We start from the raw sequence: 56004 nt of genomic DNA, 5'->3' as shown, positions 1-56004 counted from the left end.
GCGGCGAACCCTGGGCGCAGGTGGCGGAAGCCCGTGCGCAGGATGTGGATCGTGCCGTTGCGGCGGCGCACCGGGCTTTCCAGGGGGCCGAGTGGCGCGATATGACCGCCGGCGCGCGCGGCAAGCTGTTGTTGCGGCTGGCCGACTTGCTGGAGCAGCACGCCCCCGAGCTGGCGCGGCTGGAAACGCTGGATACCGGCAAGATCATCCGGGAAACCCAGGCGCAGATCGCTTATGTGGCGGAATACTACCGGTACTACGCCGGCCTGGCCGACAAGATGGAAGGCAGCGTGCTGGCGATCGACAAAGCCGACATGGAAACCTGGGTACGTCGCGAACCGATCGGGGTAGTGGCGGCGATCGTGCCCTGGAACAGCCAGCTGTTTCTTGCGGCGGTGAAAATCGGCCCGGCGATCGCCGCCGGCTGCACGCTGGTGGTCAAAGCGGCGGAAACCGCGCCGGCGCCGCTGCTGGCGTTCGCCAGACTGATAGACGAGGCCGGTTTTCCACGCGGCGTATGCAATGTGATCACCGGCTTTGCCGCCGAATGCGGTGCGGTGCTGACGGCGCATCCGCAGGTAGACCACATCGCCTTTACCGGCGGCGCGGAAACCGCGAAGCACATCGTTCGCGGCAGTGCGGAAAACCTCGCCAGCACCTCGCTGGAGCTGGGCGGAAAATCGCCGTTTATCGTTTTCGATGATGCGGATCTGACCAGCGCGGCGAATGCGCAGGTGGCGGCCATTTTCGCCGCGTCGGGCCAGAGCTGCGTAGCCGGCTCGCGCCTGCTGGTGGCGGAAAGCATCAAGGACACGTTTTTGGCCCGGCTGACGGAGAAGGTGCGCAGCATCCGCATCGGGCCGCCGGATCGCCCGGACACCCAGTTCGGGCCGCTTTGCACCAGGCAGCAGCAAGAGCGGATCGCCGCCATCGTCAGCCGTTCGCTGGAGCAGGGGGCAAAACTGGTGATTGGCCACGCGGCGATCGACTCACCGGGCTTTTACTACCCGCCGACGATTGTCGATTGCAGCGCGCAACCCGACGCCGAGTGCGTGAAGCAAGAGCTGTTCGGCCCGGTGCTGTCGGTGTTGACCTTCAGGGACGAAGCGGAGGCCATTCAGCTTGCCAATGATTCTGCCTATGGCCTGGCGGCCGGCATTTTCACGCAGAACCTGACGCGCGCGCATCGGGTGACCCGTCGCCTGCGGGTGGGGGTGGTGTGGCTGAATACCTATCGAGCGGTATCGCCGCTGGCGCCGTTTGGCGGCTACGGCCAGTCGGGGTTTGGCCGCGAGGGCGGGATTGACGCCGCGCTGCAATACACCACCAGCAAAACGGTGTGGCTGCGCACCAGCGACGATCCGATAGACGATCCTTTTGTCATGCGCTGAGTCAGCGCAATCAGGCGCGATTTCAGATCGCGCCGGCAGCCCCGTTTTCATCGCATTGATACAGGCGACCGCAATGTCGCCGGGGCAGACGCACGCTTTTTTCGACCTATTCGCACGCTAACACGCTGTAAAAAATAATAATCCACGTTAACCGGGGGATATATGAACTCTCAGCCAGAGCAGACCGCGTTTATTGAAGACAAGTCGATCGATTTTGTTCCCGCCGGGGAGCGCCATGGCCATGCCCGCAGCCTGTTTACCCTGTGGTTTTGCACCAATATTGCGCCGCTGGCGGTCGTGACCGGGGCCATCTCCACACAAACGTTTCATCTCAATATTCTCTCGGCGCTGAGCGCGATTATCGCCGGCCACCTGTTCGGCGGTATTTTTCTGGCGCTGACCTCTGCCCAGGGACCACAGGTCGGAATACCGCAAATGGTGCAGAGCCGGGCGCAGTTTGGCCGCTACGGCTCGCTGTTGGTGATCGTGTTCGCCACGGTGATCTATCTGGGGTTCTTTATTTCCAACATCACGCTTTCCGGCAAGGTCATCCATAACGTCATCCCGTCATTGAACATGGGCGTGGCGACGGTGATTGGCGCGGTGTTGGCAACGTTGATCGGGGTGGTGGGCTACCGTTTCATCCATAAGATCAACAAAATCGGCGCCTGGGTGATGGGCAGCGCGCTGATTCTCGGATTGGTATTGATGTTTTCTCAACCGCTGCCGGCGGATTTTTGGCAGCGGGGATCGTTCAGCATTGCCGGTTGGTTCGCCACGTTCTGCATCGGCGCCGTCTGGCAAATCAGCTTCTCGCCCTACACGTCAGACTATTCGCGTTACCTGCCGGCGGAAGTCGGCATTGCCAAACCCTTCCTGTATACCTACCTGGGCGCCTGCAGCGGCACCATTTTGGCCTTCGTGTTCGGCGTGGTGGCGGTCAATCTGGTCGCCGGCAGCGACGATGCCATGGAGGCGGTGCGCCAGGCGACGGGAGGGCTGGGGCCGGTGTTGATGGTGCTGTTTCTGATCAACATCATCTGCCATAACTCGATGAATTTGTACGGCGCGGTGCTTTCACTCATCACTGCGGTACAAACCTTCTTACCGCAGTGGATGCCGAATGCGCGTATACGCACGCTGTTCTCGGCGCTGATTTTGCTGGGGGCGGTGTGGGTGGCGCTGGTTGCCTCGGCCAACTTCGTTCATCTGTTCCTGAACCTGATTTTTGCCTTGATTTCGGTGCTGATCCCCTGGTGCATGATCAACCTGATTGATTTTTACCTGCTTAACCGCCAACGCTATGACATTTCGGCCATTTTCAGCGCCGACGGCGGGCGCTACGGCCTGCTAAACACCCGCGCGCTCGGCGTTTATTTCGGCGGTATTGCGGTGCAGGTGCCTTTCGTCGAGAACGCATTCTTCTCCGGCCCTTACGCCAATCTGATCCCGGGCGCAGACATTTCCTGGGTGATCAGCATGGTGCTGACCGGTATCGCCTACCCATTGTGTTGTTCGCGACGGGCTAACTGGGCGGTGCAATTATAATTCTCCTGCATCCCGGCCAGCATAAAAGGCCGGTTTGAGTGATATGATAAAGTAATTTTTAGAACAGGATGTTTCTAATTTTTTAATTTATTAAATTAGATAATAATCGTATGAAATGGCTAAATGGATTTGGGCTAACTTATGATGGTTATATTAATGTTGCTGCTCATGGTGTTTTATATATCGCTAGCTTATGAGTTTAAAAGAATGAAAAAGCGAAGAATATATGCCTGCCATAAAAGGAAAAGGAGGGCGTCGGTTAGGCGATTAATCAACATGCTGTTATTCAAGTAATTTCCCGAAGTAGTTCTTACAGGAGGGAGCACGATTATTGAGATATATCTCCCTCTGGTTATTAGTTGTTTCGCTACGTTTATATTGCGTCGGGTTGGCTCCGACGCAACATCAGCCTGCGGCGAATAGCCGCTGCTGCCAATAGGCCAGTTGCGTCAATGTCATGGGCTCGGCGGCAATGATTGCGTGATTTTCCAGGGCGATTTCGCGTGCGCGTTGCAATGGCTCGGCGCTGAGGCGCTGCACGCTTTGCCGCAGCGCCTGTTGCGTTTGCGCCAGCTCGTTTGCGCCCACGTGCGCCAGCTCATGACGCATCTGTAGTAAGAATTCGTCGGTTAACTGCCGCAGCTGTTCAACGTTGAACGTTGGGGATTGCAGCGCGAACAGCAGGCCTTCGGCATCGGCGCAGCGGTGGAAGGCGCATTGCACCACGTAGCCCACGTTGCGATCCACGCGCAACCGCTGAAAATAGCGCGGCGCGTAAAGCTGGGCCAGCACGCGCAGCGCCCAACGGCCTTCGGCTTCGCCGTTCGGCAGCGGGTAAAACTGCAGCAAGGCGTGTTCGGCGCCGCTTTCCGTCAGCGTGACGGGGCGATGATGCTGATATATCGGCAGCGGCGGCTCGGCGGCCACGGGATAGGGGAAGTCGTACAGCAGGTGCGACAGCTGCCGTTTTAACTCGCCATCGCCGCCGGCTAAGGTGGCATGCCACTGCACCGCTGTTGCTGTCGGCGCGCTGAGCGCTGCGGGCAATTGGGCCAGCAGGCGACGAATGGCGATGTCGTTTTGCTCTTGCAACTGCGTATGGCGCAGGTTTCTCGCCGCCTCGTTGAGAATGGCCGACGGCAACGCCGCCAGCGCCCGGTTCACCTCGCTCAGCCCGTGGCAAAGCAGCGCGGGGCTGCCCGCCAGCTGCAGCAGCCACGCACCCTGGTGGCGTTCGAAGCTTAAATGTCCTTCCCGATGCGCCAGTTCGGCCGCCCCGTCGCGCAGCGCCGCCTGTAAGCCGTAGGCCTGTGCATCACTGAAGGGGCTGGACGGCGTCGGCCGCAGCAGCAGCACCGGCTGCGCTTCGTCGGGGCGCAGATGCCGCAGCGGCGCCAGGCCGGCAGGCAATGTCGGGGGCGGCAGCGCCGCCGAGGAGGAGAAAAAGCGGAAGGATTCCGCTGTAGCCGTCAGCGCGGCGCCGGCGAAGGGGCCAAGCGCTAGCGGCAGCCCTTGAATTTCACGGGTTTCACCGCCGCCTTCGGGCCGCACGGCCAGGCGACGGCGCGGCGCGCTAATCAACGCCGCAATATGCCGTGGCCAATCGTCGTTCGGCTCCGCCGGCGGCAGCCCAAACGCTCTGGCACGCAGCTGGTCGAGCGGTGCCAAACGGTGGAAATCGCGATTTGCCAGCCGCTCGTAATGCGCAAGCTGGGCCGGTGTCAGCACCTGCAGCGCCTGCAGCCACGCCAGCAGGGCGCTTTCGATGCAGGCAGCCTCAGCGGCTGAACCGTGATTGACGGTAAAGGTAAAACTCAGCAGCGCGTTGTTCTCGCTGCAGCGCGAATAATCGAGCCGAACCGCATCGCACCACGCCTGAGCGCGCAGCCGGGCCAGCAGCCCGCCGGGGGCTTCGTCCAGCAGCATGCGCTCCAGCCGCCGCAGCCAGCCGCGCGAATGGGAGCGCGGCAGGGCAAACACCAGTCTCAGCTGCGGCGTGCCGGGCAGCGTCAGGGTGTAATCTTCCGCAGCGGTCAGCGGCGGTGAGCTCTCGTGCGGTGAGCCGTTGCCCGCCGGCAGCCGGCTGCCGTAGCGCTGGGCCAGCGCATGCAGCTGGGCCAGCGATTGCGGGCCTTGCAGCCACAGCGTCAGGTTTGGCGCGCGAAAATAGCGCTGATGAAACTGCCGCAGCGCCAGCTGCAACGCGGAAATATCGCTGCCGAAGGCGGCGCGGCTGCCGATATGAAAGCGATGCATTGCGTCAAGGCCGCTGAACATCTGCCGCTGCGCGGCTTCGCAGCGGGTTTCCACATCGGCGCGCAGCAGGCGATATTCAGCGTCGATGACCTCAATCTCCTGAGCGATCGCCTCGGACGCCAGCTGCGGGGCGGCGAGCATATCGCTCAGCCGCGCCAGCCCCGGCGCCAAATGGTCTGCGCTTACTTCGAAGAAGAAGGCGGTTTGCGTGGCTTGGGTGGTGGCGTTCAGCCGGCCTCCCACCGAGGCGACCCAGGCCATCAGACCATCTTGCGCGCCGTAGTTCGCGCTGCCGCGAAACAACATATGCTCCAGCAGATGCGCCAGGCCCGGCCAGGCGGTGGGCGCCTGAAAACTGCCCGCTTCAATGCGCACCAGCGCGGCGGCGCTAGCGGCGGCAGGATCGCTTATCGCCTTGACGGCCAAACCGTTGTCGAGCTGCCAGGAAGCGCCGGCGAGTGCCATCGTCAACCCTTGAAAATCAGACGAGAGTTGGTTTGATTGCGAAAACGCAGCTGATCGATACCGATCTGCGAGCGATTCGCCGCTTCCCGCGCCGCCAGAATGGTGCCGTGGTGGGGCGATTTGCCGCACACAGGGTCGGCGTTGTCGGCGTTGCCGGTCAGCATGAACGCCTGGCAGCGGCAGCCGCCGTAGTCTTGCTCTTTCTCCGAGCAGGAACGGCACGGCTCCGGCATCCAGTCATAGCCGCGATAGCGGTTAAACCCGAACGAGTGGTACCAGATATGCTGCAGATCGTGCTCCAGCACCGACGGGAAGGCGATCGGTAACTGACGGGCGCTGTGACAGGGTAACGCCATGCCTTCCGGCGTCACGCTCATGAAGATGGCGCCCCAGCCGCCCATGCAGCCTTTGGGGCGCTCCTCGTAGTAGTCCGGCGTGACGAACAGCAGGTTGGCCAGCTTGCCGTCGGTGACCATGCGTTCGCGGTAGCGTTTCACCACCGCTTCCGCGTCGGCGATCTGCTCGCGGGTCGGCAGCAGGCCCTCGCGGTTGAGGTGCGCCCAGCCGTAGAACTGGCAGGTCGCCAGCTCGACGTCGTCGGCGTCCAGCTGGATCGCCAGTTCGATAATGCGGTCGATCTGGCCGATATTATGGCGATGCAGCACGAAGTTGAGCACCATCGGATAGCCGAGCGCCTTGACCGCCTTAGCCATGGCCAGCTTCTGCTGAAACGCCTTGGCGGAGCCCGCCAGCGCGGCGTTCAGCGTTTCATCGCTGGCCTGAAAACTGATCTGGATATGATCCAGCCCGGCGTCGGCGAAGGTCTGCAGCTTCTTCTCGGTCAGGCCGATGCCGGAGGTGATCAGGTTGGTGTAAAAGCCGAGCGCGCGCGCGGCGGCGATCAGCTCGGGCAGGTCTTTACGCACCAGCGGCTCGCCGCCGGAAAAACCGAGCTGCACACTGCCCATCGCCCGCGCCTGGCGAAACACCTCGATCCACTGCGCGGTGGTCAGCTCTTTTTCCTGCGCGGCGAAATCGAGCGGGTTGGAGCAATACGGACACTGCAGCGGGCAGCGGTAGGTCAGCTCCGCCAGCAGCCAGAGCGGCGGGTTCACCGCCGGCGCGCGAGCTTCAGTCACGGAAGGTCACCCATTTTTGTTCGTAGGCGCGCTGGAAAAACTCCAGCACGTCTTCCGCCAGCCCTTCGGCGCCGGGGAAGCGGGCGTTCAACTGGGCGATGATGCCGTTCAGCGTGGTGTGGCCGTCGACCAGCTGCAAGATGGCGGCGGCGCTGTCGTTCAGCTTGGCCATGCCTTCCGGGTAGAGGATCACGTGGCTGTTTTGCACTTGCTCCCATTGCAGGCGGTAGCCGCGACGGAAGACGGGGGTGTGTTCAGGGTTCAGCGTCATTACACCAGCCTCTGGTTGTGCCATACCCGCGCGGTGGTCACGCTGTGGTAAGGCGGGCGGTTCAGGGTATAGGCCATGCTCATGGCGTCCAGCATGCTCCACAGAATGTCCAGCTTGAACTGCAGGATCTCCAGCATGCGCTGCTGTTTTTCTACGGTGTCGCAATAGTCCAGCGCCAGCGCCAGGCCGTGTTCCACATCGCGGTTGGCCTGGCCGAGGCGGCTGCGGAAATAGTCGTAGCCGGCGGCGTCGATCCACGGGTAGTGCTGCGGCCAGCTGTCGAGGCGCGATTGGTGGATTTGCGGCGCGAACAGTTCGGTCAGCGAGCTGCAGGCCGCTTCCTGCCAGCAGGCGCGGCGCGCGAAATTGACGTAGGCGTCCACCGCGAAGCGCACGCCCGGCAGCACCAATTCTTCAGAGAGCAGGGCGTCGCGCTGCAGCCCGACGGCTTCGCCCAGGCGCAGCCAGGCTTCGATGCCGCCTTCACTGCCGCCGTAGCCATCGTGATCCAGGATGCGCTGCACCCATTTGCGGCGGGTTTCCGGCTGTGGGCAGTTGGCCATGATCGCCGCGTCTTTGATCGGAATGCTGGTCTGGTAGTAGAACCGGTTGGCCACCCAGCCCTGGATCTGTTCGCGGGTCGCTTCGCCGTTGTGCATCGCGATGTGGTACGGGTGGTGAATATGGTAATAAGCGCCTTTGGCGCGCAGCGCCGCTTCAAATGCCGGCGGAGTCAGGGGCAGTGGTTGCGTCATGGCGGTTCCCTACAGTTCGATATTCATGCCGTCCCAGCTCACTTCAATGCCGGCGGCGGTCAGGCTTTGCCGCTCTACCGAGTCTTCATTGAGGATAGGGTTGGTATTGTTAATGTGGATCAGGATTTTGCGCCTGGCGGGCAAGGTGGCGAGCAGGGCCGCCAGCCCGTGTTCTTCCGCCAGCGCCAGATGCCCCATGTCCTTGCCGGTATTGCGGCCCACGCCGGCGTTGGCCAGCTCGTTGTCGCGCCACAGCGTGCCGTCGATCAGCAGGCAGTCCGCGCGGCGCAGCCACGGCAGCAGCGCCTCGTCCGGCTCACCCAGGCCCGGCGCGTACAGCAGCCCGACCCCGCGCGCGGTATCTTCGATAAACAGCGCCACGTTGTGGCCCGGCAGCGGGCGATCGCGGAACGGCGAATAGGGCGGCGCGTTGCTGAGCAGCGGAATGGCGGTAAAGCGCACGTTCGGGCAGACCATCGTGCGGAACGGCTCGCCGGGCGTCAGCGGGTGGTGAATCAGGCCGCCGTTCCAGTGTGAGAGCATGGGAAACACCGGGAAACCGGTGCTGAGATCGTCATGCACTTCAGGGGTGCACCAGACGTGATGCGGGCAGCCCTCGCGCAAATTGAGCAAGCCCGCGCTGTGATCGATCTGGCTGTCGGTCAACACGATCGCGCCGATGCCGGTGCCGCGCAGCACCTCGGGATTATTCAATTCGGGCGAGGCCAGCAACTGATGGCAAATGTCCGGGGAAACGTTGCACAGCACCCAGTTTTTACCGTCGTCGCTGACGGCGATGGAGGACTGCGTGCGGCGCGTGGCGCTGATGCTGTGGTCGCGAACGCCCCGACAGTTGTCGCAGTTGCAATTCCACTGGGGAAAGCCGCCGCCCGCCGCCGAGCCGAGAACTTTTATCTGCATGTCTAAACCAGAAAAGAAGGAAAGAAATGCCCGCGCGAAAGGCGGGCAGACGGGCGATTAACGGTTGGAAATGTACAGCGTCACTTCCAGCCCCAGACGCAGATCAACAAACTCAGGTTTAGTCCAGGTAGTCATAGCGGTGCTCCTTTGCATGCATCGTAATAAGTCGAACCCAATGAGAAACGTTCGCATTCGGCCGGCCCAATGTTGGCGAAATGTGACGGAGATCGCAACCTTTAAAGCGTAACCGGGTTATTCACCCCAGGCGGCGGTGAGCGCGTTCAGCCAGTTGCGCCAGGTCAGCTTCTCCAGCAACCGGTTATCGAACCCGGCCTGCGCCAGCGCTTGCGTCAGGCGCGGCAGGCCAGCGGCGTCCTCCAGCGGTTGCGGTACGTTGACCCCGTCAAAATCAGAGCCAAATCCCACGCGATCTTCACCAAGTTTAGCGATCAAATACTCAACGTGTTTAACAATTTCTGTTAAGCCGGTTGTTGCACTGTCACGTTTACCGTCCGCACGCAGGAAGGCGGTGCCGAAATTGACGCCGACCATCCCGCCGCTCTGGGCGATGGCGCCCAGCTGTGCGTCGGTCAGGTTGCGCGGCTGGGGGCAGAGGGCGTGGGCGTTGGAGTGGGTGGCGACCAGCGGCGCGTTGCTCAGCGCGGCGGTTTGCCAGAAGGTTTTCTCGTTCATGTGCGAGACGTCGATCATGATGCGGCGGCGGTTGCAGGCGCGGATCAGCGCCTCGCCGGCCGGCGTCAGGCCGGGGCCGGTATCGGGTGAGCCCGGGAACGGCCCGCTGACGCCGGTGCCGAAGGCGTTCGGCAGATTCCAGAATGGCCCGATGCTGCGCACGCCCAGCCGGTAGAAGGCCTCCAGCTGCGTCAGCTCCGCGTCGATCATGCCGGCGCCTTCGATATGCAGCACCGCGGCAATTTGCCGGTTGAGGCGGCACTGTTCTATCTCGGTGGCGGTGCGGCAGATGCGCAGCCGCCCCTGAGAAGCCTGTTCCAACTGCTGCAGGATGGCGATCTGCCGTTCGGCGATCGCCAGCGGATCGAAGGTGGCCTGCGCCTCGTCCTGCGTTTGGTTGCGCATCTGGGCGATATAGCTGACCGGGGGAATAAATACCGCGAACAGTCCGCCGAAAAATCCGCCGCGCCGCATGCGGGAGAAATCGAGGTGGCCCGGCGTGACGCGGGAATAGAAGGCGGCGGCCGGATCGTCGTCGTGCTGCAGCCACAGGTTGAGCAGCAGGTCGTTATGGCCGTCGAATACCGGCCAGAGAGGGGGAAGCGTCATGAGCGTTTCACTGAGTCAGGCATCGTGAACGCTATGTTCTCCCATCGCGCGAGGGGGAACAACCCTCAGGGTATGGGGGCTTTGCCGTTGGCTGGATCACTCGACGTCAGTAATGCAAAATCTAGTGACATTGTCACTATTCGCGAAACGGTTCCTGCACGCGCTGGCGACAGACCGACAACACCAGCTGCCGCAGCCAGCGGTGATCCGCCTCGGCCTCCAGGCGCGGGTGCCACATTTGCGACACGGTAATGGGCGGCGTTTTCACCGGCAGCTCAAAGACGCGCAGCGGGCCCTCGGCCGGTTGAGCGTGCAGGAAGGAGGCGGGCAACAGCGCCAGCAGGTTCGAGGCCTGCGCCACCGCCAGCGCGGCCGGAAAACTCGGCACCACGGCGGCAATCTGGCGCGTCAGCCCCAGCTCCGCCAGCGCGGCGTCTACCGGCCCGAGAATGCGCCCGCTGCGCGAGGCCACCACGTGGCCGCAGGCGGCGTAGTCGGCGGCGCCGATCTCCGGCTGCTGCGCAAGCGGGTGCGAGGTTCTCATCACGCCGACGAAGCGATCGCGGAACAGCGCCTGCAGGCGGATTTCCGGGCCCATGTCACCCAGCACGCCTATCTCCAGATCGACCAGCCCTTCACGCAGCGGGCGGTCGCTTTTCTCCGGCTTGGGCGCAAAGCGCAGCCGCACCCGCGGCGCCTGTTCGGCAGCGGCGGCGATCAGCGCCGGGCCGAAGGCTTCGACGAAGCCGTCGTTGGCACGCAGCGTGAAGGTACGATCCAGCTCGGCGGGATCTAATGCTCCCTGCGCCGGGCGCAGCAGCGCACGGGCTTCGAATGCCGTATTTCGCGTCCGCTCGCGTAGCGTTTCGGCATAGGGCGTCAGCACCATATGACGGCCGGCGCGCACCAGCAGGGGATCGCCGGTGGCCGCGCGCAGCCGGTTGAGGGTGCGGCTCATCGCCGAAGCGCTTAAACCGAGACGCCGTGCGGCGCCGACGACGCTGCCCGCCGTCAGCAGCGCATCGAGCGCGATCAACAGGTTGAAATCAGGGTCGGTCATGTGTGCATATCCTGTGGCGCTGGAATGAGAGAAGGCGTTTGATGCAGTATATCAGCGTAAACGCTGCGTCTCCTGCGATCTGATGAGCAATAAAAAAGCCGATAACGCAAGTTATCGGCTTGAGTGGTACACTGCGCGGCGTTACGCCGGCAGCTGCTGCGCGGTTTTCTCGACCAGCGCCAGCAACAGCTTGATGTCTTCCAGCGTCACGATCGGGTTCAGCAGCGTCATCTTCAGGCAGGTTACGCCATCGAATTCGGTCACGCCGACGTTGGCGCGGCCCGATTCCAGCAGGGCGTCGCCGATGCGCTGGTTGAACAGGGCGACGGCCGCGTCGCCGTTCGCCGCCAGCTGCGCCGGACGGTAGCGGAACAGCACGCTGGCCAGCTGCGGCTGCATCACCAGTTCCAGCGATTCCTGATCGGCGATGTAACGCGCTACCTGTTGCGCCAGCGTCACGCCATGATCGATGATCTCGGCGTATTGCTTCTGCCCCAGCGCCTCCAGCCCCATCCACAGCTTCAACGCATCGAAGCGGCGGGTGGTCTGCAGCGACTTGGACACCAGGTTCGGCACGCCTTGCGCTTCGTCGAACTCGGAGTTCAGGTAGGCCGCCTGATAGCGCATCAGCTCGTAGTGACGCTCGTCTTTCAGCAGGAAGGCGCCGCAGCTGATGGTCTGGAAGAACTGCTTGTGGAAGTCCAGGGTAATGGAGTCCACCAGTTCCAGGCCGTCCAGGTAGTCGCGGTACTGCTCGGAAAGCAGCAGCGCGCCGCCCCAGGCCGCATCCACGTGTACCCAAATCTGCTGCTGCGCCGCCAGCCGCGCGATGTCGCGCAGCGGGTCAATGGCACCGGCGTCGGTGGTGCCGGCGGTGGCGACAATCGCCATCACCTGCTCGCCGTTGGCCTTGGCCTGCGCCAGTTTTTCCGCCAGATCGTTCACGTCCATGCGGGCGAAGCGATCGGTTTTCACCAGGGTGACGGACTGATAGCCGAGGCCCATCAGCGCCATGTTCTTCTGCACCGAGAAGTGGGCATTTTCAGAACAGAACACCTTCAGCTTGCGCAGATCGCCCACCAGGCCATCCTGCTGCACGGAGTGGCCCTGACGCGCGAAGAATGCATCGCGCGCCAGCATCAGCCCCATCAGGTTGCTCTGGGTGCCGCCGCTGGTGAACACCCCGGCGTCGCCGGGCTGGTAACCAACCTGGGCGCGCAGCCATTCGATCAGCTTCATTTCGATCAGCGTGGCCGACGGGCTCTGATCCCAGGAATCCATGCTCTGGTTGGTGGCGTTGATCAGCACTTCGGCGGCCTGGCTTATCACCAGGCTCGGGCAGTGCAGGTGCGCCACGCACTGCGGGTGGTGCACCGACAGGCTGTCTTTCAAAAAGTACTCGATGGCGCGATCGATCGCCGCCTGGTTGCCCAGGCCTTGCGGGGTGAAGTCGAGCTTGATGCGCTCGCGCAGTTCGGCAACGCTTTTGCCCTGATACATCTCGGGCTGTTGCAGCCACTGCACGACGGCTTCACTGCTCTGCGCGATCGCCTGGCGGTAAGCCTCGGCGCTGTGCGCCGAGGAAGCCAGAATCGGGTTTAACTTGGACATCGCGGTCATTCGCTCCAATCAGACTGGCTTGACGCCGGCGGCCAACAGCGCCTGCTCAAATTTATCGAGGAAAATACCCAGCTCATCGTTGGTGATCAGCAGGGAAGGCAGCAGACGCAGCACGCAGCCATTGCGCCCGCCGCGCTCCAGGATCAGACCGGATTCGAAGCACTTTTTCTGCAGCAACGCGGACAGCTCGCCATCGGCCGGGTAGCAGCCCATGTGATCCTGCGCTTCGTTCGGCTTGACGATCTCGATGCCGATCATCAGGCCCAGGCCGCGGACGTGACCGATCACCGGATACCGTTTCTGCAGCTCGGCCAGTTTGCCTTTCAGCCATTCGCCCTGCGCGGCCACTTTGTCGGCGACCTGGTGCTCTTTCAGGTATTGCAGGGTGGTCAGGCCGGTGGCCATCGCCAGCTGGTTGCCGCGGAAGGTGCCGGTGTGGTGACCCGGTTCCCAGGCGTCGAACTCTTTCTTGATGCCCAGCACCGCGAGCGGCAAGCCGCCGCCGACCGCTTTCGACATCACGATGATGTCCGGCTCGATGCCCGCGTGTTCGAAGGCGAACAGCTTGCCCGTACGGGCGAAACCGGCCTGAACTTCGTCGATGATCAGCAGAATGCCATGCTCCTGCGTCACTTTGCGGATGCGCTGCAGCCACTCGGCCGGCGCCGGGTTAACGCCGCCTTCGCCCTGAACGGCTTCCAGGATCACCGCCGCCGGTTTGCGCACGCCGCTTTCCACGTCGTTGATCAGGTTGTCGAAGTAGTAGGTCAGCGCCTTGACGCCGGCTTCGCCGCCGATGCCCAGCGGGCAGCGGTATTCATGCGGGTAAGGCATGAACTGCACTTCCGGCATCATGCCGTTGATCGCCGCCTTCGGCGACAGATTGCCGGTGACCGACAGCGCGCCGTGGGTCATGCCGTGATAGCCGCCGGAGAAGCTGATCACGCCAGAACGGCCGGTGTGCTTTTTCGCCAACTTCAGCGCGGCTTCCACCGCATCGGCGCCGGACGGGCCGCAGAACTGCAGGCAATATTCTTTGCCTTCGCCCGGCAACAGAGAGAGCAGGTAATCGGAGAAACGATCTTTTAACGGGGTCGTGAGATCGAGAGTATGTAACGGCAAGCCGCTGGTAATGACATTTTGGATGCTTTGCAGGACGTCGGGGTGATTATGTCCAAGAGCCAACGTTCCCGCCCCGGCCAGGCAATCAAGATATTGATTATTCTCAACATCAGTGATCCAAACGCCCTGGGCTTTCGCAATTGCCAACGGCAATTTGCGCGGATAACTCCTAACATTCGACTCAAATTCGGCTTGGCGCGCCAAATAGGTTTCATTGTTTCCGTTTAATGAGTTTGCAACTAAAGTATCAATACGGACTTTATCCGTCATCATATCTCTCCTACAACCGAAGGTCTCAAGACGCAACGATTGAATTAATGAATTAGAAAAGTAACTGCCTTGTGAAAAGCGCGACCAATATATGGCTTTTTCGCCTGGGACTCAATAGCCGATTTTGTTTTGAATTGTTTAGTTTTTTCTTAGGCTCATCAATATGTTGTTGATTTGTTGACCGTTGGTTTTGCCGGCAAAAAACAACATTTCTTTAACATTGCGCAAAAATGCTTTTCTGCTTTCCTTTGGCTGCTTCTTTAATGCATTTATTATTAAGGTGAATTTCCGATTAATAACATAAATAGAAAATAGCGGCTTATTTTCATCTATTCACCACCTTAAGTCCTAAAGCGGTTATATACACAAAATTTGTGATGAATATAAGCAGCCGAGCGTTAAAAGCGCAGTATCCAGAGCGGTGATTTCTTGCAGATTTTACGTAGCGCGATCAAAAAAGCGGGATTTTTGTGCGGCCGCCGGCGTGTTTGCCGGCGCCGCGGTCATTAACGTTGCTGTAACCAGGCGTGGTAACGCTGCAGGATACGGCGGGTACGCCACTGATCGACGACCAGCGTGAACAGCGGCGAGTAGCGCACATTGCGCGGCCGATCGTCACTCAACGCGCGCATCCGGCGCTTGACCAACGCCATGCGGGCGAGCGACGCCATCACCTTGCTGCGCCAGGTGACCGGGGCAGGCAGCGCATGGGGGGCCGCGCCGGTTTGCCAGCGCCGCGGCAGATCGGGCACTTCCGCCATGGCGGTAGCGATGCCGACGACCGCGACGCCGCTGTCCAGCACCCGCTGCGCCACCGACGGGCGGGCGATGCCGCCGGTGGTCATCACCGGCATGCGCGCGACGGCGGCAAGATCGCGGGCGAAGGTCAGAAAATAAGCTTCGCGCGCCAGAGTGCGGCCGTCCGCCGTGTCGCCTTGCATCGCCGGGCTTTCGTAGCTGCCGCCGGACAGTTCGATCAGATCGACCGGCAACTCGTTCAACATCAGCACCACCTGGCGGGCATCGTCCGATGAAAAACCGCCGCGCTGGAAATCGGCGGAGTTCAGTTTGACCGCCACGCAAAATTCCGGCGAGACGCGCTCGCGCACCGCACGCACTACCTCCAGCAGCAACCGGGCGCGGTTCGCCAACTCGCCGCCCCAGCGATCGTTGCGCTGGTTGGTCAGCGGCGAGAGAAACTGGGAAATCAGATAGCCGTGCGCCGCGTGGATCTCCACGCCGGTAAAACCGGCCTGTTCGGCGGCGTGCGCGCTGGCGGCGAAGCGCGCGATCACCTCGGCAATCTGCGCTGCATCCATCGCCTGCGGCTGGGCGAACAGCTTGCTGTGCTTGCCCATCGCCAGCGGGATGGCGGAGGGCGCCCACGCGTTACCGCCCATGTTCGCCATCACCTGCCGGCCCGGGTGGTTAAGCTGCATCCACACCTGCGCGCCGCCCTGGCGCGCGGCCTTGGCCCAGGTTTCGAACGGGGCGAGCGGCGTGTCCTGTTCCAGCACCACGCCGCCGGGGCCGGTCATGGCGCGGCCGTCGATCATCACGTTGCCGGTGATGATCAAGCCGGCGCCGCCTTCGGCCCAGTAGCGGTATAAGCGCCACAGCGCCATGCCGGGCAATTGGCCCGGGGCGGCCAGATTTTCTTCCATCGCCGCCTTGGCCAGACGGTTGGATAAACGGCTGCCGTTGGGCAGTGTCAGTGGGGTAAACATCGGTTTGCGCTCCTGTCGTACGGGGAATGGCGCTATACTAGGTTTAAAGTTAACTTTAAGGTCAATAGGGCATGAAGATCGGAGAATTGGCGCAGCGCGCCGGCGTGGCCGCCTCGGCGATACGCTACTACGAGCAGCTGGGGTTGCTGCCGAAACCGGTGCGTGGCGTCAACGGCTATCGGGTCTACAGCGATAGCGCGCTGGAGCGATTGCACCTGATCCAAATCGGCCAAAATCTGGGTTTTTCGCTGCAGGCGATCCAACGGGTGCTGGCGCTGCAGGGCAGCGCTTATCAGGATGGGTTGATACGCGGCGTCGATGAACGGCTGGCGGAGATCGAGCTGATGATGGCCACGCTGAATGAACAACGAGAAACCTTGTTGACGACCCGGCTGACCTTATTGGCGTCCGGTGTCGCCGGCCTGTGTCAAGCCAAGGGCGAAAAACAGGCCGACGCATCGCCGGCCCGGCCGGCAAAGCTTAGCGGCGTTTAAAGGCGGAACGCCCGGCATACACCGCCGAGGCGCCCAACTGATCTTCGATGCGCATCAGCTGATTGTATTTTTCGATGCGCTCGCCGCGGCTCGGCGCGCCGGTTTTCAGATGGCCGGCTCGCATCGCGACCGTCATGTCGGCGATAAAGCTGTCGACGGTTTCACCGCTGCGGTGCGAGATAAAGGTGCCCCAGCCGTTCGCCTGGCAGAGCTGTACGGCGGCGAAGGTTTCGCTCAGCGTGCCGATCTGGTTCAGCTTGATCAGCGCCGCATTGGCCAACCGTTCATCAATCCCGCGCTGGATGTATTTCACGTTGGTGACGAACAGATCGTCGCCGACCAGCTCCACCTGGTCGCCCAGGGCGTCGCTCAGAATACGCCAGCCGGCCCCGTCGTCCTCGGCCAAGCCGTCTTCAATCAGCACGATGGGGAAATCCTGCACCAGCCGTTGGTAATAGGCCGTCATCTGGGCTGCGTCCAACTCGAGGTTCTCGCTGCGCAGGCGGTACTTGCCGTCGGCGTAGAATTCGCTCGAGGCCGGATCCATGCAGATCGCGATATCTTCTCCCGGCCGGTAGCCGGCTTTCTCTATCGCCTGCACTATCAGCTCGAGCGGCTGGCGGTTTGAAGCGACCGCCGGCGCAAAACCGCCTTCGTCACCGACGCCGACCGACAGGCCTTTTTCCAACAGGATTTGGCGCAGCGCCTGATAAACTTCACTGCCCCAGCGCACGGCCTCGCGCAACGACGGTGCGCCCAGGGGGGCTATCATAAACTCCTGAAAGTCCGCCCCTTGCCAGCGGGCGTGCACGCCGCCGTTGATGATATTCATGCAGGGCACCGGCAGCAGATTGGCGCCGATGCCGCCCAGATAACGATACAGCGGCAGCTGCGACAATTGCGCCGCGAGGCGGGCGGCGGCCAGAGACACGCCGAGCAGGGCGTTGGCCCCCAATCGGCTTTTGTTCTCGCTGCCGTCCAGCGCGATCAGCCGGCGGTCTATCTCCGCCTGTTGGCGCACATCCACTCCGCGCAACGCCTCGTTGATCGCCGTTTTGACGCTGTGCACCGCCTCCAGTACGCCTTTGCCGCCGAAACGGCGCGGATCGCCGTCGCGGTGCTCCACCGCCTCGCGCGATCCGGTGCTGGCTCCCGAAGGCACCGAAGCCCGGGCCACGACGCCCGCCGCGCTCATGTCGACTTCGACGGTCGGGTTGCCGCGCGAATCCAGGATCTCTCTGGCGGTTACGCTTTCAATCTCATAGCTCATGGGGGTGTCACCTCGTTCTAGGGAGTGGGAACGTGTTTTATCAGCACGTCGATGGATAAATGGTTGATGAATTCGAAACCGAAGGAGGCAAAGACGCCAAACGGACGGTTCTGATGGCCGAGCAACAAAAGATCGACGCCTTCACGGGCAATCAGGGCTTCGACGTCTTTGAAGCGATGGATGCTGACGATTGCGCGCACCTCCAGGGGGATTGAGCAGTCTTCCACCAGGCGGCTGAGCATGGCTTTGGCGGCGATCACCTCGCTGGACTGGCGATCTTTGGTTTGCGCATCGCTGAGGTAGTCCAGCTCGGCATAGTCGGCGCTGATGTGCGCCACGGTAATGCGCGTATTCATCTGCTGATTGAGGCGTTCGGCATGGCGCAACAGCAGCCGGCCGTCGCGTTCATCCTGTACCAGCAGTAAAGCATGTTGATAGAGCGGCATGACTTATCTCCCTGCGTTAGCGATCTGGAGGGTTAACCACGGTAAAACCTCTTTTTTTCGGCTCGTCATACCGGGCAGCGATACCTGACGAATGCCGAGCACCCGGTTCGACGAGAAATACAGGGTGGAGCGGCGGCGGGTGATATCGGTGACCAATAGTGCAGCCATCTCCAGCCCGGCTTCCTGCTTCGCTTGTTCAAGCGCCTGTTGCAGTGCGGGCAACAGCGGATCGATGTCGCTCATGGCCCGCACTTCTATCTGCGACAGCAGCAGCGAGACGCTATGGATGCGGTAATCCTTGGCGTCGCGGTGCAGCAACTGCGCGGCGGATTGCCCCGAGAGATCGGTTTTGGCGGCCAGCAGCCCGGCGGTGAAGGCGTCATAGTCGACGTGAGAGATTGCGCGTAACCGGGTGACCGCCAGCCGATCCTGTTCCGTGGTGGTTGGCGCACTGAGCGCGACGGTATCGCTCAGGATGGCGCCCAGCAGCAGCGTGGCCTGGGCGGCGTTAAGTGGCATTGGCTTTTCTGTCGTCAGGATCTGCAGGATCACGGTGGCGCAACAGCCGACGGCGCGCACCCAGACATCGGGCGGGTTGCGGGTGACTAACGTGCCCAGCCGGTGATGGTCGATAACGCCGACCACGTCGCTGTCGAGCAATGAGGCCGGGCCTTGTTCGATATCGGTAAAGTCGACCAGCCAGACTTTGCGGTCACGAAGATCGCCTTTCAGCAGCGCAGGCGCCTGTACGCCGGCGGCAGCCAGTATGTAGCGGGTTTCCGGCGTCAGGTCGCCGAGGCGGAAAGCCACGGCCGGTTTGCCGAGGTGATTGAGCCAGTCCGCGACCACCAGCGCGCTGCAGATGCTGTCGCTGTCGGGATTTTTATGGCCGAAAACGTACAGGGGCATTTCCCGCGCGACGGCATCGGGCTGGAACGGAAAAGGGGTAAGACGTGAGATTTCATTCATAGCGACTCCTGACATACCTGCCTAAAAAATAAAGCGAAGTTGTATATCAGGCGTCATCATCCGGTTCGAGTGAACGCGGCGGTTGGGAAAGGTGGAACACCATCACCTTGTGAACGACTGTAGCGCAGCGCGGGGGTAAACGCAACGGCCGGCAAAGCTGGCGAGAATGCGCAATCGGATTGATACTGAGTGAGTCTATGATGGACAAGGATATTTGTCGCTGACCGACGGATAGGGCGAACGGACTCACGCCGGCTGGCTGCGCCGGATCCGTGGGTGACACAATGGGAGACAACATGCTCGAACCCTGCTTCCCCGAAAACGAAGCCGAACGCCTGTCGGTATTGAATTCGCTGAACGTGCTGGATTCAAACTCGGTGGAAAAACTGGATCGCATCACGCGGCTGGCGGCGAAATACTTCGGCGTGACCATTGCGCTGGTGTCGCTGATCGACCGGGATCGCCAATGGTTTTTATCGCGCTACGGTCTGGATGCCCGGGAAACGCCGCGCAATATCTCGTTTTGCGGCCATGCGATCTTGCAACGCGAAGCGCTGGTGGTGCCCGATACCGCCAACGACCCGCGCTTTTTCGATAATCCGCTGGTGATCGGCGGGCCGAGGATCGGTTTCTACGTCGGGCAGCCGCTGCTGTCGCTCGACGGGTTGCCGCTCGGCACCCTGTGCATTATCGACAGCCACCCGCAGCCGTTTTCCCCGGAACAACTGGCCGATCTGCATGATTTCGCCGCCGTGGTGGAGGAGTATCTGCAAAGTATTGAGCGCCACGTCTATACCGAAAACCTGAAGTCCGACCTGCAGCGCACGGAGGCCCTGTTCGAACAGACCTTCGCCCAGGCGGCGGTAGGGATGGCGCTGGTTTCGCTGCAGGGGTATTGGCTGCGGGTGAACCCGCGCATCTGCGAAATGCTGCACTATTCCGAGCGCGAACTGATGGATCGCACCTTCCAGGACATTACCTATCCGCTCGATCTCAATACCGACCTGGAAAAGCTGCAGCAGCTGTTGAAAAATGAAATCAGCACCTACTCGATGGAAAAACGCTATTTCCGCGCCGACGGCTCGATCGTTTGGGTGCAGCTGACGGTGGCGCTCAATCGCTTGCCGAACGGCAAACCGGACCATTTCATCTCGGTTATCGTCGATATCAGCGAGCGCAAGGCGGCCGAGGCCGATCTGTTCGCGTTGCAGCATGAGCTGGAGGAACGCGTCGAAACCCGCACGCGGGAGCTGAACGTGGTGGTCAAAAAACTCAACGAAGAGATTGAAACCCGCGTGCTCGCCGAATATCAGCTCAGTGCGGAGAAGGAGCGTCTGCGCGCCATTACCGACAACATGCCGGCCTTAATCAGCCAGATCGACGGCAATGAACGCTACCTGTTCGCCAACAGCGCCTACAAAACCTGGTTCGGTCTGGAGGAGTCCAGCCTCAGGGGGATGACGGTGCGTGATTTCATGGGGGAAAGCGTTTATCGGATAGCAAAACCGATGATCGAACGGGCCCTCGCGGGCGAAATGGTGAGTTTTGAGAATGAGCTGCAGACCCGGCAGGGGCTGCTGATGATCCACACCACGCTGGTGCCGTGCGAAGCGCAGGGCTTTTACATTCTCGCCATGGACATCACCGAACTGAAGCGGCTGCAGCAGCGGCTGGAATATGACGCGACCCACGACATGCTGACCGGATTGACCAACCGCCGTGCGTTTCTGCGCCGGTTGTCGGGCACGCTGCAGGCTTGTTGCCATCAGCGGCAGATGGCGCTGCTGTTTATCGATCTCGACGGCTTCAAAACCCTTAACGACAGCTATGGCCATGATTTCGGCGACGCGATCCTGAAAACCTTCGCCACGTTGCTCAGCGCCTGCGCCGGCGAGCGCCACAGCGTCTCGCGTCTTGCCGGTGACGAGTTCACGGTGATCCTGTGGCCGTTGACGGATCCGCGGCGCGAGGTCAGCGAGTTTTGCGAAAACGTGTTGGCGCAACTGGCCACAATTACGCAGATCGGGCCGCAGAAGGTACGGCTTTCCGCCAGCATCGGCGCGGCCATTTCCCCACGCGGCGATGTGACGGAGGAGATGCTGCTGACCCGCGCCGACGGCGCGATGTATCAGGCGAAATCGGCCGGGAAGGGCACTTACGCCATCTGCGAGCTGTGAGCGTGCAACCGCGGCGGTGTCAGGGTAAGCTGTTTTTTCTTTTCCTGTGAGCAGAACTCCGGACTGATTGCATGGCGTCAAATCATCAACATAAAGACTGGCTCGAATTGCGACGCGATGACGAAACCGGTATTGAGAGCGTCAACGCTCACTTTCAGGGGCATGCCTACGATCCTCACGATCATGATGAAATGCTGGTGGGCGTCACGCAGCAGGGCTTGCAGCGTTTCCATTGCCACCGCTCGCTGCATACCAGCCGGCCGGGGCGCGCCATGCTGATCGAGCCGGGCGCGGTGCACGATGGCCATGCGCCGCAGGCCGAGGGGTTTACCTATGCGATGCTTTATCTGCCGCAGCGCTGGGTCTCCGACGCGATGAGCCGCCGCGGATTGGGGGACGCTTCGGTGCTGGAAGGCGCCTTCCACAGCACGTTGACCGACGATCCGATGCTGGCGACCGCGATCCACCAGGCGTTTTTTGCATTGCATCAGGGGGAAGGCCGGCTGGCGCGCGATCAAAGCCTGGATCAACTGCTGACGCTTTTGGCACGGCATATTCGCGTTCGGCCAACTTCCCAAAGCGATGACGCTTTAATTGAGATGAATCGCTTGCGGGACTATTTGCACGAGCACATGGCGGATAATCCCAGCCTGGATGAACTTGCTCTTCAGTGCGGCCTGGACCGTTTCCGCCTGACTCGCCAGTTCACCCGGGCTTTCGGCCAGTCGCCGCACGCTTATTTGGTTCGGTTGAGGCTGCGGGCTGCACGCTTGCTGTTGGCGCAGGGGGAAGAACCGGCGCAGGTCGCCATGCAGGTGGGTTTTGCCGATCAGAGCCATTTGGGCCGCTGGTTCCAGCGCGCCTACCGATTATCGCCGGCGGCCTATCAACGCCAGTGCACAAACGTTCTATACCGTTGACATGCCATCTCCGATGATGCGCGTTTAACAGCACAACGGAGTAGAGCGAAATATGTTTGATACCAAGATAGCGTTTATCGTGCGTGACGATCTGCCGACCTGGCAGCGGCTGAACGTGGTGGCCTTTCTGGCGACGGGCATCGCCGCCGCGGCTCCGGAAATCATCGGCGAGCGTTACGTGGATGCGCAGGGCAGACGCTACGGCGCCATTTCCGGGCAGCCGATGCTGATTTTCGCCGCGGATCTGCCGGGCCTGCAAAATGTGCATCGCAAAGGATTGGAGCGGGAATTAACGCTGATCCCCTATGTGCACGCCATGTTCGCGACCGGGCACGATGAAGCCAACCGCCAGGTTTTTCTCGCTGAAGACGCGGACAATCTGGATTTGGTCGGCCTGGCGCTGCGCGGGCCGAAGAAAGCGGTGGATAAGGCGATAAAAGGCCTGGCGCTCCACGGCTAGGGCTGGAAAGTGCGCCGCCCGGCGGCGAAAGCAGGGGGCCAGCCCCATGCCGTCTGAATGGCGGCATGGTGGCTTTGGCGGCAACACTTGAATGAGGTTCGGGCATCATTAAATGATAAGAACCGCGGTTTTTTGCGCCGTCGGCGAGGCTCTTATATATTTAGTAGCATGCCTGAGGCAGGTTAGGCATGAAACGGCGGTCGGTCGGGCCGCTGCAAGTACGACAGTTAATCCGTTCGCCAAGAGGCTGCGAGCCTGTGCTTTCGGTAGGGACAGCCGCCAATCGTTTTTACGGCGACCGAAGGCGGAGCAGCTACTCACAGGTCACGAGGACACTTACCATGCATAAGAGAACACTGGCGTCACTGCATTACGAAAACATGCCTTACGATGGGGTACACTTTCATATTTTGAAACGGGAAACACCTGGCCATACGGCGTTGCTGAAGCTGGATGCGGGCAGCCGACAACCGGCGCGTTTTCATCCGGGCTGGGTGAAACTGATGGTGCTGAGCGGTGAACTGAAGGTTGACGATCAGACGTTGCAACCCCATGAGATGTTAATCATTCCTGCCAATACCGCCTATACGGTACAGGCCATTACGGAAGTGATTTGTCTGGCGATTTCCGAGCTGGACGGTGCCGAGCTGGCCCGTTGATGAAATAACAACTCTGGATGGAGGAGAGCCTAGGCGCTCTCCCTATCCCTTCAGCATTAAGCCGCCCCCCCGGGCTGAGCTGCCTGCTGATTGATGCGTATACCTCCTGATTATGCCACCGCGCTTTCCCTATCCATCACTTTCGGCCACGTCGCCCCCGCAACGAGCCGCCATTGCGCAGCGCATGCGCAACGCCTGCGTTTTACGCAGAACGATGAAATTTTGGTGTAAATAGTGAGTTTCTTCGCATAAGGCCCCTGGTGTGGCTTGCGACAGCGTCACTATATGGAGGATCATGCGACTCCTCTATCAAATAAAAGACATTCGCGTTATCAAAAGGGACAAACGGCCATGGGATTCGAAGTCGACAATGCCGAAACGAAACGCATCGACCTCAGCAGCCACGAAAACTCCTCGTTCGAGGTGACGGGGCTGGTGAAACACTATCCGGCGGGCTTCGTCATTCCTTACCACTCGCATAGGCGCTGCCACTTGCTCTATTCGCAGCAGGGCGTTATGGCGGTCGAGGCGAGCAGCGGGCGCTGGATCGTTCCGCCCACCACCGCAGTCTGGCTGCGGCCGGGGGTAGAGCATCAGATCGTCATGCAGAGCAACATCTGCGTTTACGGGATTTTGGTCGATGAAATCACCGCCGCGCGTTTGCCGCTGCGCGATGGCGTCTTGCAGGTCTCACCGCTGTTGCGAGAACTGATCGCTCAGCTGGCGACGCTGGCGCCCGAAGGGGCGGAGACCCAACGCAATGCGCTGCTCAGAGCGTTGTTCCTTGAGGAGTTGAGCCTGCAGCCGCAGCTGGCGCTGCACCTGCCTTGGCCGGCAGAGGCGAGAATGGCCGAAATTTGCCGGCGGTTGGTCATCACGCCGGCCGACGATCGCGGCATTGAGGCCTGGGCCGATTCACTGTCGATCAGCGTAAAGACCTTTCAACGCCATTTCAGCCAACAAACCGGCATTACCTTCGGCCAGTGGAAACAGCGCCTGCGGCTGCTGTCGTCCATTCCGCTGCTGCTGGCCGGCCACTCGATCATCCACGCCGCCTTCGAAAGCGGTTACGAGAGCCACAGCGCCTATTCGGTGGCGTTCAAAAAACTGTTTGGCGTTTCGCCTTCGCGCTTTACGCTATAGCCTTATGGCATAGCGCGCTTCTCCTATAGATTGAAGCAACCTAATGACGTATAAAGCAAAGCAGTCAACCTCCGAGGCCGCTTCCCGTGATAAAAATTGTCGTGTATCTGATTCTCGCCGTGACGATCGCCATTATTGCGGCAAGAGTCCTCTTTCGTTTGCCGGATATTTCCCAGCGTCTGCCGCAGGCGGCGTTGCCGGCGGATCCTGCCGCCCAGTTACCGGCGCGGGCCGCCGAACTGATGGCGGCGCATCCTGGCCTGAGCGGCGTGGTGCCGCTGGCCAGCGGGCACGATGCGTTCGCCAGCCGCCTGGCGTTGGCGCGGATGGCGGAAAGGTCGATCGACGCCCAGTACTACATCTGGCATAACGACACCTCCGGGCAGATCCTGCTGAAAACCCTGTATGACGCCGCACAACGCGGCGTGCGCGTGCGGCTGCTGCTGGACGATAACGGCGTCGCCATGGACGAGACCCTGGCGGCGCTGAACGCCCAGGAAAACGTCGAGATCCGCCTGTTCAACCCATCAACCGTGCGCACGCCGAAGTTGGCCGGCTACGCCTTTGACTTTATGCGCATGAATCGGCGCATGCATAACAAGTCTTACATCGTCGACGGCGCCGTGGCGATCATCGGCGGCCGCAACATTGGCGACGAGTATTTCCAGGTCGGCGACGAAAACTATTTCCTCGATCTCGACGTGCTGAGCGTCGGCAGCGTAGTGGCAGAAACGGCCGAGGTGTTCGATCGCTACTGGAACAGCGCGTCGGTGTTCGGCGTTGAGCAAATTATCCGGGGCAAAGGTAATCTTTCTGCCTTCCTGACGCAGGCCACCGCGACCGAAAGCAGCGAACGGGCCCGCAAATTGGCGGTGCAGCTGGAAACCAGCGCGGTGCGCTTTCGCGATGGCGCCGTCCAGCCGGAATTCACCCAGGTAGAGCTGGTGGCCGACGATCCGGCGAAAGGGCTGGGCAAGGCGTCGCGCGATCGGTTGATGGTGACGCAGCTCGGCAAGATCATCGGCGGCGTCGGCCGGCAACTGGATCTGGTTTCCGCCTATTTCGTGCCGGGGCGGGAAGGGGCGAGCTTCTTTGAATCGCTTGCCAAACAGGGGAAGTCCATACGCGTGCTGACCAACGCGATGAACACCACCGACGTGCTGGTGGTGCATGCCGGCTACGCCAAATACCGGCGTGAGCTGCTGCAGGCGGGCGTCGAACTGTTCGAGCTGAAGCTGCGCGCCGGTCAACCGACCGGGCGCAAGGAACTCAAGCCGCTGGGGCTGTCCGGCGCGGCGCTGCACGCGAAAACCTTCGCCATCGATGATAAGCGGGTGTTTATCGGTTCGTTCAATTTCGATCCGCGCTCGGCGCACCTGAACTGCGAAATGGGCTTCTTGATCGACAGCCCGACGCTGGCGGCCGACACTCGCCAACTGTTTGATGGCCCGCTCGAGTACGCCGCCTACCGCCCGGTATTGACGCCCGAGGGCAAAATGGTGTGGAAAGAAGCCTTCGAAGACGGCCACACCGAGGTGCATCAGCAAGAGCCCGGCGCCGGCTGGGTAAAACGCATTATTCTCACCGTGGCCGGCTGGCTGCCGATCGAGTGGATGCTGTAACGGCGCGGCGGGAGGGAAAAGGAAGGTTCGCCGGTGTTGGCCGGCGAACCTTGCGAGGCTCAGTAGGCCAGCTTGTCACGGTGCTTGCGGATAAACGCCCTTAGCCGCATCGGCTCTCTGCCCGCGATCTGCGGGAAATTATCGAAAACCTCATCGACGCCTGGGATATCGCGAGCCGCCATGCGGCGAAAATTGTCGTAGACGCAGCTCATGTAGGCCATTTCGGCACCCGTCGCGCGCATCTCATCCAGAAAAACCTGCGGATCTTGTGATTCATAGCGGAACGGCTGCCCCAGCTCTTCCGTCATCATGGCAGCGATCTCGCCGTAGGATTTAACGTCATAGCCCATGCGGTAGGTTTGGCCGCCGTGCCGCTCGGGGTGTAGCAGCGCCAGCGCCGCCGCCTGCGCTACATCGTCGCCGTCCACCCAGCTGAACGGCGCATCGCCGGTATATTGCCGGATCACGCCGTTTTTCACCGCCGGTACGCCGTCGTAGTTGAGCAGGTTCTGCATAAAGCACTCCGGCCGCAGGTGGGTGAAAGAAAATCCCGACCACTCGATGTAACGCTCGATGAGCTGGTGCCAGGCCCAATGCGCGACGGTGGTGTCGTCACGGCCGCAGGCGCCGAGGTGCACGACATGCCGCACGCCGGCCTGGCGCGCGCGATCGAGAAACACCTTGCTTTGCCGCAGCATGTCCACCGTGTAGCCAGTGGCCAGAAATACGCGCTCGATGCCGGCCAGCGCCGGTGCCAGCGTCTCTTCCCGATCAAAATCGAGCTGGACGGTGCGGATACCCAGTTTTTCGAAGGGCGCCGCCTTGGCGGGAGAGCGCACGGCGGCAACCGGCTCGATCTCTGCCTGGGATTGTAAAAGACGCAGGGTCGCACCGCCTATCTGGCCGGTGGCGCCGGTGATCAGGATCTGGGGCTTCTTGTTCTTCATAACTTACCTCTTGCGGTTTTTAACGCTGTGAGGGAAAGTCTATAGGAATAAAAATCATGATTTGCGCTATAAATTACCGAGTTGCGGGAACTAAATTCATCAATAAGGCAGGGGAATGTTTTCTTCCGAACGTCTTAAAGGGATCGGTCTGTTTGTTTGCGTGGCCGATATGGGCAGCTTTACGCTGGCGGCGGAACGCCTGAACCTGACCGCTTCTGCCGTCAGCAAAGGGATCGCCCGGCTGGAAAGCCGATTACAGACGAAGCTGTTCCAGCGCACCACGCGGCGGCTGGCGCTGACCGACGCCGGCACCCAATTTTATCGCACCTGTACCGGCGTGTTGGCCGAGCTGGAAGAGGCCGAACTGGCGATGCAGGCGGAAAGCGCCGAGCCGCGCGGCAGGGTGCGCATCGATCTTCCCGCTTCCTTTGGCCGTTTGCATGCGCTGCCGGTGATCTTGCGATGTATTGAGGATCACCCATTGCTGGTGCCGCATATCACGTTTACGGACCGCTTCGCCGATCCGGTCAGTGAAGGCATCGATATCCTGGTGCGTATCGGCGGTTCGGATGTGTGGCCAAATACGCTGGGGCATCACTACCTTGGTAAGCAGCGGCATATCTTCTGCGCCGCGCCCGGCTACCTGAAGCGACAGGGTGAACCCACCACCGCCGCTGAATTGGCGCATCATCACTGCGTGCTGTATCAGGAAAACGACGGCATGCAGACGCCCTGGCATTTCTCCGGAAGCGGTGCCCAGCCGGTAGAGCGAAGAACGCTGACGCCGCGGGTGGCCATTGGCGATGCGGAGGGGCAACTGACGGCGGTGCTGGCGGGGCACGGCATCGCTCAGTTACCGACCTGGCTGGTCAAACGGCAGCTAGAGGAGGGGGCGTTGGCCGAGGTGTTGCCGCATCTGGCGACCGACGGCCTGCCGATCAACGTGGTCTGGCTGAAAAGCCGCCGGGCTCAGCCGAAGGTCAGCGCCTTGCTTCAGGCGCTGATCGCCGGTTTGACGCCGGAGGGACAGGCTTAATGAGTTTCGCTTAAACTGACCGTCGCCGTGCGGCCGGCGATCAGCTCGACGCCGTGGGGAATGGTGTCGATCGCGATGCGCACCGGGATGCGCTGCGCCAGACGGATCCAGCTGAATGTCGGGTTGACGTTGGCGAGCAGATTGCCGGCGGCGGTGGTGCGCTCGCTGTCGTTGATGCCGGCGGAAAGCCCGTCGACGTGGCCATACAGCGGCTGCCTTTCCCCCATGATGCGGATCACCACCTTGTCACCGTTCTGGATGCGGCCCAGCTTGGTCTCTTCGAAGTATCCGGCGATGTAGAAACTGTTGGAATCCACCAACGCCATGATCGGCTGACCGGCGGTCGCGTAAGCGCCGGGGCGCAGGGAGAAGTTGGTGATCACGCCATCCACCGGCGCATAGAGATCGGCGCGCTGCAGGTTGATGCGCGCCAGCGCCCGATCCGCCAGGGCCTGATCCAGATTGGCCTTTGCCAGCGATTGGGCATCGCGGCGATTGTCGCGTTCCTGCTGTGAAATAGCCGACTGCAGCGCCTGATAGCGCCGGTTTTCGCGCTGGGATGACGCCAACTGGACGTTGGCGCGTTCAACGGCGGCCTCGGCCTGATCCAGCGCATTGCGCAGCCGTACTTTGTCCAGGCTGAGCAGCAGCTGCCCTTTATGCACCAGCTGGTTGTCGTGAATGTGCACGGCGTCCACCTTGCCGGAAACATCCGTGGCCAGCGGCACCACGTCGGCGCGGATCTTGCCGTCGCGCGTTTGCGGGGCATAGGTGTAATAGAGATAAAGCTGCCACAGCACGCCTGCCGCGATCAAAACGGCAATCAGGGTCAGCGCGGGGCGCAGCAGAACAAGGGTACGTTCACGAAACATGGGGTCCTCAGGGGGTGGTAAGCCATTTCAGGCCGTGGAAAAACAGCCCGGCCAGAATAAGAAACAGGGCGGTGTCGAACAGCGGGCGCTGCGCGACCCAGCAATAGACGCCTACCGCGTTGAGCGTCCAGGAAAGCGCCATGCGCGAGAAGAACGCGCACACCAGGCACAGCAGCAAGGGCGAGATGAACACGCCGTCAATGTTGATTTCACCGATCATGTCAGGGATTCCAGTGCAAAGCCGTGGGGAAGTGCAGCAGCCGCAGCCGGGTAAGCGGCCGCAGCGCGCGCCGATCGTTCTGCCGCCAGGCCTGTTGCAGACCGGCGTCGATCTGGCCCAGCAGCGCAGAGGGTGCTTCGGCGTGCAGAGAAAGTTGGCGGAACGCCGCCGGCAGACCGGCGTTCGGCGAAGCGCCAGGGGTGAGCCCGCCGGCCTGCTGCAGACGAATCAGGCCGATAGCGGTTTTTAAGCGCATCAACAGCTGTGGGCTGCGATCGGCTTGTCCAACGGCGGCCAGGCGGCTACCCAGCGCGGTGATGCGATCCAACGCGCGGGCCTGATAGCGCTGTAAGTCGCGCTCCGTGACGTGGCGATTGAGGCGCAGCATCTCTTGCGCATCCTGCCGCATCAGCCGCGCCACCACCTGATCGGTGCCCCAGCGGCGGAACAGCGCGGCGCACAGGAATGCGAAATAGACGCCGATCAGCGTGCCGGAAGTGCTTTCCAGATACAGCCCCATATTGTTCGGCGCATAGTGCCCCTGAAAGTTGACGTTGCTGAGCGACAGGGCGATCGCCAACGTCGCCAGCGGGTTGCTCGCCGCCCACACGCCGAGCGGCAGCAAAAACAGTCCCATCACGATCAGGAAACTGCCGTAATCCCCGGCCAGCGGCAGCAGCACATAGCTGAGCAGGGCGCCGAGGGCCATAGCGATAGCGGCGAAGCGGCCAAAAGTGGCGATGGTGGCGCCGGGATTGTCGCCGGCGCCGAAGAAGGCGATGGCCACGATCCCCATCAGCACCATATTGGCGCCCTGTTCCCAGCCGGTGAAATACCAGAGACCGCACAGCAGGGCGTAGGTCGTCAAAATTCCGGCGAACATGCGCACCGCCATGCCGATATCCGGCGGCGGCGAGAAGACGCGGCTGCGCATCATCTGCGCCTGCAGCGCCGCGGGCAGCGGCTCGCCGTCCAGGAATGCGTTCAACTGCTGTACCTCGGCCCACAGCGTTAACCACTGCTCAACCTGTTCAGCCAGCTCGTCGACGATCAGCGTTTCCCACGGCGACAGCGACGCCGCAGGCGGCAACAAGCTTACCGAGGGCGCAGCGTGCGGTGCGGGTTCAACGGCCTGCCGCCGGACCTCATTCAGCCACGGCTGCAGGCGGGTGCGCAGGCCGACCGGCAGTGCGGCGATGCTGCTGCCGATGGCCGAGAGCAGCGGCACGATTTGCAGTACGCGTTGCTGTATCGAAATCGCCGCCTGACGGGTGGGCTTATCGACCGAACTGTCATAGCCAAGGGTGGTCATCATCTGATTGAACGAGGCGATGTCGCCCAGCAAACGGATACGGTCCGCGTCGGCCTGGGCGTCGCTGCCCTTGCCGTCGAGGCTGTCCTCCTGCCAACGCGCCAGGTCAGCCAGCCAGCCTTTCAGCCGCGTGCGCAACACCGGCGCCAGCGACGATGGGAATAGCACGCTGTCTACCAGCGTCACCGCCAAAATACCCAGGCAGATCTCTGTCACCCGCGTGACGACCATAGTGAACATCGTGTCCGGGTGATTGATGTAGGCGATGGCGACCAGCATCATGGTGATGGCGCCCAGCTGGAAAAAGTAAGCGCGTGGCGTGCGATCGAGATAGGAGAGGCCCAGCATCAGTGACGATGACAGCCCAGCGGCGACGATCAACAGCACCGGCGTGTTGCTAAGCCAGGCCGAAAGGCCCAGCGTCAGCACGCCGGCGAACAGCGTGCCGCAAAAACGGTAGGTGGCGCGGGCGCGTACGGCGCCGCTGACCGGATTGCTCAGCACGCAGCAGGTCACCATCGCCCAATAGGGATTTTGCAGGCCGATGCTTTCCGCCAGCGCGAAGGCCAGCATGGCGGAAATAAACAGTTTCGCGGCATACAGCAGCTGCGGTTTACCGATTTTCATGGCTCATTGCCGGCCTGTTGCAGATAGTGGCCTGCGCGCTCTTCAAACAGGCGCAGAATGCGCGTGGCGGTTTCAATATCTTCCAACGGCACGTCGTGCATCAGCTCGACTCGCAGCTTATCGGCCGCGGTTTCGACCTTTTTGGCCAATTCGGCGCCGGCGGGCAGAATGCGCAGGGTTTTAAACCGACGATCGCCGGCCGACTCCTGCCGCTCGAGGAAGCCTAACGCGGCGGCCTGATCCAACAGACGCACCAGCGCACCGGGATTGACGCCGACTTCTTCCGCCAGGTCGCGCTGATTGATGCCCTGCGGATTGCGATGCACCAGAACCACGACGGTAGCCAACGACATGGAGATGCCGGATTTGGCGATCGCCAGCGTCGCAGCCTGTTTCCACACCCGGCGAACCGGTTGCAGGGCGTTGGTGAGGGCATAGAGGGATTTTTCTTTCGATGACATGGGATACCTCGGCAAACAGTGTATATAGGTTAAATGGCAACAGTTGCTTTGGCAATTAGTTTTGAACGCTCGACTCAGAGACAAAAGGCAAGGCATACGTGACGACGTCACATAAAACAAACGGGCTACATAGGCAGCCCGTTTGAAAGGTGGGTATTACAGCGCCTGAACGGGGTTCATCGCAGCGCCGGGGAAGGCCGTATCTTCACCGCGTTCACGCCAAGGCGCCAGATCGCGGCTGCGGGAGGCTACCGCGCTGTCCCACAGCTGATACGCGTCCTTACCGAGCATCAAACGCACCGGCGGGGTGGCGCTGGCCACCATATCGACGATCACGCGAGCGCCCTTAACCGGATCGCCCATCTGTTTGCCGTTCTGCGTGCGGTAATACTCCACCATGCCGGCATCCAGTGGCGCATAGGCAGCGATTTCGCGTTCGGCCTTCATGGCGGCGCTGCTGGCGAAACCGGTACGGAAGGCGCCCGGCTCGATCAGCGTGACGTGGATCCCCAGCGGCTTGACCTCGTGGTGCAGCGCTTCGGTAAACCCTTCCAACGCGAACTTGGTGGCGTTGTACAGGCCGCTGCCGGGGAAGGCCACCAGGCCGGCGATGCTGGTCAGATTGAGAATATGGCCGGATCGTTGAGCGCGCATCTGCGGCAGCACTTCACGCGACAGCTCGGCGGCCGCGAAGAAGTTCAGCTCCATCTGGGCGCGGATCTGTTCGGAAGTGAACTCTTCCAGCGCCCCGTAAGAACCGGTGCCGGCGATGTTGGCCAGTACGTCGAGGCGGCCGAAGGTTTCGACGGTCTTCTTCAGGGCGGCGGCGCGCGCCGCAGGATCGGTCACGTCCAGCTGCAGAGCCAGCGCGCGTTCGCCGTGGCCGGCGGCGATCGCCTGCAGCGGCGCCAGGCGGCGGGCGGTGAGCACCACGTTGTCGCCCTTGGCCAGCACGGCTTCAGCCAAAGCCTGGCCGAAGCCGGAAGATGCGCCTGTAATAAACCAGGTTTTGTTCATATCGAGATTCCTCGTTATCGTGGAGAGTTACAGTTGAATTTCAGTGAGTTCTGCGCCATCAAAGGCGGTGTCTTCACCCCGTTCGCGCCAGGCGTTAAGCTCCTGCTGGCGTTTGGCGAGGGTGGTGTCCCACATGGCGTAAGCGTCGCGCCCCAGCATCAGGCGCACCGGCGGGGCCGTGAGAGTGACCAACTCCAGCATGCGCTGCGCCGCTTTGGCGGGATCGCCCATCTGTCGGCCGGCGGACTGCGCCAGGTAGGTTTCAAACGGTGCAATCGACGGGCGGTAGGCCTCGATGCGCTGCGTCGGCCGCATGTTCACGTCGCCGGCAAATTCGGTGCGGAAGGCGCCGGGCTCGACCAGGGTCACGTGGATCCCCAGCGGCCTGGCCTCGATGGCCAGCGACTCCGTCCAGCCTTCGAGGGCAAATTTCGCCGCGCAATAGGGGCCGGCGGCGTTCATTGCCACCAGACCGGCGATGCTGCTTACGGTGATCACGTTCCCGCTGCCCTGGCGCCGCATCTGCGGCAGCACGGCGCGGGTCATCTCCGCCGCCGCAAAGAAATTCAGCTCCATCTGCTCGCGCAGCTGTTCGAGGCTGAACTCTTCGCAGGCGCCGGCTACACCGCGCCCGGCCAGGTTGGCCAGCACGTCGATGCGGCCGAACCGCGCCAGGGTATCGGCGACCGCCTTATCGCGCGCGGCGGCATCCGTGACGTCCACCGCCAAAGGCAGCACGCGATCCTCCTGGCCCTTAGCCAGCGCCCGCAGGCGGTCGAGACGGCGGGCGGTCACCACCACCCGATCGCCGTTGGCGATGGCCGCTTCGGCCAGGGCTTTGCCCAGGCCCGACGAGGCGCCGGTGATCAGCCACACTTTATGGTCATTGTTCATTTCAGGTTTCCTGCGAATAAATAAAACGGCGCTTAGCGCCACCAACGGCTGCCGGGGTGCGGCCGAACGATATCGACACGTTCGCCGATCATCGGCGTCGCGACCTGCACGCTAGAGGGAGCGGCATGGCGCAGTACCTGGTCGAACGGGTCTTGCCAGGCGTGCATCGCCAGATCGAAGGTGCCGTTATGGATCGGCAGCAGCCAGCGGCCGAGCAAATCCCGGTGCGCCTGCACGGTTTGCTGAGGGTGCATATGCACATAGGGCCAGCGTTTGTCGTAGGCGCCGGTTTCCATCAGCGTCAGGTCAAAGGGGCCAAAACGGCGGCCAATCTCGGCAAAACCGGTGAAATAGCCGCTGTCGCCGCTGAAGAACACCCGCAGCTCATCGTCTTCAATCACCCAGGAACACCACAGCGTGCGGTTGCCGTCGGTCAGGCTCCGGCCCGAAAAGTGCTGGGCCGGGGTAGCCGTCAGCCGCAGGCCGTCGATTTCCGTGCCTTGCCACCAGTCGAACTGGCGGATTTTGTCCGGCGCCACGCCCCAGGCCGCCAGGCGATCGCCCACGCCGAGCGGTGCGACGAACTGGCCCACCTTGCCGTCCAGCGCCCGAATGGCGGCCTGGTCCAGATGGTCGTAATGATCGTGTGAGAGGATCACCGCGCGGATCGGCGGCAGCTCCTCGATCGCGATCGGCGGCGCGTGAAAGCGTTTTGGCCCGGCGAACGGCAGCGGCGATGCCCGCTCGGAGAACACCGGATCGGTCAGCCACCATTGGCCGCGCAGCTTGAGCAACACCGTGGAATGCCCCAGACGGTACAGGCTACGATCGGGTGCCGCCTCAAGCTCGGCGCGCGACAGGCGCTGAATCGGCACCGGCGTCGCCGGCACCGTGCCTTTGGGCTTGTTGAAAAATACGTCCCACCACACGCGCAGGGTGGACTCGGGCAGGTCACCCGGCGCCGGCGGCCGCTGATTGTTAAAGCGCCGATCGCGCCATTGTGGCGATGAAGCATAGCCGCCCGCTGTCGGGCGCAATTTGGAACAACGGCTCAAAGTCAGAATTCCTTCAGCACAGCAATGGATGATTCGGGCAGCGGCGCGGTTCCGGTCGCCTTTGCCCGCGCGACGCGATAAAACTTGTCGTCAAGAATAAGCCTTGAGAGACGGACGATCCATGCGCTAAAGTACTTGTTTGTTTATCAAGAGTACGGATTTCATCATGGACCCGCTGTCAGACGTGTTGTCGCTGCTGCAACCCCAAAACCAGTTTTACGCCGGTTTCGACGCCGCCGGGGACTGGTCGTTCGAGTTTCCCCCTCATGAAGGCATCAAATTCACGGCGGTGATGCGCGGCGCCTGCTGGGGCATGACCGACGATCTGACGCAGCCGATCCATTTCCGCGAAGGGGACTGCTTTTTGCTGAACAGTCGGCGGCGCTTCAGGGTCGCGTCCGATCCGGCGTTGCCGCCGCAGGGAGGGGAGCAGATCATGGCCGAGGCGACGCGCGACGGCATCGCCGTGCATAACGGCGGTGGTGAGGTCTTTTTGATCAGCGGGCGTTTCGGTTTTTCCGGCCAGCATGCGGCGCTGCTGTTTGATGCGCTGCCGCCGATCATCAACATCCCCAAAGCCTCGAGCCAGGCGGGCGTTTTGCGCTGGACGCTCGAACAGTGGACGAACGAGTTGCGTCACCCGCAGCTCGGCGGTGCGCTGATGTCGACCCACCTGGCGCACTTGATGCTGGTGCAGGTGTTTCGCCAGTTCCTCGAAACGGCCCATGGGCTGCCGAAAGGTTGGTTTCTGGCGCTGACCGACCGCCAGATCAGCCTGGCTATCGCCGCCATGCACGCCGAGCCGGCGCGCAACTGGACGCTGGAAGAGCTGGCCCGCATCGCCGGCATTTCCCGCACCGTATTCGCTCAACGTTTCAAAGGGCTGGTTGGCAGCACCGCCATGGAATACCTCTCGCGTTGGCGTATGCTGCAGGCGGCAGATCGTCTGCGGGCCGGTAAAGAAAACGTCGCGTCGATCGCCTACTCGTTGGGATACGGCTCGGAAAGCGCGTTCAGCACCGCCTTCAAACGGGTGATGGCGCAGTCGCCGTCGCAGTATCGGCGGCAAACGCCGGCCGGGGCGAGTGAACCGGAGGGAAAGGGGGCGCAGCGGCCGTGACCGCCGCGCCTGGCTTTACTGGCTGATGCTCTGCTGCAGCGCCTGAACGGAGGAAACGATGCCGGCATCGACCGACATGGTCAGGTCTTCCATTTCCAGCGACACCCAGTCGTTGTAGCCCATCATGCGCACCACCGAGAAGAACGCCTTCCACCACTGCAGATCCCGGCCGCAGCCGACGGCGACATAGTTCCAGGCGCGGCGGGCCACGTCGTCGATCGGTTTGGTCTCCAGCAGTCCGTTAACCTCAACGACGCCGCGCTCAAGGCGCACGTCTTTGCCGTGCACATGGTGAATGGCGGGGCCGAGGGCGCGGGCCACCGCGATGGGATCCGCACCCATCCAGATCAGGTGGCTGGGATCGAGGTTCAGACCCACCATCGGGCCAACGGCCTCGCGCAGCCGGAATAGCGTTTCCGGGTTCCACACCAGCATGGCGCTGAAGTTTTCCAGCGCAAAGCGCTCGACGCCGCACGCTTTGGCCCGGGCGACCAGCGCCTGCCAATAGGGGATTGCCACTTCATTCCATTGATAATCCAGACAGTTTTTCACCGTCGGCGGCCAGCTGACGGTATAGGTGATCCAGTTGGGAATGGTGTCATGCGGGCTAGCCGGGGGCAGGCCGCTCATCATAACGATCTTTTTCACCCCCAGCAGCCCGGCCAGCTCCAGCGTATTGTCGGTTTGGCGCTGATGGCGTTGCCCCAGTTCGCCGGGATCGAGCGGATTGCCGGAGACGTTGAGCGCGGCGATCTCCATGCCGCGGCTGGCCAGCGCCTGCAGCAGCTGCCGGCGTTTGGCGGAGTTAGCCAGCAGATCGTCGGCATCCAGATGGGGCGCCGGAGACCAGCCGCCGGTGGTCATTTCCACGCCGCACACCCCCAGCTCCAGCAGCCGGTCCAGCATCTGCTCGAAGGGTAAATGGCCCAGGCTGTCGGTACAAAATGAAAGTTTCATGGTGCTTTCCTTATTGGTAATTAACCCAGGTGGCGCCGTTGTCGGCGGAACGAACGCAGTTTTCAATCCAGCGCACGCCTTCCAATCCGGCGTCGATATCCGGATAGATCAGCGCGGCCAGCGTCTGCCGATCGCCGCGCTGGCTGGCGCTGATGGCGATGGCGAACTTGAGGTAGATATTGGCCCAGGATTCGGCCAGGCCTTCGGTATGCAGCGCGCCGAGCCGCTCTTCGGCCAGGGCGCTGTCGTCCAGATAGGGCATGCCGTGGTGCAGGATCTGGTTGGGTCGCCCCTGGATCTCATAGCGCAATTCGCCGGGCGCAGCGTCGCTCCACTGCAGGCTGGCGAGCGAGCCCACCACGCGGATGCTTTGGCTGTCCATCGCGCCCGCATTGACGGCGGAGGCCCACATGCGGCCGACGGCGCCGTTTTTGTAGTGCATCAGCACCATGGCGTTGTCTTCCAGCGGGGCGCGGGAAGGAATAAAACTCTGGCGATCGCACAGCAGGGAGGCAATCTTCATATCGGGCATCACCAACTGCGAGATGTAGAAGGTGTGGGTGGAGATGTCACCCAGCACAAAAGAGGGGCCGGCGATTTTCGGATCGACGCGCCACTTTTGCGCCTCGAACGTGTCTGCGCTTTCGTTGGCATTGAAGCCGTGGGTGTATTGCAATTCGACCATGCGTATTTCGCCGATGTCGCCGTTCGCGATCATGACGCGCATCTGCATCAGCAGCGGATGGCCGGAGAAGCCGTAGGTTACGCCGACGATCAGGCCTTTCTCCGCCGCCAGCGCCTTAATTTCTCTCGCCTCCGCCGTGGTGAAGAACAGCGGCTTTTCGCAGATGACATGCAGGCCGGCATTCAGCGCGGCGCGCGTAATTTCATAGTGGGTGCCGTTGGGGGTGGCGATGGTCACCACCTCAACGCCATCTTCGCGGTTGGCTTCTTGCGCCAGCAACTGTTGATAGCTGTCATAGCAGCGTTCGGCGGGCACGCCGAGATTAACGCCAAACTCGCGTCCGCGTGCCGCGTCGATATCAAAAGCGCCGGCAACCAGCCGATAGGCGGTGTTGTCGCGCAGTGCGCCGGAACGGTGCTTGTAGCCCACCTGGCTGAGGCGGCCGCCGCCGATCATCGCCCAACGCAGCGGGCGAGGGATGCTTCTTTCACCATTTAACATGCTGACTCCTGATACTGTGGCTTTGCACTCGGGTGCAAAATAGGTTGAAAAAGAGAGTGGCAACGGTTTATTTCTGGTTCATCTGCGCAAATTGCGGGTAGTTTTCTCGCGTTACGGTGGCGTAAGGCACCCAGTTGTAAGGCTCGGTTTTGGCGTGATCCAACAGGGCGCGAGTCACTTGCACCGCGCCGATCGCCTGGGCTTTGGCATCCTGGAAAATGGTCACCGCCAGGTCGCCGGTTTTGATAAATTGCAGGCCGTCGGGCGTGCCGTCGATACCGGCGACCAGCACACCGCTCTTTTTGGCCTGCTTCAGCGCCATGATCGCGCCGATGGCCATCTCATCGTTGTTGGCGGCGATCGCATCGATCGCTACGCCGTTCAGCAACCAGCCGGAAACCACATCGACCGCTTCATTGCGCTGCCATTTTGCGGTCTGTTTTTCTACCACTTTCAGGTCTTTGTGTTTGGCGATCACCGCTTCAACCGCGCGGGTGCGTTCGCGGGTCTCTTCGTTGGAGAGGGCGCCCATCAGGATCGCCACGTTGCCGCGGTAATTCATTTTTTTCGCCAGGGCCTCCATCTGCAGGCGGCCGCTGAGCGCCGAATCGGAGCCGACGTAGGCCGTCGCGCCGCTCAGCGGCACTTCGGGTTTGCGGTTGACGAAGATCAGGGGGATCGCGGCGCGTTTGGCGGCCGCTATCATCGGCTGGACGCCTTGCGTATCAACCGGGTTGAGGATAATGGCGTTCACGCCCTGATTAATCAGATCGTCCACCTGTTGCACCTGCAGGGCGACATCGCCTTTGGCATCGACTAACTGGCCTTGCAGCTGCTGCGCAGCCAGTTCCCGCGCCATTTGGCTGCGCAGGATAGAGACGAAGTTGAGATCGAAGTTGGCCAGCGCTACGCCGACCTGGTAGGTCTTGGCCTGGGCGGTCACGACAAACAGCGAGCAGGCTAACATCAACAACAGTCTGGTTTTTTTCATTACGGTATCCTGTTGAGAAGAGAGGCGTTGTGTAAAAACAGTGTATTTGCAACCGGGTGCAAAGCAGGAGACAAAACGGCGATGCGTCTCTGAATGCCACCGTGAATGTCGACTATGGATAAAATTCGGTCAACAGGGGAAAGGTAAAAACAGCGCTGACGATCACAAACTGTTTACGTTTTGCACCCGGTTGCATAACGATTTGCAATCGGGTGCAAAAACGGGACATAATTGCAGCAGAAATGCCGGCGGGCGCTTAGGGGATCTGAGCGAGCGGGGTATAGTTTGACTTCACCGAAGCAGGGATCGACGCAACCATGATGAAACACCACAAAGCCACCGCCAGCGACGTCGCCGAAAAGGCCGGCGTCTCTAAATGGACGGTATCGCGCGCCTTTACGCCCGGCGCCTCGATCTCGGACAGCGCGCGTGAAAGCGTGCTGGCGGCGGCGGCCGAGCTGGGCTATCGGCCAAATCTGCTGGCGCGCAGCCTGTCGCAAAAACGCACGCACATCATTGGCGTGGCCATCGACGAGATGAAGAACCCGCATTCAATGATGATGCTCGATATGGTGACCAAACAGCTGCAAACCCGCGGTTATATGGCGCTGCTGCTGAACATCACCGCCGGGGAAAACTACCGGGCGGTGATGGCGATGGCCGATCAGCTGCAGGTCGACGGCATTTTGTTCCTGGCGACGGTGTTAACCAAGGAGTGGGCAGCGATCGCGCAAGATCTGCATCAGATACCGCTGGTGCAGGTATGCCGCAATACGGAAAGCGAACACATTGATGTGGTCAATATCGACGGCTACCGCGCCGGCGAAGAGATCGCCGCGCTGCTGATAGAGCAAGGCCACCGGCGCTTTGGTTACATGAAGGGGCCGGACACGCAAAGCAGCCATTTGCTGCGCATGGAAGGCTACCGCGACAAACTGATGGCCGCCGGCTTTCAGTTGGATCGAGTGCTCACCGCCGGCCACTACGATCGCCAACGCGGTTTCCAGCTGATGAGCGAATACCTGCAGGCAACGCCGGAAAGCGAGCGGGTTGAGGCGCTGTTCTGCGAGAACGACGTGTTGGCGCTGGGGGCGCTCGAAGCGCTCAGGCAAACGGCGCCGTCGTCCGCGATGGCCGTGGTAGGTTTCGATGATATCGACGAGGCCGGCTCAGCCAACTGGGCGCTGACCAGCTACAGCCAACGCATCGACCGGCTGGTCGAAGAGGCCTTGAATCGCCTGATCGACAATCGCGCCACGGCAGACGGCGCCTGGCGGCACGGGGAATTGCGGGTTCGGCGGTCGCATGTGAAGCAAGACGAAATTCAGATCGCTGATTGAGTGCATGGCGGATAACATTTCCGCCATGTCCGCCATGCTAAAATTATGGCGTTTTATCTGGCACAGAGATAAGCCAGGGTGTAGCAGAGCTATTTTTTATGGCTTCAATATAATTTTCCACCATAATCTGATTTCTTTCAGATATTTCACAAAATATTACCAGTTGGCCGAATAGTTCAGTGTCATCATTGATTTTATCAGGAATTACTTCCGGAATGAATGTAATAGCGCGTTTAGACAACGTTCGAACGGTGAATTTTTTGCCAAACTCAGGTTGGCTATCAAACGCATTAACGCCAATTTCCAGTAAATTCAAAGAGGGTGAACAGATGGCATACCATGTTTTTTTATAGCAAAAAATGCCGCTTTTGAATTCTGGCATTCCTTTGAAATTAATTGAATTTTCCGTTTTTATTCGCTTTATGGCAGTTAATGTATACTTTTTCGTTGAGTATACATCCTTGAGGAAAATGGCAACGCATAAAAAAATAAAACCTGCTGCAAGAAAAGAAAACATGGCAATCAGGATGCCAGTAACAGAAAGATCTGAATTGAGCAAGAGTATTATTGCAATAGCGATAACTAGATATGAAGCTATATTTATCAACCCATCTTTTTTTGTGATGTCCTTCCTGAATTTAACAATAAAATAAATTACCGCAGCAAAGGCTAAACCATAAAAAAAGAGTAATGACCGATCGGGCATGATTCCATTCGCCAAAAAATTGATATTGCGTTTAATTTATAGTAATGGTTTAAAATAAGCAATATCAGGTTTGATTTTCAACCGTTACGGCAGGAATCACATCAGCTTAAATCTGAACACTGTGAGTTTCTTGTCTCCAGATTTCACGTAGCGCGATCAAAAAGGAGGGCATTTTGATCCATTTTGCAGAGTGGCTTAGCCACATCCAGGCGCTTGAGGTTGAACTGCACCAGCCAACAACGCGCTGCGATCCGAAGCGTGTCGCGGCATTGCTGCATGAAGACTTTGAAGAGATTGGCCGCTCAGGCCTACGTTATGACAAACGCCAGACCGTTGCGGCGCTGGAGATGGAAACGGATTATCCGCAGATTTTCGCCGAAGGTTTTAAGCTGGCGCAAATCAGTGATAGCGCCGTATTGCTGACGTATAAAAGTTTTCAGCGTGACGCGCAGGGCCACGCCGTGCGTTGCACAGAGCGTTCGTCGATTTGGCTTCTGACAGCCAAGGCAGGTTGGCAGATGCGGTTTCATCAAGGCACGCCGACTGATGATTGAGCCTGGTTTAAAATCCGATCTAATGGAATGACAACAAGCCTGGCAGAAAGACAGATGTCGGAGGGATAAAGCTGCAGGTGAGGAGAGAAGATGCTCAGGGATGGCCCTGGTGCGTATCCAGTAATTAAATTTAACATAATATACATTATGCGCACCTAGGTAATGATATGTGGATTCTGCCGTCCAGGCCTGATTTATGGGCTTTCTCCTGCGGCCAATCATGCCAGCGCCGGCTGCTCATGCCGCTGAACTAATTCGTTTTTCAACCGGCCATAAGCCCGGCGGTCTTCTGCTGTCTGGTGTTTGTGTTGCTCAGCAACACCATGATGCTTGCGCAGATAATCTCTGAACGCCAACTGTCTGATCGCCTGTTCACTTGCTGCAGCAACGCCTGCCGGTAATGCCGTTCTCGCCACGCGGCGTAGGTCTCATGCCATGCATCTTGTCATTCACACCATCCAACGCCGCCAGCCTTTCAATCTTCAGCAAGATATCAATCGTTGGTTTGGCACTGCTGTACTGCCGATATGATGAATTGCCGTTAATACGCCAGCCAATATCTCGCGTAGTTTCAGCGCTGCATCTTTATAACGCGGATCATAAGGCTCGACCGTGATGATGCGCTCTGTCATTTTCCGCTCCAATAATGATGACCGGACATGATTTCAATGGCGCATCTCCGCCGATAAGGGGTAAAAATCCCCTGCTTTTTTGATCGCGCTACGTAAAATCTGGCAAAACGTGGCTGCTACGGTACCGCAGATTTCTCCAAAACGCGTCATTTCAACGGGCACTATTCGTACGCTAAATGCGCATTGGCGTCCGTTTTCATCGTTTTCGGCGCCCACCACGGCGTTGGCTATACTGAATGGGGACACATTCCAGGAGCCTCCCCATGTTTGACCATGTGAAATTTGGCGTCAGCGACTTTGCCCTTAGTAAAGCGTTTTTCCTCAATGCACTCGCGCCGCTGGGCGTAAAGATCGTTGCCGAAGGCGAACCCGGCTATGGCGTCGAACTTTGTCACGATCGGGCTAACGTGTCATTGTGCCTGTTTCAAACCGATGAAAAACCGGCGCATCTGCACCTGGCATTTGCCGCAAGCAGCCGTGAACAGGTCGATGCGTTCTACCACGCCGCGCTAAATGCCGGTGGCAAAGACAATGGCGCACCCGGTTTACGGCCCAATTATCATGCCCACTACTATGCGGCATTTGTGATCGGCCCGGATGGCCACAATATCGAAGCGGTGTGTCATAACCCGATGAGCTAGTAATTTTTCCAGCTAAAACAGCATATTAATCACGAGTTGATGCACGCTATTTAACATAACGCAATTGTGACATGGTCACTTAACGTTACCCCGTCACGTCAATCCACTCTGCTCCGGTGATGCTGGCCAGGCGTTGTGGCGCAATTCTCACGCCTGAGTTATCGCTGCCGCCTGCCGGAAGCACTTCACCGTAGCAGCACAGGCTGCGATCGCAGTAAATTCTTACCGTTGCCGGTGCGGCAAAGGGGCAAACGCCGCCCGGTGGATAGCCGGTCAGCGCCTCCACCTCCTCCGCCGGCAGCATGCGCGCCTTTACGCCGAAGAATTGTTTGTACTTCTTGTTATCGATTCTGGCGGTTCCCGCCATCACCAACAGCACTACGCCGTCGTTCACGCGAAACGACAGCGTCTTGGCGATCTGCCCGCTCTCCACGCCAAAGGCTTCCGCCGCCAGCGCCACCGTAGCGGTATTCTTTGCCAGCACCGTCACCGCCGTTTCCGGCGCGTGCTCGGCCAGAAATCGCTGAACGCGCTCTATACTCATGCCCATCCTCCCGATGTTGCTAAGCCATTGATAATGCCGCAGTGAGGGTTTCGGTTTTAACATCGCATGCTAAAAATGAGAATCAAAATTGTTCAAATCGGTGAATCTGAACAAAGCTTTAAGGGGCCAACGCCCTTTTTTACCTATCATTTTTCATGGAGATACCTGCATGACCACGCAAACGACAGCAAGGCCTTCAGCGGTCGCGGTGGCCGTCTATGAATGGCTCAATCCGATACCCTACGGATTTTTCACCGCTGCGCTGATTTTCGACATTATCTATGCCTGCACGGCGAATATTCAGTGGGTCAACGGTGCCAGCTGGCTGATCGCCATCGGCCTGATTTTTGCCATTATTCCCCGTCTGATTAACCTGGTGCAGGTGTGGTTCGGCAGCGGCCGGCTGCAGGGGCCATCGGTCAAGCTCGATTTCTGGCTGAACTTGCTGGCAATCGTTCTCGCCATCATCAACGCTTTCGTGCATAGCCGGGATGCGTATGCCGTGGTGCCGCAAGGTCTTGTGCTGTCTGCGATCGTGGTCGCGCTGCTGAGCCTCGCCAACATTCTGCTGGCCGTGGGCGCCCGCGCAAAATAATAAGGAGGTTTTCATGAAGCTATCATCGATCGCGATTGCGCTTTCGGCCGTGCTGGCGCTGGCCGGCTGCGATAACAGCGCCGTCATTTCACCGGAACAACAAATGGGGCCGGATCCGACGTTGCCGGCGGCGCAAGACTTCCTGATGCCGCCGATGCAGGTGCCAAAGGGCGTCGGCTGGCAGCAAAATCAGATGCCGAAAGTGGCCGAAGGCTTGAAAATCGATAAGGTGGCGGACGGTTTGCTGCACCCGCGCCAGCTGCTTACCCTGCCCAACGGCGATGTTTTGGTGGTGGAAGCCAACGGGCCGGGAGCCGAAGCGGTGAGCACGCCCAAGCAGATGATCGCCGGTTTGGTGAAGGGCCAGTCCGGTAAAGGCGGCAAAGGGGGCAACCGGATTACCCTGCTGCGCCCAACCGCCGATGGCAGCTGGGAAAAGCATGTCTTCCTCGAAGGGCTCGATTCGCCGTTCGGCGTCCAGCTGATTGGCAACACCCTGTATGTGGCCAACACCGGCAACATCATGCAGTACGCCTATCAGCCGGGCGAAACGCGCATCAGCGATGCGGGTAAAGAGCTGGCCGATCTGCCGGACACCATCAACCATCATTGGACCAAGGCCCTGCTGGCCAGCCCGGACGGTAAAAAGCTGTATGTCGGCGTCGGTTCAAACAGCAACATCACCGAAAACGGCCTGGCCGTAGAGTACCGCCGCGCCGCCGTGCTGGAAGTGGACACCGCCTCCGGTGCCAGCCGCATCTTCGCCAGCGGCCTGCGCAATCCGACCGGGCTGCAGTGGGAACCGCACAGCGGCAAGCTATGGGCCATCGTCAACGAGCGTGACGAGATCGGCGCCGATCTGGTGCCGGACTACCTGACCTCGGTGCAGGACGGCGGCTTCTACGGCTGGCCTTACAGCTATTTCGGCCAGCACGTCGATCGGCGGGTGCAGCCGGCGCGGCCGGATCTGGTGGCGAAAGCCATCAAGCCGGACTACGCCCTCAGCTCCCACGTCGCGCCGCTGGGGCTGCTGTTCTACACGGCGGACGCTCTGCCGGCCGAGTATCGCGGCGGCGCCTTCGTCAGCGAACACGGCAGCTGGGATCGCTCGCCGCTGAACGGCTACCGGGTCAGCTACGTGGCGTTTGAGCAAGGTAAGCCGGTCGGCAAACTCAAAGCGGTGGTCACCGGCTTTGTCTCCGACGACGAGAAGGAACTCTATGGCGCACCGGTAGGATTGGCGGTCGACAAGACCGGCGCCCTGCTGATTGCGGATGACGTCGGCAACACCGTTTGGCGCGTTAAATCGAAATAAGCTCAAGGCGTTGTCGGCAGGCAACGCCGCAAAGCCAGCTTGTCATTCTCGCATGCAAGCGTGGCGGGTATGGCTCAGTGTACTGTGTAATTTATCGTACTCTTCACGGGTAATTTTTTGCGTGGCCAGTAAGGTGCGCAAGGTTCCGTACAGAAAACCGAGCTCATACCCCCGCGCGTAGCCCTCTGCACTGTAACGGTTGATCTCACCGGTTTTGAGCGTTTCAATACCGTCATTAAGCCAGTCCAGTGCGTCCTGAGTGGTCAAATCCATCGTTGCTTCCCCTTATCAAGCGAAAAATAAAAGCCTAACACGCCCTTGTTATTGAGTATATTTTTGCGGGTTCCATTTTCGACATATCTTTGGAATTTATAACTGGCTGCGTATCCCTTGGCCGCTTTGCATATAATTTCGCTTAAATTTGAATCACTGTTTTGATCTCATTTTCATCAACAGATCGTTGGCCAGAAATAAAAGGTTTTAACATTTCGACATAAACCAGTACAATTCCCTACCCTGTGTTAACCCTTTTTTTAGGTTGATTGTGTCGTTAATTCAGCGCTCTGCATCGCGAAATCGGGCCGCCGCCTGGTTAGGGGTGTTTGCCATTCTGATGTTGTTCATTGCGCCGGTGGTCTCGCGATCCCTGGAGCATGTGCGCGCCGGAAGTGCTGGAGCGACCGTCATGGCGGATTGCGGCATGGATATGCCGATGCATCACGGGATGCACTCGCCGCCGCCTGAGCCTGAGAAAGCCTCACAGCCGCTGATGCAGCACGGCGGCGGCCACCACAACATGGCGATGATGATGGACGACAGCGCCTGCGGCTATTGCGTGCTGTTGCTGCACGCGCCGCTGCTGGACGTGAGCCACGGCCCGCTGTTCTGGTCCCAGTCGCTGGCTTCGCGCCCGCCGCCGATCCACTATCTCGTCCCTCTGTTTGCCCACGTTGTTCACACCGAATTACAGCCGCGCGCGCCCCCCATCTCTTTCCTCTGATTTAACAATAAGCCCATTGCCGTTCTCTGTATTGCCGTTGATCGTTTCAACCCGGCGGAATTAATTCGCCCAACGGTTAATCATCGAGACGACATTATTAATCCGGTTATTTCCAGGTTGATGGAATTAACCCCCGTATTTTCCGATGGTGATTTTCGCCAGGCCGCCCCACGCCTGAATAATCCCTCGGCCAAGCACGGAAAAAGTTAGCTTAAGGAAAGATGATGTTTAAACCGACTTATAAAAAGAACGCCGTCAACCGCGCCATTACCACCGCCATGCCGCTGTTTCTGCTGGCCGGCCACGCGGCGCAGGCGCATCAACACCCTGCCGGCGCCCAGGTTAATGATGGCGACGTGATCACCGTCACCGCGCCGCTCTACTCCCCGCTGACCATCGTCACCTCGCCGAAAACCCCACGCCAGCCGGTGCCGGCCAGCGACGGTTCGGACTACCTGAAAACCATCCCCGGCTTTTCGCAGATCCGCAACGGCGGCACCAACGGCGACCCGGTGTTCCGCGGCATGTTCGGCTCTCGGTTGAAGATCCTCACCGACGGTTCGGAAATGCTGGGCGCCTGCCCAGCGCGGATGGATGCACCGACCTCTTACATCTCGCCGGAAAGCTTCGATCTGTTGACCATTACCAAGGGGCCGCAGACGGTGCTGTGGGGGCCGGGATCGTCGGCGGGCACGGTGCGTTTCGAGCGTGAGCGCCCGCGCTTCGACAAGCCGGGTATCAAGGGCAACGCCAGCGTGCTGACCGGCTCCAACGGCCGCTGGGACGAGAACATCGACGCCAGCCTCGGCGCCGAACAAGGCTACCTGCGGGTGATGGCCAACAAATCCCGTTCCAACGACTATCAGGACGGCACGAATACGCGCGTGCCATCGCGTTGGGACAAGTGGAACGGCGATCTGGCGCTCGGCTGGACGCCGGACGCCGACACGCTGCTGGAAGTAACTATGGGCCGCGGCAACGGCGAAGCGCGCTATGCCGGCCGCAGCATGGACGGTTCGCAGTTCAAACGCGAAAGCCTGGGCATGCGGGTGGAGAAATCCAACATCGGCGACGTGCTGGATAAGCTGGAAGCGCAGGTCTACTACAACTACGCCAACCACGTAATGGATAACGTCACCCTGCGATCGCCGGGCAGCGGTGGCATGGCTGGGCACGGGGGGCATGGCGGCATGAGCATGGGGATGGGCGGCCACGGCGGGCACATGATGTCCTCCGGCATGACGATGCAGCTCGATCGCCGCACCGTCGGCGGCCGCGTGATGGGCACCTGGCAGTGGCAGGACGTGAAGCTTGAAAGCGGCCTGGACACCCAAACCAACACCCACCGCAGCATGAACCGCGGCAGCTGGGAAAAAGACGCCCAGTTCAACAGCTACGGCGCCTTCAGTGAACTGACCTGGTCCACCAGCGAACAGGATAAACTGATCGGCGGCGCGCGCCTCGACCGCACCCTGGTGGAGAATTTCCGCAGCGGCAGCGCTGGGGAACGTTCGGACACCCTGCCGAGCGGCTTTATGCGCCTGGAGCATACGCTGGCCGACCTGCCGCTGATGCTGTATGCCGGCGTCGGTTATACCGAGCGCTTCCCGGACTACTGGGAGCTGTTCTCGCCGAAGCTTGGCCCGAACGGCAGCAAGGATCCGTTCTCCAGCGTCAAGAGCGAGAAAACCACGCAGCTCGACATCGGCGCGCAGTACAACGGCAAACGCTTCAACGGCTGGGTCTCCGCTTATGTAGGCCGCGTCGATGATTTCATCCTGTTCAAATACGATCCGCACAACGCGCGCCTCAGCCAGGCCGATAACGTCAACGCCAACATCATGGGCGGCGAAATGGGCATGGGTTATCAGCTGAGCGAGCACTGGAAAACCGACGCCAGCCTGGCCTACTCCTGGGGCAAAAATAGCAGCGACGGCCGGCCGCTGCCGCAGATCCCGCCGCTGGAGGCGCGCCTGGGGCTCACCTATGAGTACGGCGACTGGAGCGGCACCGGCCTGTGGCGTCTGGTCAGCAACCAACACCGCGTGGCGATCAACGAAGGCAACGTGGTGGGCAAAGACTTTGCCGAAAGCGCCGGCTTCGGCGTGCTCTCCGCCAACGCCGCCTACAAGGTGAATAAAAACGTCAAGCTGAGCGCCGGTCTGGATAACATCCTGAACAAGACCTACAGCGAGCACCTCAACCTGGCGGGCAACAGCGCCTTCGGGTACTCGGCCAACAGCGCGGTGAATGAACCGGGCCGCACCCTGTGGGCCAAGGTTAACGTCACCTTCTAAGCCGTTCACCGGGCGATGGGCCACCGTCGCCCGGTCAGGCGATATGCGATCCGGTTCTTAGGATATGAGTTTTAAGTTTTTCCCATTCGGTTAGGCGGCGATTACTATCATCTTCAGGTTAATCATTGCCCCGGAGGGAATATGCAAAAGATCACTCGTTTTCTGGCCCTGCTCGGCGAGCTGATGATCGAAAAAGCCGAAGACGCCGCGCCGCAGGCTGCTCAGCCTGACGATCGCGACGACGCGCTGCCACCGCGTCTCGAACGTGGGGTTCCGCTGGCCGACCGCTTCCTGTTCATGTAATTCCCCCCACTCTGTTTTCATCCGGCATGCTCGTTCACACAGCACGCACGATAGATGCTGACAATCACCGCCGGCAAGTAGCCGGATGCGCATGCCCTGGCGCATCCGGGGCGTGCCGTTAATTCAGGGCGGCGAGAAATGCCTGGTAGCCCTGCGCGCTGCGATCCAATTCGTGGGATTGCAGCGGTTCCACCGTGCCGTCCGGAGCGGCCTCCCTGCCGTAAAAGGCGAAGAACGAGGCATAGTCGGCCCGCACGTAACCGGCGGTGACTTCAAACGGCCGGAAGATTTCCTCCAGCGAGTAGCGATAGCGCCCGTCGCGCGCATAATCCTCTGCACGCACCCCCGCCGTGACCGCCAACGCCAGCTTCTTGTTTTGCATCTTGTAGCCGCTGCGCGAACCGTAGGCCCAGCCGTAGGTCAGCACGTCGTCCAGCCATTTTTTCAGCAGCGGCGGGCTGCTGAACCAGAAAATCGGGAACTGCAGCACGATGTTGTCATGGGCTTCGATCAGCCGCTGCTCTTGGGCGACGTCGATCTGCCAGTCCGGGTAGGCCTGATGCAGTTCGTGCACGGTATACCGCTCCGGATAGCGCCTCAGCTCCTCCAGCCAGCGTTTATTGACCACCGAGTTCGCCATATCGGGATGGGTCACCACCACCAGGGTTTTCATATCGATTTCTCCAGTCAAGTGTCTACCGGCGCATCATAGGTTATGCTGGAACAATGTAAAATACGCACACTCACGACACATACTTACCCTGGAGAAAGCACTCAATGACCGCCGAATCCCACTGCAGCCCAACGGGCATCAGCCTCGAAGACACCGGCTATGGCTATACGCTGTCGGTGATCAACGGCAAATATAAAATGATTATTCTCTACTGGCTGGCGTTGTATAAGCCGGTATTGCGGTTCAACGAGCTGCAGCGCTGCATCGGCACCATTTCCTACAAAACGCTGAGTTCGACGCTGAAAGAGCTGGAAAAAGATCGGTTGGTGGTGAGAAAGGAATATCCGCAGATCCCGCCCAAGGTGGAGTACAGCCTGTCCGAACGCGGGCGTTCGCTGATCCCGGTGATCGACATGATGTGCCACTGGGGGGAACAGCACCGGCCGGAACAGCCGGTGCCGTGAGGGGTTAGTTGTCCGCTGCCGCCGAGGTTGCCGGCGCGGGCTCATCGTGCTCGACCAGCGCGTCCGCCGGCCGGCACTGGCGCAGCGTGCGCACGCTGAAGGCCACCAGCACGCCGAGCACAGCGGCGAATGCGCCAAACGACAGCACGCTCATCAACGGGGTAAACACCCTGCCCAGTACGCCGAGCCCCAGCGCGCCGATCGAATCGCCGGTTACGTCCTGCGCGGTGCCGAGGCTGTTCACCCGCCCCAGCAGATGATCCGGCGTATTGCTCTGGATCAGCATGAACTGCAGGAGTGAAGCGATGGCGTTGGCGTAGCCGTAGCACACCAGCGCCAGCAGCGCCGGCGCCAGGTGGCTGAACAGCCCCAGCGAAGCGATAGCGGTAAACGCGACGATGGCGGCGACCAGGATCAGCACGCCGGGCCGAGAGAAACGCCCCACCCAGCCGCTGGTCAGCGCGCCCAGCATCGCACCGAGCGGCACCGCGGAATACATCAGGCCAATTGAGGACGCGCCGACGTGGTAAGCGTCCTGCGCCAGCGCCGGGAACAGCACCCGGACGGCGCCGACGATGCTCATCAGCATTCCCAGCAGCACCACCGACCCCACCACCTTATTGCGCCAGACAAACTGGAAGCCGCTGGCGAGCGCGCGCAGCGGGTGTTCCGGCTCCTGCTGCTGCGGCAACAGCGTCGGCAGGCGCACCAGTGGGACAAGGGTGCCCAGCGTCCCGGCGGCGGCCACGGCGAACGCCAGCCCCACGCCGCCGAACACGATGATGATCCCGCCCAGCGCCGGCGCCAGGATCGCGCCGATGCGCACCGTTACCATGCTCAAGGCCCCCGCCGCCGCCAGGTTTTCGCGCCCGACCAGCAGCGGGATCACCGCCATCAGCGCCGTCATGCCCAGCGCCCCGAAGAAGCCGTCCCAGGCCGCCAGCAGGTAGAGCGCCAACAGCGAAGGCGCCGGGGCGAAGGCGTTCAGACTCAGGGCGACAAAGCCCAGCCCGCAGGTGCCGCGCGCAAACAGGATCAGCTTACGGCGATCGTAGCGATCGGCGAGCACGCCGCCCAGCATCAGGCCGATAAACATGCCCACCCCGTCCAGCGCCACCGCCACGCCCACCTGCAACGTGGAGCCGGTCATCGCCTGGATCTGAATCGGCACCCCCACCGCCAACATGCCGAGGGAAAACACCGACAGCATGCGGGCGCAGAAAATCGCGCGGAAATGCGCATTGCTTCTCAGCAAACTGAAATCAAGAAAAAAAGAAGGTCTGGCCATAGTGTCCTGCATATCATGTTTTAGTACGGGCCGGGACGCACGCCCCCCGGCCCGGTTGCGTTATACCAGCCCGTATTGCCGCGTCAGCAACGAATGCAACAACGGCCCGAGCGTCTCCAGCGAAGCCGGCGACAGAATGTCCGCGTGTTCGCAGCGCTGGTGATGGCAGATCAGTCCATCCAGATACGGCGCCCACACGGCGTCGATGTCCATCTCCGGCGGCAGCGTCTGGTCGGCGACAAACAGCGTCGCCGTGCCGTGGAAACGCCGGCTGCGCGCCTGAGACAGAATGCGCACCGCGTCGCGGTAGTTGGCGACGATGCTGTCGAACATTGCCGCCTTCTCCGCCATCAGCGCCGGATCGCCATGATCTTCCGCCATAAACTCGGCCTGCTCCTGCGCCACCTCTTTCTGCGCGTCCTCCTCGCTGGGGCCGGTCCAATCCTGGCCTTCCGGCGGATAGGTATCCAGCATGCCGAGGAACGCCACCTCTTCGCCCTGCTGCTGCAGGCGCGCGGCCATCGAGTGCGCCAGCGTGCCGCCGAGCGAATAGCCCAGCAGGTAGTAAGGCCCCTGCGGCTGCAGGCGGCGCAGATTGGCGAGATGACGATCGACCATCTGCTCGATATCCTCGCAGGTGGCGATGGCGCCGTCCGGTCTTGGCGACTGCAGGCCGATGATGGGGTAACTGCCCGGCAGATAACGGCTCAGCCCCGAGTACTGCCAGGCGAAACCGGAAGCCGGATGCAGGCAGAACAGCGCCGGGCCTTGGCCGGCCCGCAGCTGCAGGCATTCGCCGACGCCGCGGCTCTCGGCCGAGTTGGCCGCCTGCGCGTCATCGAGCAGGTGCGCCATCTTCTCCAGGCTGCGGGCGAACATGATCTGCCCGACGCTCAATGGCCGAGGCACGCGGCGACGCAGCTCCGCCGCCAGACGCATCGCCAGCAGCGAATGGCCGCCCAGCGCGAAGAAGTCGTCGTCGGCATACACCGTCTCGCGCCCCAACAGTTCCCCGAACAGCGCCGCCAGCAGGCGTTCGCTGTCGCTCTGTGGCATGCGGCCACTTTGGTGGCTCAGCTGCGGCCGCGGCAACGCCTTGCGATCCAGCTTGCCGCTGGCGCTGAGCGGGAAGCTGTCGGTCATGACATAGCTGACCGGCATCATGTGCGCCGGCAAACGCTGCTCCAGCGCCTGATGCAGCACGGCGGTATCCAGCGTCACGCCCGGTTGGGCGATCAGCCAGGCGACCAGCTGGCGCATATCGGCACCGCCAAGCCCCGTCGCGCCCTCGCCCAGCTCGATGGCGTGCACCGCCGCTTGCGCTACCCCCGGCTGCGCCAGCAGCGCCTGCTCGATTTCCCCCAGCTCGATGCGCTGGCCGCGGATCTTCAGCTGATCGTCGCTGCGCCCTAAATACTCGACGCTGCCGTCTTCCAGCCAGCGGGCGATATCGCCGGTGCGATACATGCGCGCGCCGTTGCCGGCGGGATCGGCGACAAACCGCTGTGCCGTCAGCCCCGGCCGATGCAGATAGCCATCGGCCAGCTGAATGCCGCGCAGGTAAAGATCGCCGGCGCAGCCGACGGGCACCGGCCGCAGCATCGCGTCGAGAATGCTCAACTGGGTGTTCCAGACCGGTTTGCCGATCGGCACGCCGGCGCCGCTCACCGCCGCCAATGCCGCGCCGGACGCCGGTTGGTAGGTGACATCGACCGCCGCCTCCGTCGGGCCATACAGGTTGTGCAGCGGCGCGGTAACCAACGCCTGATAGCGGGAAGCCAGTTCACACGACAGCGCCTCACCGCTGCAGAACACGCGTTTCAGGCTGGCGGCGGCGCGCTGTGGCGCCCGCTCGTTCAGCGCCTCCACCCAGATAGCCAACATGGACGGAACGAAATGCAGCGTGGTCACGCCATAGTCGTCGATCAACGTCGTCAGCGCCTGCGGATCGCGATGCGCCTCCGGCGGCGCCATCACCAGGCGCGCGCCGACCATCAGCGGCCAGAAGAATTCCCAGACGGAAACGTCGAAGCTGCACGGGGTTTTCTGCAATACCACGTCCTGCGCATCGAGCGCATACTCGTGCTGCATCCAGAACAGGCGGTTGACGATCGCCCGGTGGTTCACCACCACGCCTTTCGGCCGCCCGGTAGAGCCGGAGGTATACAGCACGTAGGCGGGATAATCGCCGTTCCCCGCCGGCAGGCGCGCAGGCGGTTCGCGCCCGCTGTCGTCCAGCGCATCGAACAGCAGCGTCGGCGCCAGCGCGGCAAAGCGGGCATCCAACGCGCTCTCGGTGATAATCAGCCGCGGCTTGGCGTCCTCCACCATGTAGGCCAGCCGCTCGTCCGGGTAGCCGGTGTCCAGCGGCAGCCAGGCGGCGCCGGTCTGCACAATCGCCGTCAGCGCCAGGCTGAGGCGCACGGAGCGCGGCAACGCCACCGCGACGATATCCCCCGGCTGAATGCCGGCCGCCGTCAGCCGCTCGGCCAGCAGCGCGGCCTGGCGCTGCATGTCACGGTAGCTGAGGCTGTGCCCGGCATCCTGCAGCGCGATGCGTTCCGGCGTGCGCCGCGCTTGATCGGCGATCGCCTGATGCAAGGTGGTGTCCGCCACCGCCTGCCCGGTGCGGTTGACCGCCGCGATCAGCGTCTGCTCCTGCGGCGTTTGCAACTGCCAGCGCGGCAGCGGCAAATCCGGTTGGGCGATCCACTGTTGCAACAGCGCCATCAGCCGCGCGGCGAAGCGCTCAGGCTGCGGCACCGAGGCGCGGTACTCCATCAGCAGACGCAGACGCTCGCCCGGCAGCACCAGCAGCGTCAGCGGATAGTGGGTATAGCCTTTGTTGCGGATGGCGTCGCAGCGCAGCGACCCTGCGCCGCCCAGCAGAGCGTCGTTGTCCGGGTAGTTCTCGACCACCAACAGCGTATCGAACAGCGTGCCCGCCCCGGCCAGGTGCTGAATTTCACCCAACCCCAAATCGTCGTGCTCCAGCAGTTCAATCTGCCGGTGCTGCAGCTCGGTCAGCTGTTCCGTCAGCGAACGATCGTGCTGCAGACGCACCCGCACCGGCAGCGTGTTGCTGAACAGGCCAACGTGTTCCTCGACCCCTTCTATCTGGCCAAAGCGGCCGGAAACCGGCGAGCCGAACACCACGTCCTGCTGGCCGCAACAGCTGGCCAACTGCAATGCCCAAATGCCCTGCATCACGGTATTGAGCGTCAAACCGCGTTCGCGACACAGGGTCAGCAAGCGCCTTTCCTCGGCCGGCGGCAGCGTCATTTCCAGCTCGTGCACGCGATCGTCCTGCGCCTCACCGAACAGCAACGTCGGCCGCACGTCCTGCAGCGTCTGGCGCCAGAGGCGGCGCGAAGCTTCGGCATCCCGCGCGGTCAGGCGGCGCACGATATCGGCATAGTTCGAACGCAGCGGCGGCAACGCCTGCTCGCCTTCACGCAGGGCCAGCATCAGATCGTTGAGCACCACCGGCGTCGACCAGCCGTCGACGATCAGGTGATGCGCGTTAAGGAACAGCGTGTAGCGTTCGCTATCCCCGTGTTTGACCAACAATGCATGCAGCATCGCGCCCGGCTGGTTGAACAGATCGCGCTGCAGTTCCTGCTGCTCCAGCCGGTGCAGTGCCTGCACCTCCTGTTCTTCGGCCAGCGGCGGCAGCGCGTGGCTTTCCAGCGGCCAATGGCTTTCCTGCGGGATCAGCTGCAACGGCTCGCCCTCGCGGTTGAATCGGGCGGCCAGCTGCGGATGGCGGCGGATCACCGCATTCAGCGCCTGCCGAAGTTGATGCGCGTCCAGTTCGCCGCAGAGGCTCAGGCGCGTCAGCGAGTTGTAGCTGCCGCCCTGCTGCGCCGTCTGCGCATGGAACAGCAGGCCGTGTTGCAGCGGCAACAGCGGCAGCGCCGCGGCTAACGGCCCGCACTCCCGCTCCCAGGCGCGCACCGCTTCATCATCGACGCCCGGCTGGGCGATTTCGGCCGCCACCAACGTCGCCGCCGCGCGTTCGGGATGCCGTTCGGCAAACTCGCACAGTGAACGCACGGCGTGCTCGATGCCGCTGTGCAGCTGCGCAATGTCGCTCTCGCTGAACATTGCCTCCAGCCAGCTCCAGTTAATCGCCAGGCAGGCGCCGTCGCGCCGCTCCTCGACAAAGATATTCACTTCCAGCCCGTAAGACGGCGCCTGCTGCGCATCCTGCGCCACGGCGAAGGCGTCGCGGAAGCGGGTCTGGCTGCGCTGCGGCGTCCAGTGCGCCTCATCCTGGCTGAAACGCCCAAGGTAGTTGAATAAAATCTCCGGGGCGTTGCGCTGCGCCAGCGCCGCCAGATCGTCACGCTGCGGATGCAGATAACGCAGCTGGCCATAGCCGACGCCGCGATCGGCCACCGCGCGCGTCGCCCGTTTCACCGCGCGCACTGCCTCATTATGCTCGGCGTCATGCAGTTCGATGCGCAGCGGGTACTCCGCCGTCAGCCAGCCGACGGTGCGGGCCAGATCGAGGCCGTCATCCAGTTCGGCGCGGCCGTGCGACTCCAGAGAGAAACGCAGCGAAGCAGCCTGGAAACGGCGGCGGCAGGCCTGAGCCAGCGCGCACAGCATGATCTCTTCAACCTGGGCGCGATAGTTCTGCGGCAATGTGCCGAGCAGCGCGGCGGTCAGCCGGCTGTCGAGCAGCGTGCGCCGTTCGCTCACCGAGGCGATGCGATCGGTCTGCGGTTCCAGCGCGCGCCGCCCCAAACGCGGCACGCCGTCCGCCAGCATCTGCCGCCAGAACGGCAGCTCGGCTTCGCGGCGTTCGACGTCGGCCCGTAAACGCGCGGACCATTCATAGAGCGAGGTTTCCTCCGGCGGCAGCGTGATCGGCTGCCCCTGCATGGCGCTGTCGGCCACTTGCCGCAGCTCGTCGAGCAGAATGCGCCAGGAAACGCCGTCAAC

52 protein-coding genes and 1 riboswitch (2 of these 53 running past the window's edge) are annotated in these 56004 nt (G+C 61.3%); of the genes, 20 read left to right on the top strand and 32 right to left on the bottom strand.

All coding sequences use genetic code 11. From position 1 onward, the window contains the following. Together ACSBQQ_RS06235 and ACSBQQ_RS06230 are read left to right on the top strand one after the other, a co-directional pair. Positions 1-1391: the 3' portion of an aldehyde dehydrogenase gene (locus tag ACSBQQ_RS06235; protein ID WP_033648301.1), read on the top strand. 76 nt of this gene lie to the left of the window's left edge; 1391 of the gene's 1467 nt are visible here — the last part of the coding sequence; the start codon falls outside the window, past its left edge; its stop codon occupies positions 1389-1391. Between the two features lie 162 nt (positions 1392-1553). Continuing rightward, a complete protein-coding gene (locus tag ACSBQQ_RS06230; protein ID WP_033648302.1) occupies positions 1554-2939 on the top strand; it encodes a purine-cytosine permease family protein in 1386 nt (461 codons plus the stop codon). A gap of 405 nt (positions 2940-3344) precedes the next feature. Here ACSBQQ_RS06230 and pqqF read toward each other — a convergent pair whose 3' ends face one another. From pqqF to ACSBQQ_RS06175, 11 genes are all read right to left on the bottom strand, one after another. Next, positions 3345-5660, bottom strand: a complete 2316-nt coding sequence (gene pqqF, locus ACSBQQ_RS06225; RefSeq protein ID WP_060428094.1) for a pyrroloquinoline quinone biosynthesis protein PqqF — start codon at positions 5658-5660, stop codon at positions 3345-3347. Positions 5661-5662: 2 nt separating this feature from the next. Next, positions 5663-6799 (bottom strand): pyrroloquinoline quinone biosynthesis protein PqqE, encoded by a 1137-nt coding sequence (pqqE, locus tag ACSBQQ_RS06220; RefSeq protein WP_060428092.1) that lies wholly within the window; start codon positions 6797-6799, stop codon positions 5663-5665. Continuing rightward, positions 6792-7070, bottom strand: a complete 279-nt coding sequence (pqqD, locus tag ACSBQQ_RS06215) for a pyrroloquinoline quinone biosynthesis peptide chaperone PqqD (RefSeq protein WP_039566152.1) — start codon at positions 7068-7070, stop codon at positions 6792-6794. The genes pqqE and pqqD overlap by 8 nt, the downstream gene beginning before the upstream one ends. Continuing rightward, positions 7070-7825 carry a pyrroloquinoline-quinone synthase PqqC gene (gene pqqC / locus ACSBQQ_RS06210; RefSeq protein ID WP_039566149.1) on the bottom strand — a complete coding sequence of 252 codons (756 nt, stop codon included), beginning with the start codon at positions 7823-7825 and terminating at the stop codon, positions 7070-7072. Before pqqC ends, pqqD begins: the two co-directional genes overlap by 1 nt. 9 nt (positions 7826-7834) lie before the next feature. Then, positions 7835-8746 carry a pyrroloquinoline quinone biosynthesis protein PqqB gene (gene pqqB / locus ACSBQQ_RS06205; RefSeq protein ID WP_039566147.1) on the bottom strand — a complete coding sequence of 304 codons (912 nt, stop codon included), beginning with the start codon at positions 8744-8746 and terminating at the stop codon, positions 7835-7837. Positions 8747-8803: 57 nt separating this feature from the next. Continuing rightward, positions 8804-8881 carry a pyrroloquinoline quinone precursor peptide PqqA gene (pqqA, locus tag ACSBQQ_RS06200; protein ID WP_004937827.1) on the bottom strand — a complete coding sequence of 26 codons (78 nt, stop codon included), beginning with the start codon at positions 8879-8881 and terminating at the stop codon, positions 8804-8806. Positions 8882-8998: 117 nt separating this feature from the next. Further along, positions 8999-10048 (bottom strand): dipeptidase, encoded by a 1050-nt coding sequence (locus tag ACSBQQ_RS06195; RefSeq protein WP_060428090.1) that lies wholly within the window; start codon positions 10046-10048, stop codon positions 8999-9001. Positions 10049-10184: 136 nt separating this feature from the next. Beyond that, on the bottom strand, positions 10185-11108 hold the full coding sequence (locus ACSBQQ_RS06190) for a LysR family transcriptional regulator (RefSeq protein ID WP_060428088.1): 924 nt from the start codon (positions 11106-11108) through the stop codon (positions 10185-10187). A 141-nt stretch (positions 11109-11249) separates the two neighbouring features. Continuing rightward, positions 11250-12719, bottom strand: a complete 1470-nt coding sequence (locus ACSBQQ_RS06185; protein WP_033638493.1) for a pyridoxal phosphate-dependent decarboxylase family protein — start codon at positions 12717-12719, stop codon at positions 11250-11252. Positions 12720-12737: 18 nt separating this feature from the next. Further along, on the bottom strand, positions 12738-14120 hold the full coding sequence (locus ACSBQQ_RS06180) for a diaminobutyrate--2-oxoglutarate transaminase (RefSeq protein ID WP_072010260.1): 1383 nt from the start codon (positions 14118-14120) through the stop codon (positions 12738-12740). Positions 14121-14626: 506 nt separating this feature from the next. Then, positions 14627-15847 carry an NADH:flavin oxidoreductase/NADH oxidase family protein gene (locus ACSBQQ_RS06175; RefSeq protein WP_060428086.1) on the bottom strand — a complete coding sequence of 407 codons (1221 nt, stop codon included), beginning with the start codon at positions 15845-15847 and terminating at the stop codon, positions 14627-14629. Positions 15848-15918: 71 nt separating this feature from the next. On the opposite strand from ACSBQQ_RS06175, the gene ACSBQQ_RS06170 reads away from it, so the two are divergent. Further along, on the top strand, positions 15919-16341 hold the full coding sequence (locus ACSBQQ_RS06170; RefSeq protein WP_060428084.1) for a MerR family transcriptional regulator: 423 nt from the start codon (positions 15919-15921) through the stop codon (positions 16339-16341). On the opposite strand, the gene eno is transcribed toward ACSBQQ_RS06170, so the two are convergent. Genes eno through ACSBQQ_RS06155 form a run of 3 tightly spaced genes read right to left on the bottom strand, consistent with a single transcriptional unit; the run spans position 16328 to position 19026 of the window. Next, positions 16328-17611, bottom strand: coding sequence for a phosphopyruvate hydratase (eno, locus tag ACSBQQ_RS06165; RefSeq protein WP_043147464.1), 1284 nt, complete (start codon positions 17609-17611; stop codon positions 16328-16330). The two genes, ACSBQQ_RS06170 and eno, sit on opposite strands and share 14 nt — an antisense overlap. 17 nt (positions 17612-17628) lie before the next feature. Then, the gene (locus ACSBQQ_RS06160) at positions 17629-18057 is read right to left on the bottom strand and encodes a universal stress protein (protein WP_033648314.1); all 429 of its coding nucleotides are present in this window, start codon (positions 18055-18057) and stop codon (positions 17629-17631) included. Between the two features lie 3 nt (positions 18058-18060). Further along, the gene (locus ACSBQQ_RS06155) at positions 18061-19026 is read right to left on the bottom strand and encodes a DHHA2 domain-containing protein (protein ID WP_033648315.1); all 966 of its coding nucleotides are present in this window, start codon (positions 19024-19026) and stop codon (positions 18061-18063) included. Between the two features lie 40 nt (positions 19027-19066). After that, a riboswitch (Fluoride riboswitch) is annotated at positions 19067-19142 on the bottom strand. Between the two features lie 180 nt (positions 19143-19322). Between ACSBQQ_RS06155 and ACSBQQ_RS06150 the strand changes: the two genes are divergently transcribed. The 6 genes from ACSBQQ_RS06150 to ACSBQQ_RS06125 all read left to right on the top strand — a co-directional run bounded on the left by ACSBQQ_RS06150 (position 19323) and on the right by ACSBQQ_RS06125 (position 26007). Next, positions 19323-21203, top strand: a complete 1881-nt coding sequence (locus tag ACSBQQ_RS06150; RefSeq protein ID WP_033634542.1) for a diguanylate cyclase domain-containing protein — start codon at positions 19323-19325, stop codon at positions 21201-21203. Between the two features lie 71 nt (positions 21204-21274). Then, the gene (locus tag ACSBQQ_RS06145) at positions 21275-22123 is read left to right on the top strand and encodes an AraC family transcriptional regulator (protein WP_033648316.1); all 849 of its coding nucleotides are present in this window, start codon (positions 21275-21277) and stop codon (positions 22121-22123) included. A 52-nt stretch (positions 22124-22175) separates the two neighbouring features. Continuing rightward, positions 22176-22583, top strand: a complete 408-nt coding sequence (locus ACSBQQ_RS06140) for a DUF2000 domain-containing protein (protein ID WP_033634544.1) — start codon at positions 22176-22178, stop codon at positions 22581-22583. 341 nt (positions 22584-22924) lie between these two features. Continuing rightward, positions 22925-23242: a cupin domain-containing protein gene (locus tag ACSBQQ_RS06135; protein ID WP_015377878.1), complete on the top strand. Its 318-nt coding sequence runs from the start codon at positions 22925-22927 to the stop codon at positions 23240-23242. A gap of 351 nt (positions 23243-23593) precedes the next feature. Further along, complete coding sequence (locus ACSBQQ_RS06130) at positions 23594-24385, top strand: AraC family transcriptional regulator (RefSeq protein ID WP_043147468.1); 792 nt, start codon at positions 23594-23596, stop codon at positions 24383-24385. Between the two features lie 86 nt (positions 24386-24471). After that, positions 24472-26007: a phospholipase D family protein gene (locus tag ACSBQQ_RS06125; RefSeq protein WP_039566127.1), complete on the top strand. Its 1536-nt coding sequence runs from the start codon at positions 24472-24474 to the stop codon at positions 26005-26007. Positions 26008-26066: 59 nt separating this feature from the next. Here ACSBQQ_RS06125 and ACSBQQ_RS06120 read toward each other — a convergent pair whose 3' ends face one another. Continuing rightward, positions 26067-26954, bottom strand: coding sequence for an SDR family oxidoreductase (locus ACSBQQ_RS06120; RefSeq protein WP_039566125.1), 888 nt, complete (start codon positions 26952-26954; stop codon positions 26067-26069). A gap of 115 nt (positions 26955-27069) precedes the next feature. On the opposite strand from ACSBQQ_RS06120, the gene ACSBQQ_RS06115 reads away from it, so the two are divergent. After that, on the top strand, positions 27070-27990 hold the full coding sequence (locus ACSBQQ_RS06115) for a LysR family transcriptional regulator (protein WP_039566122.1): 921 nt from the start codon (positions 27070-27072) through the stop codon (positions 27988-27990). On the opposite strand, the gene ACSBQQ_RS06110 is transcribed toward ACSBQQ_RS06115, so the two are convergent. The 7 genes from ACSBQQ_RS06110 to ACSBQQ_RS06080 form a co-directional block, all read right to left on the bottom strand. After that, positions 27987-28862 carry an efflux RND transporter periplasmic adaptor subunit gene (locus ACSBQQ_RS06110; RefSeq protein ID WP_043147470.1) on the bottom strand — a complete coding sequence of 292 codons (876 nt, stop codon included), beginning with the start codon at positions 28860-28862 and terminating at the stop codon, positions 27987-27989. The two genes, ACSBQQ_RS06115 and ACSBQQ_RS06110, sit on opposite strands and share 4 nt — an antisense overlap. Before the next feature lie 7 nt (positions 28863-28869). Continuing rightward, positions 28870-29082, bottom strand: a complete 213-nt coding sequence (locus ACSBQQ_RS06105; protein WP_060428082.1) for a DUF1656 domain-containing protein — start codon at positions 29080-29082, stop codon at positions 28870-28872. Between the two features lies 1 nt (position 29083). Next, positions 29084-31021, bottom strand: a complete 1938-nt coding sequence (locus tag ACSBQQ_RS06100) for an FUSC family protein (protein ID WP_060428080.1) — start codon at positions 31019-31021, stop codon at positions 29084-29086. Then, positions 31018-31482 (bottom strand): MarR family winged helix-turn-helix transcriptional regulator, encoded by a 465-nt coding sequence (locus tag ACSBQQ_RS06095; RefSeq protein WP_015377885.1) that lies wholly within the window; start codon positions 31480-31482, stop codon positions 31018-31020. Before ACSBQQ_RS06095 ends, ACSBQQ_RS06100 begins: the two co-directional genes overlap by 4 nt. A 156-nt stretch (positions 31483-31638) precedes the next feature. After that, on the bottom strand, positions 31639-32499 hold the full coding sequence (locus ACSBQQ_RS06090; protein WP_060426142.1) for an oxidoreductase: 861 nt from the start codon (positions 32497-32499) through the stop codon (positions 31639-31641). Positions 32500-32526: 27 nt separating this feature from the next. Beyond that, a complete protein-coding gene (locus ACSBQQ_RS06085) occupies positions 32527-33393 on the bottom strand; it encodes an oxidoreductase (RefSeq protein ID WP_049212157.1) in 867 nt (288 codons plus the stop codon). Positions 33394-33425: 32 nt separating this feature from the next. Next, positions 33426-34448 (bottom strand): MBL fold metallo-hydrolase, encoded by a 1023-nt coding sequence (locus ACSBQQ_RS06080; RefSeq protein WP_049212159.1) that lies wholly within the window; start codon positions 34446-34448, stop codon positions 33426-33428. 166 nt (positions 34449-34614) lie between these two features. On the opposite strand from ACSBQQ_RS06080, the gene ACSBQQ_RS06075 reads away from it, so the two are divergent. Beyond that, positions 34615-35568, top strand: coding sequence for an AraC family transcriptional regulator (locus tag ACSBQQ_RS06075; protein WP_049212161.1), 954 nt, complete (start codon positions 34615-34617; stop codon positions 35566-35568). A gap of 15 nt (positions 35569-35583) precedes the next feature. On the opposite strand, the gene ACSBQQ_RS06070 is transcribed toward ACSBQQ_RS06075, so the two are convergent. From ACSBQQ_RS06070 to ACSBQQ_RS06060, 3 genes are all read right to left on the bottom strand, one after another. Beyond that, positions 35584-36525 carry a sugar phosphate isomerase/epimerase family protein gene (locus tag ACSBQQ_RS06070; protein WP_060428078.1) on the bottom strand — a complete coding sequence of 314 codons (942 nt, stop codon included), beginning with the start codon at positions 36523-36525 and terminating at the stop codon, positions 35584-35586. A 10-nt stretch (positions 36526-36535) separates the two neighbouring features. Next, positions 36536-37711 carry a Gfo/Idh/MocA family protein gene (locus tag ACSBQQ_RS06065; RefSeq protein ID WP_060428076.1) on the bottom strand — a complete coding sequence of 392 codons (1176 nt, stop codon included), beginning with the start codon at positions 37709-37711 and terminating at the stop codon, positions 36536-36538. A gap of 67 nt (positions 37712-37778) precedes the next feature. After that, a complete protein-coding gene (locus tag ACSBQQ_RS06060) occupies positions 37779-38702 on the bottom strand; it encodes a substrate-binding domain-containing protein (protein WP_039566107.1) in 924 nt (307 codons plus the stop codon). Positions 38703-39019: 317 nt separating this feature from the next. Between ACSBQQ_RS06060 and ACSBQQ_RS06055 the strand changes: the two genes are divergently transcribed. After that, positions 39020-40042 (top strand): LacI family DNA-binding transcriptional regulator, encoded by a 1023-nt coding sequence (locus tag ACSBQQ_RS06055; RefSeq protein WP_039566105.1) that lies wholly within the window; start codon positions 39020-39022, stop codon positions 40040-40042. Between the two features lie 43 nt (positions 40043-40085). Here the strand turns inward: ACSBQQ_RS06055 and ACSBQQ_RS06050 are convergent, their stop codons facing one another. Further along, positions 40086-40748: a hypothetical protein gene (locus ACSBQQ_RS06050; protein WP_039566103.1), complete on the bottom strand. Its 663-nt coding sequence runs from the start codon at positions 40746-40748 to the stop codon at positions 40086-40088. Positions 40749-40921: 173 nt separating this feature from the next. Here ACSBQQ_RS06050 and ACSBQQ_RS06045 point away from each other — a divergent pair, with 173 nt between their 5' ends. Beyond that, the gene (locus ACSBQQ_RS06045) at positions 40922-41302 is read left to right on the top strand and encodes a DUF4440 domain-containing protein (protein WP_039566101.1); all 381 of its coding nucleotides are present in this window, start codon (positions 40922-40924) and stop codon (positions 41300-41302) included. 482 nt (positions 41303-41784) lie between these two features. Here ACSBQQ_RS06045 and ACSBQQ_RS06040 read toward each other — a convergent pair whose 3' ends face one another. Next, positions 41785-41934 (bottom strand): GrpB family protein, encoded by a 150-nt coding sequence (locus tag ACSBQQ_RS06040; protein ID WP_080281293.1) that lies wholly within the window; start codon positions 41932-41934, stop codon positions 41785-41787. A 263-nt stretch (positions 41935-42197) separates the two neighbouring features. On the opposite strand from ACSBQQ_RS06040, the gene ACSBQQ_RS06035 reads away from it, so the two are divergent. Then, positions 42198-42575, top strand: a complete 378-nt coding sequence (locus tag ACSBQQ_RS06035; RefSeq protein WP_060428074.1) for a VOC family protein — start codon at positions 42198-42200, stop codon at positions 42573-42575. An 85-nt stretch (positions 42576-42660) separates the two neighbouring features. Here ACSBQQ_RS06035 and ACSBQQ_RS06030 read toward each other — a convergent pair whose 3' ends face one another. Next, positions 42661-43119 carry a YbaK/EbsC family protein gene (locus ACSBQQ_RS06030; RefSeq protein ID WP_060428072.1) on the bottom strand — a complete coding sequence of 153 codons (459 nt, stop codon included), beginning with the start codon at positions 43117-43119 and terminating at the stop codon, positions 42661-42663. Between the two features lie 169 nt (positions 43120-43288). On the opposite strand from ACSBQQ_RS06030, the gene ACSBQQ_RS06025 reads away from it, so the two are divergent. Beyond that, complete coding sequence (locus tag ACSBQQ_RS06025) at positions 43289-43714, top strand: DUF2231 domain-containing protein (RefSeq protein ID WP_060428070.1); 426 nt, start codon at positions 43289-43291, stop codon at positions 43712-43714. A gap of 13 nt (positions 43715-43727) precedes the next feature. Then, entirely contained in the window at positions 43728-45029 is a 1302-nt protein-coding gene (locus ACSBQQ_RS06020; protein WP_060428068.1) for a PQQ-dependent sugar dehydrogenase, read from the top strand. 42 nt (positions 45030-45071) lie between these two features. Here ACSBQQ_RS06020 and ACSBQQ_RS06015 read toward each other — a convergent pair whose 3' ends face one another. Further along, positions 45072-45302, bottom strand: a complete 231-nt coding sequence (locus ACSBQQ_RS06015; protein WP_033653148.1) for a hypothetical protein — start codon at positions 45300-45302, stop codon at positions 45072-45074. Between the two features lie 340 nt (positions 45303-45642). Here ACSBQQ_RS06015 and ACSBQQ_RS06010 point away from each other — a divergent pair, with 340 nt between their 5' ends. The 3 genes from ACSBQQ_RS06010 (at position 45643) to ACSBQQ_RS06000 (ending at position 48629) form a co-directional block, all read left to right on the top strand. Beyond that, positions 45643-46029 carry a DUF2946 domain-containing protein gene (locus ACSBQQ_RS06010; RefSeq protein WP_230122172.1) on the top strand — a complete coding sequence of 129 codons (387 nt, stop codon included), beginning with the start codon at positions 45643-45645 and terminating at the stop codon, positions 46027-46029. A gap of 278 nt (positions 46030-46307) precedes the next feature. Continuing rightward, positions 46308-48326, top strand: coding sequence for a TonB-dependent copper receptor (locus tag ACSBQQ_RS06005; RefSeq protein WP_326770642.1), 2019 nt, complete (start codon positions 46308-46310; stop codon positions 48324-48326). A 141-nt stretch (positions 48327-48467) separates the two neighbouring features. Further along, positions 48468-48629 carry a hypothetical protein gene (locus ACSBQQ_RS06000; protein ID WP_016927696.1) on the top strand — a complete coding sequence of 54 codons (162 nt, stop codon included), beginning with the start codon at positions 48468-48470 and terminating at the stop codon, positions 48627-48629. A gap of 118 nt (positions 48630-48747) precedes the next feature. Here the strand turns inward: ACSBQQ_RS06000 and ACSBQQ_RS05995 are convergent, their stop codons facing one another. Then, positions 48748-49302 carry an NAD(P)H-dependent oxidoreductase gene (locus ACSBQQ_RS05995; protein WP_060425767.1) on the bottom strand — a complete coding sequence of 185 codons (555 nt, stop codon included), beginning with the start codon at positions 49300-49302 and terminating at the stop codon, positions 48748-48750. Between the two features lie 104 nt (positions 49303-49406). On the opposite strand from ACSBQQ_RS05995, the gene ACSBQQ_RS05990 reads away from it, so the two are divergent. Next, positions 49407-49766, top strand: coding sequence for a winged helix-turn-helix transcriptional regulator (locus ACSBQQ_RS05990; protein ID WP_060428064.1), 360 nt, complete (start codon positions 49407-49409; stop codon positions 49764-49766). 4 nt (positions 49767-49770) lie between these two features. Here ACSBQQ_RS05990 and entS read toward each other — a convergent pair whose 3' ends face one another. Together entS and ACSBQQ_RS05980 are read right to left on the bottom strand one after the other, a co-directional pair. Beyond that, positions 49771-51054, bottom strand: a complete 1284-nt coding sequence (gene entS / locus ACSBQQ_RS05985; protein ID WP_039566083.1) for an enterobactin transporter EntS — start codon at positions 51052-51054, stop codon at positions 49771-49773. A 60-nt stretch (positions 51055-51114) separates the two neighbouring features. Beyond that, positions 51115-56004, bottom strand: partial view of a non-ribosomal peptide synthetase gene (locus tag ACSBQQ_RS05980; RefSeq protein WP_060428062.1) — the 3' portion only. The gene runs 3621 nt beyond the window's last position; the window shows 4890 of its 8511 coding nt (coding positions 3622-8511); its start codon lies off the right edge, out of view; it ends in the stop codon at positions 51115-51117.

Source organism: Serratia sp. G204Y (genome assembly GCF_051172435.1).
Lineage (GTDB): Bacteria > Pseudomonadota > Gammaproteobacteria > Enterobacterales > Enterobacteriaceae > Serratia > Serratia sarumanii.
This window is presented reverse-complemented; position numbering and strand designations above follow the sequence as displayed.

Excerpts from the sequence above, each read along its gene's own strand:
- ACSBQQ_RS06230 (WP_033648302.1), top strand. The coding sequence starts at position 1,554 with ATGAACTCTCAGCCAGAGCAGACCGCGTTTATTGAAGACAAGTCGATC.
- pqqF (WP_060428094.1), bottom strand. The coding sequence starts at position 5,660 with ATGGCACTCGCCGGCGCTTCCTGGCAGCTCGACAACGGTTTGGCCGTC.
- pqqD (WP_039566152.1), bottom strand. The coding sequence starts at position 7,070 with ATGACGCTGAACCCTGAACACACCCCCGTCTTCCGTCGCGGCTACCGC.
- pqqC (WP_039566149.1), bottom strand. The coding sequence starts at position 7,825 with ATGACGCAACCACTGCCCCTGACTCCGCCGGCATTTGAAGCGGCGCTG.
- pqqB (WP_039566147.1), bottom strand. The coding sequence starts at position 8,746 with ATGCAGATAAAAGTTCTCGGCTCGGCGGCGGGCGGCGGCTTTCCCCAG.
- pqqA (WP_004937827.1), bottom strand. The coding sequence starts at position 8,881 with ATGACTACCTGGACTAAACCTGAGTTTGTTGATCTGCGTCTGGGGCTG.
- ACSBQQ_RS06195 (WP_060428090.1), bottom strand. The coding sequence starts at position 10,048 with ATGACGCTTCCCCCTCTCTGGCCGGTATTCGACGGCCATAACGACCTG.
- ACSBQQ_RS06190 (WP_060428088.1), bottom strand. The coding sequence starts at position 11,108 with ATGACCGACCCTGATTTCAACCTGTTGATCGCGCTCGATGCGCTGCTG.
- ACSBQQ_RS06185 (WP_033638493.1), bottom strand. The coding sequence starts at position 12,719 with ATGTCCAAGTTAAACCCGATTCTGGCTTCCTCGGCGCACAGCGCCGAG.
- ACSBQQ_RS06180 (WP_072010260.1), bottom strand. The coding sequence starts at position 14,120 with ATGACGGATAAAGTCCGTATTGATACTTTAGTTGCAAACTCATTAAAC.
- ACSBQQ_RS06175 (WP_060428086.1), bottom strand. The coding sequence starts at position 15,847 with ATGTTTACCCCACTGACACTGCCCAACGGCAGCCGTTTATCCAACCGT.
- ACSBQQ_RS06170 (WP_060428084.1), top strand. The coding sequence starts at position 15,919 with ATGAAGATCGGAGAATTGGCGCAGCGCGCCGGCGTGGCCGCCTCGGCG.
- eno (WP_043147464.1), bottom strand. The coding sequence starts at position 17,611 with ATGAGCTATGAGATTGAAAGCGTAACCGCCAGAGAGATCCTGGATTCG.
- ACSBQQ_RS06160 (WP_033648314.1), bottom strand. The coding sequence starts at position 18,057 with ATGCCGCTCTATCAACATGCTTTACTGCTGGTACAGGATGAACGCGAC.
- ACSBQQ_RS06155 (WP_033648315.1), bottom strand. The coding sequence starts at position 19,026 with ATGAATGAAATCTCACGTCTTACCCCTTTTCCGTTCCAGCCCGATGCC.
- ACSBQQ_RS06150 (WP_033634542.1), top strand. The coding sequence starts at position 19,323 with ATGCTCGAACCCTGCTTCCCCGAAAACGAAGCCGAACGCCTGTCGGTA.
- ACSBQQ_RS06145 (WP_033648316.1), top strand. The coding sequence starts at position 21,275 with ATGGCGTCAAATCATCAACATAAAGACTGGCTCGAATTGCGACGCGAT.
- ACSBQQ_RS06140 (WP_033634544.1), top strand. The coding sequence starts at position 22,176 with ATGTTTGATACCAAGATAGCGTTTATCGTGCGTGACGATCTGCCGACC.
- ACSBQQ_RS06135 (WP_015377878.1), top strand. The coding sequence starts at position 22,925 with ATGCATAAGAGAACACTGGCGTCACTGCATTACGAAAACATGCCTTAC.
- ACSBQQ_RS06130 (WP_043147468.1), top strand. The coding sequence starts at position 23,594 with ATGGGATTCGAAGTCGACAATGCCGAAACGAAACGCATCGACCTCAGC.
- ACSBQQ_RS06120 (WP_039566125.1), bottom strand. The coding sequence starts at position 26,954 with ATGAAGAACAAGAAGCCCCAGATCCTGATCACCGGCGCCACCGGCCAG.
- ACSBQQ_RS06115 (WP_039566122.1), top strand. The coding sequence starts at position 27,070 with ATGTTTTCTTCCGAACGTCTTAAAGGGATCGGTCTGTTTGTTTGCGTG.
- ACSBQQ_RS06110 (WP_043147470.1), bottom strand. The coding sequence starts at position 28,862 with ATGTTTCGTGAACGTACCCTTGTTCTGCTGCGCCCCGCGCTGACCCTG.
- ACSBQQ_RS06105 (WP_060428082.1), bottom strand. The coding sequence starts at position 29,082 with ATGATCGGTGAAATCAACATTGACGGCGTGTTCATCTCGCCCTTGCTG.
- ACSBQQ_RS06100 (WP_060428080.1), bottom strand. The coding sequence starts at position 31,021 with ATGAAAATCGGTAAACCGCAGCTGCTGTATGCCGCGAAACTGTTTATT.
- ACSBQQ_RS06095 (WP_015377885.1), bottom strand. The coding sequence starts at position 31,482 with ATGTCATCGAAAGAAAAATCCCTCTATGCCCTCACCAACGCCCTGCAA.
- ACSBQQ_RS06090 (WP_060426142.1), bottom strand. The coding sequence starts at position 32,499 with ATGAACAAAACCTGGTTTATTACAGGCGCATCTTCCGGCTTCGGCCAG.
- ACSBQQ_RS06085 (WP_049212157.1), bottom strand. The coding sequence starts at position 33,393 with ATGAACAATGACCATAAAGTGTGGCTGATCACCGGCGCCTCGTCGGGC.
- ACSBQQ_RS06075 (WP_049212161.1), top strand. The coding sequence starts at position 34,615 with ATGGACCCGCTGTCAGACGTGTTGTCGCTGCTGCAACCCCAAAACCAG.
- ACSBQQ_RS06070 (WP_060428078.1), bottom strand. The coding sequence starts at position 36,525 with ATGAAACTTTCATTTTGTACCGACAGCCTGGGCCATTTACCCTTCGAG.
- ACSBQQ_RS06065 (WP_060428076.1), bottom strand. The coding sequence starts at position 37,711 with ATGTTAAATGGTGAAAGAAGCATCCCTCGCCCGCTGCGTTGGGCGATG.
- ACSBQQ_RS06060 (WP_039566107.1), bottom strand. The coding sequence starts at position 38,702 with ATGAAAAAAACCAGACTGTTGTTGATGTTAGCCTGCTCGCTGTTTGTC.
- ACSBQQ_RS06055 (WP_039566105.1), top strand. The coding sequence starts at position 39,020 with ATGATGAAACACCACAAAGCCACCGCCAGCGACGTCGCCGAAAAGGCC.
- ACSBQQ_RS06050 (WP_039566103.1), bottom strand. The coding sequence starts at position 40,748 with ATGCCCGATCGGTCATTACTCTTTTTTTATGGTTTAGCCTTTGCTGCG.
- ACSBQQ_RS06040 (WP_080281293.1), bottom strand. The coding sequence starts at position 41,934 with ATGACAGAGCGCATCATCACGGTCGAGCCTTATGATCCGCGTTATAAA.
- ACSBQQ_RS06035 (WP_060428074.1), top strand. The coding sequence starts at position 42,198 with ATGTTTGACCATGTGAAATTTGGCGTCAGCGACTTTGCCCTTAGTAAA.
- ACSBQQ_RS06030 (WP_060428072.1), bottom strand. The coding sequence starts at position 43,119 with ATGAGTATAGAGCGCGTTCAGCGATTTCTGGCCGAGCACGCGCCGGAA.
- ACSBQQ_RS06025 (WP_060428070.1), top strand. The coding sequence starts at position 43,289 with ATGACCACGCAAACGACAGCAAGGCCTTCAGCGGTCGCGGTGGCCGTC.
- ACSBQQ_RS06020 (WP_060428068.1), top strand. The coding sequence starts at position 43,728 with ATGAAGCTATCATCGATCGCGATTGCGCTTTCGGCCGTGCTGGCGCTG.
- ACSBQQ_RS06015 (WP_033653148.1), bottom strand. The coding sequence starts at position 45,302 with ATGGATTTGACCACTCAGGACGCACTGGACTGGCTTAATGACGGTATT.
- ACSBQQ_RS06010 (WP_230122172.1), top strand. The coding sequence starts at position 45,643 with ATGTTGTTCATTGCGCCGGTGGTCTCGCGATCCCTGGAGCATGTGCGC.
- ACSBQQ_RS06005 (WP_326770642.1), top strand. The coding sequence starts at position 46,308 with ATGCCGCTGTTTCTGCTGGCCGGCCACGCGGCGCAGGCGCATCAACAC.
- ACSBQQ_RS06000 (WP_016927696.1), top strand. The coding sequence starts at position 48,468 with ATGCAAAAGATCACTCGTTTTCTGGCCCTGCTCGGCGAGCTGATGATC.
- ACSBQQ_RS05995 (WP_060425767.1), bottom strand. The coding sequence starts at position 49,302 with ATGAAAACCCTGGTGGTGGTGACCCATCCCGATATGGCGAACTCGGTG.
- ACSBQQ_RS05990 (WP_060428064.1), top strand. The coding sequence starts at position 49,407 with ATGACCGCCGAATCCCACTGCAGCCCAACGGGCATCAGCCTCGAAGAC.
- entS (WP_039566083.1), bottom strand. The coding sequence starts at position 51,054 with ATGGCCAGACCTTCTTTTTTTCTTGATTTCAGTTTGCTGAGAAGCAAT.